Below are 57,671 nucleotides of genomic sequence, written 5' to 3'. Positions count from 1 at the left end.
CCGACGCTGCTGAAAAAGCCGGACGGCACCGACCTGCCGGCGGCCGAGGTGCGCAACTGGGTGCACCGGCTCAACCTCGACCCGCGCTACCGGGTCGCCGCGCACTTCGGCGCGAAGGTCGTCCAGGCGCGGCAGGAGGAGCTGATGGCCGCCGCCTGGGCGCAGCTCGGTGACGCGCGGCGGGCGAACGCCTGGATCAGGATCGCCCAGCTGGCCAGGGAGGTCGGCGAGATCCTGCACGGCAGGCACATCGAGCCGCGAACCGGCCCGGTCCAGCTCGGCGCCGCCGCCGAGCCACTGGCGTCCGGCCGGGCACTCACGCTCACCGCGCCGGCCCACCCCAAGGTGCTCGACCGGCCCGCCGGGGCACGCGCGGCCGAGCCGGCCGAGGTCGTCGCCGTCGGGTTCAAGGTGTCGCGGAGCCGGGTCGCGGGGGCGCCGGTGTCGCCGGCCATGCGCCGCATCACCCGGCCGGGCGGGCGCCTGATGCGGACCCTCGACACCTCGCTGGACACGCTCCTCACCCGCATCGACGAGGAACAGGTCGCCGCCGCGCCGCCACTGGCCGCGCCGCCCGGCCTCGTCACGCCGGCACGGCTGGCCGAGCGGCTGCCGGGTGCCGGGCCGGCGTTCCGCGTCTCGGCCGGGACCGACGCGGATGCCCGGCCCCGGCTGGACGTCGCCGACACCACCACCGCCGTGCTGACCGGCCTCGACGCGAACACGACCGTCATCGACAACATCGTCGCGGCCGTGCACCTGCCCGCCCGGCTGGCGCCGAAGGACGGCGAGCTGACCGAGGTCATGGCCTACCCCAAGTTCGACACGCCCATGTACACCGAGCTGCTGAGGATGTCGACGGACACCTTCGTGCCCAACCTCGGGCTGCTCCCGCCGAACTCGATCACGCTGCTGGAGCCCAACCGCCGCTTCATCGAGTCCTTCCTCGTCGGCCTCAACCACGAGATGGCCCGCGAGCTGCTCTGGCGGGAGTACCCGACCGACCAGCGCGGCACGCCGTTCCGGCAGTTCTGGGACCCGCGCACGGCGCCGCCGCGGCCGGACGAGACCGCGGCGGCGCGGCGCGAACGGCTCTACGACATCCCGCCGATCCACGAGTGGGGCACGGGCGCCGCGCTCGGCGAGAACCCCAACCCCAGGCCGAAACCGGGCGAGCAGCCACCCAGGAGCGGCCTCGTCCTGGTGATCCGCGGCGAGCTGCTGCGGAAGTACCCGACCGCGGCGGTGTACGCGCACAAGGCCGAGTGGCCCGACAAGCCCGGCCAGGTCGACGACCCGGACAAGAGCGGCGAGCGGACGCTGGCGAAGCTGCCCGACGGCGTCGCCCCGCCGCACGGCCTGGTCCGGCTGCCGGTCTTCGAGGCCAAGGTCGAGCCGGACATCTACCTGCTCGGCTTCGACCTCGACGCCGCCGAGGCCCGCGGCGAGGACGGCGACCTCGGCTGGTTCTTCGTGCTGAAGGAACGGCCGGGTGACCCGCGGTTCGGGCTCGACGAGGACCAGCCGGGCCCGCCGACCCGCGTCGAGGTGTGGAACGACCTGTCCTGGGGCCGGGTCGACCCGGCCGGTCACGGGTTCGTCCGGTTCGCGGGCGGCCCCACGGTCTCGCTCGAGGAGTTCAACCACGACGAGGACGACCAGGAGAAGACCCTGCAGCGCGACGACGACGTGCGGGTCATGCCGTGGCAGCCGGACCTGTCCGCAGCCGACGCCGCGTACATCCTCTTCCAGGCCCCGGTCCTGGTCGCCATACACGCACAGGAGATGTTGCCGGATGCCGCTCAGCCTTGACTTCCCGGTGCTGCTGGGTCCGGTGCGCGTCGAGACCCGCTTCACGCAGACGGAGCTGCTGGTCCGCGTGTTCCCCGACGAGTGGTCGGTGAACAAGTTCGAACCGCGGCCGACGAAGGCCGAGCTGGCCGCGCTGGACGCGTACTGGGCCGCACTGTGGGCCTCCGGCGGTGCGCCGGTGGGGGAGCGGGCCGCGTGGCACGAGCTCGTCGCGCGGATCCCCGCCGGTCGTGCCGGCTGGCTGCTCCAGACCCGCAAGCCGGCCAACCCGGGCGACCGTCCACTCGGGACCCCGGCCGGCGCGGTCGTGCTCGTGGTCACGAGCCCGCAGCCGGTCGCCGCGAACGACCGGCAGCCCACGATCGCATACTGGACGGCGGTGTGGCGCGCGCACGGCGACCGCGCGAAGCGGCGGGCCGCCGAGATCGCGTTGCTCGCGGCGGTCGGCCAGAACCAGACCAGGGCGGCCGCCATCAGGTCGCGGCGGCCCTCCGGGGTGGACGCCGCACCCGCCACACCGGGCGACGGCGTCGTGGTGGCCTTCCTCGTGCTGCCCACGGTGGCCGCCGACCAGATCGCGGCGCAGTCCTGGACCGTCGCCGCCACCGCCGCGCTGCTGCCCGACCGGTTCACCGTGTTCGGGTACGCCGGCGGCACCCAGGTGTTCGCGAAGACCGGCCAGCCCGTGCGCCAGGGGCTCGCGGTCAGCCCGAACCCGAACGAGCCCGCGGCCTCCCAGCTCAGGATCGACGAGGCGACGGGCACGCTGTCCGTGCCGCCCGCCCTGCGCTGGCTGACGAGCTTCGACGAGGCCGTCGCCGCCGGCATGGGCATGCGGATCCCGCTGCAGGACGGCTTCCGCGACAAGGTCGACCGGCTCGTCGTGCTGGGGCTTCGCGAGCAGGCGACGCCGGCGCAGACGGCGAGCGCGCTGGGCGGCCTGCTCACCGACCAGCTCCGCAGCCCGTCCGGCTTCAGCCTGCTGCCGCAGGGCACGCCCACCAACAACTCCGACGAGCGCCCGGCCGGCCAGGACCCGGGGAAGGAGGCCGACGCGGCACTGGCGGCGACGCTCTCCCCGGCCACCGCGGCGGCCGGCTGGACGACCAGGACCGACGGGGAGTGGTTCGCCGAGCTGCTCGGCCTCGCCCCGGCCGTCATGACCGGGGTGCCGAACGCGGAGGGCACCGACCGGCGCGACGCGCGGGCCGCGCACACCGCCCTGTGGCCCGCGACCTGGGGCTACTACCTGCCGGCGCTGCTGAACGGCGTGCTCACGCCCGCGCAGGTCGAGGAGACCCGGCAGTTCTTCCTCGCCAACGTGTCCGGCCGGGGGCCGCTGCCCGCGGTGCGGATCGGCCGCCAGCCCTACGGGATCCTGCCGACGACCGTGTTCTCCCGGCTCGCGTTCCCCGCCGCCGCGACGCACCGGACCGCGCTCGACGCGGTGCTGAGGCAGGTGGCACAGTCATGGCACGACGCGCTCGTCCACGTCGCCAACCTCGACGAGCCGGGGCCCGACCGGCACCAGACCCTGCTGGACATCCTGGCGCTGCACCCGACCTCGGCCGAGTACCACTTCCGCTACGTCCAGAACGTGGCCGCGGGCGACGCGGCGCCGGCGGTGGCCGGGCTCGCCGACCCCGTCCGGGACCTGCTCGCCCGGCTCGGCGCCGGCCAGGAGGCCGACCCGGAGCTGCTGCGCGGGCTGTTCGCGGACGCGGCCGAGCCACTGGTCCCGCCGGTGGTCGACGACCGCCCACTGTCGGAGACGGACCGGATCCGCCCGTACACCACCGACGGCCGCGACTACCTGACCTGGCTCGCCGAGAGCGGGAAGGACACGATCCGCGACCAGCTCGGCTTCGCCGACGGCGTGCCGCCCTCGGCGCTGCTGTACCTGCTCGCGCGGCACGCGGTCATGCTGGCGCCCGGGACCGTGCCCGCCGAGCAGGCCGAGGCGCTGACGATCCTGGCCGGGCTGTCCACCGCGAAGCTGGAGCGGGTGTTCGCCGAGCACCTCGACTGCGCCACCTACCGCCTCGACGCGTGGCGGCTCGGGCTGGTCAACGAGCGGCTCGCGGAGATGCGGGCCGGCCAGCCCGCGGGCGGGGTGCACCTGGGCGCCTACGGGTGGCTCGAACACGTCACCAGGAACACCGACCCGGTGGACATGGTCGACGTGCCGGCCGACCTCACCGCGGTGTTCGGCCCCGGCCAGCTCCCGCACGACCGGAACAACGCGGGGTACGTCCACGCCCCGTCGCCCGCGCACGCACGCACCGCCGCGGTGCTGCGGGCCGGCTACCTCGCGAACGCCGAACCCGCCGAGCCGGGCGTGTTCGCCGTCAACCTCAGCTCCGAGCGGGTCCGGCTCGCGCTGACCATCGCGGACGGGATGCGCCAGGGCCAGTCGCTCGGCGCGCTGCTCGGCTACCGCTTCGAGCGCGGGCTGCACGACCGCGACGCCGGGCTGGACGAGCTCATCGCCGGCCTGCGCCTGAAGTTCCCGTTGCGGGCCAACAAGATCGACGACACGGCGATCCCGCCGGACGACGAGGCGGCCCCGCGGAGCATCGAGCAGGTCGAGGCCCGCAACGTGATCGACGGGTTGCCGCTGCTGCGTCACGTGAACGCCCTCCGGGACAGCGCCCCGCCCGGCACCGAGCACCCGGACGACTACCCGTTCGGGTTCGACGACCTCACCGCCGCGAGCCCGGCCCAGGTCGGCCACCTCCGGGCCGAGGTGAACGCGCTGCGCAACGCGCTCGACGCGGTGGCCGACGTGGCCGTCGCCGAGGGCGCGCACCAGGCGCTGCAGGGCAACACCGAACGCGCGTCCGCCGCGCTCGACGCGTACGCGAAGGAAGGGCTCCCACCCGCGCCGTCGGTGGTGGAGACACCCCGCAGCGGGACCACCCTCACGCACCGCCTCGGGCTCCAGCTCACCCCGGGTCTCGACCCGGACCACGGCGCGCCGATCCTGGGCCACAACAAGCCGAGGGCGCAGGCCGAGCCCGCGGTCAACGACTGGCTGCCCACCGTGCTGCCGAAACCGTCGGACGTCGCGGCGCTGGTGACCTGGCGGGACGAGGACGGGGACACCCACAGCCGCACCGTCACCCAGGCCGACGCCGGCCTGTCGCCGATCGACCTGCTGTGGGCGCTGCGCCCGGCCGACCAGGCCGCGATGACCGACCTCGACGACCGCGTCCTCGGCGTGGTCATCGACGACGCCAAGCCGCGGCCGGACTACGAGCTGCACATCGAGTACACCACCCGCGTCGCGGGGAAGGTCACGTTGTTCGAGGTGTCGCCGCTGGTCGCGGCGGTGCGCACGCTGCTGACGACCTCCCGGCCGCTGCGCCAGAGCGACCTCACGCCGGCCGCGGGCGGCGCCGCCGTCGACCGTGCCGCCGACGACGCCGTGTCACTGCCGAAGAAGCGGCCGTCCGCCGTGCTGGCGTCCCTGACCGGCCTGATCGAGGACGTGGCCGACTACGTCCATGATCTCGGCCTGCTCTACCCGGACGGCGCACCGCCGGCGCGGACCGCCGTGCTGAACGGCATCGACACCTTCCTGATCCGGTACGCGAAGCTGGCGGTGACCGCGAGCGGGTTCGGCCTGGTGCGCAGTGGCTGGGGCGAGCTGGCGCAGTGGCGGCGCGGGGTGTTCGCCGAGCTCCTGGCGGCGGTCGCGACACTGGCCGCCCGGATGGCGACCGCGCTCGCCGCCGCGAACGTGCTGCTCGACCAGGAGAAGAAGCTGCCGAACAGCCCGGCCGAGCCGCGGTTCCAACTGCTGGAGAAGGCCGAACGGCTGCTCACCACCCGGCCGGCGCCACGGGACCAGACGGCCAACCAGATGCGCAACCGGGTCACCGGCCTGAGGAACACGTTCGCCGGCGGCGTCACCGGGCTCAAGCAGCTGGCCGGCACCGACAAGCCGAACCTGAGCGACCTGCTCAAGGACGTCGCGGCGAAGCTGCCGCCCGCCACGGCCGACCCACAGGGCCTCGACCTCATCCCGTTCCAGGACCGGGCCGTGGCCTTCGCCGCGGACCTGCTGGCGCGGGCGAGGAAGCTCGTGGACGAGCTGGCCGCGCGGCGCGACGCCGCGAACAAGGCACTCCAGCTCCACGACACGGCGGCCACCGGGCCCGACCGGGTCCGCGCCGCCACCGACGCGCTGAAGGCCCTGCTCGGCGAGGACGTCCTGTCCGTGCCGGAGTTCACCCCGCCGCAGGCCGTCATCCAGCAGTGGCGCAAGGCACGCGCCGACAGCGACAAGCTGGTCGCCCACCTGAGGCCCGCGAGGGACTTCCCGGTCGACGACTGGCTGCACGGAATGGCGCGGGTGCGGGAGAAGCCCAGGCTGTGGGAGCAGGCCGTCGTGCTGTCCGACGCCCTCTTCGGGCCCTCCGGGCTGCTCGGCACCGGGCTGCCCAACCGGTCGGACCCGGACCTGTCGCCGGTCCAGCTGCCGTTCGTCCAGGGCGATCACTGGCTGGGCCTGGAGTTCGCGAAGGACCCGAAGCTGCCCAACCAGCTCGGCGAGGACCGGCTGCTGTTCACCGCGCACTACGCGACCGGGTTGAGCGGCGACCAGCAGTGCGGGCTCCTGCTGGACGAGTGGACCGAGGTGGTCCCCGCCGAACGCGAGACCACGGGGGTGGCCGTGCACCACAACGGACCCGACTCCGAACCGCCGCAGGCGATGCTGCTGGTCGTGCCGCCGGTGCGGGTCGCGGGCGGGCAGTGGGCGACCGCCGACCTGGTCGACGCGGTCACCGAGACGTTCGAGCTGGCGAAGACGCGGGCGGTCGAGCCAGCACACCTCGGCGCCACCGCGTTCGCGCACCTGCTTCCGGCGACCGTGCTGTCGGCGGCCCGGCCGGAGGAGACCGACCTGGCGGTGGCCAACCTGCGCTGGAGGGCCGGCCGATGACCGAACCACTGTGGAACCGGCTGGAGGGCCGCCCACGCACCACCGACTTCGACTGCGCACTGCACGCCGAGGTCCGCGACCCGCTGTGGCTGCTCACGCGCCAGTGGCAGCTCGGCGAGTTCCACGGCACCGACGGCGGCTCACCGGTGACCGTGACGTACTCGGTCGCGCAGTCGCGACCCAGCCGGTTCCGGCCACTCGACGGCCCCCCGGAGGGACTGCCGGCCGACCGTCCACTGGAGACGGTCGCGGAACGGCGGCGGCTGCCGTTCACCTACGGCGCCGAGAAGATCGCCTTCGACCTGCGGCTGGCGATCGGCCACCGCTGGTTCAAGCTGCTCGGCCAACTCGGGCTGCTCGGGCACGTGCTCAAGTTCGAGGAGCAGTACGCCAAGAAGTACCCGATCAGGCTGCCCACCGCCGCCGACGTCACACAGCGCGCCAACCCGGCCGTGTGGGCGACGATGCAGGCCGTCGCGGGGCGGCGCATGGACGGCTACGACCTGTACCTGTACGTGAAGGGCGGCGGCGAGGCGGACGACGGCATCAACACGATCCCGTTGCTGCACCACACCGCGCTGGTCAACGCGGGCAAGCGGCTGGTCAGCTGGTTCGACGCGCTGATCGACCAGCCGACGGGCGTGACGCCTGCGCGCCCGGACGGGAACGCGACCTGGGACCCGCGGCGCCTCGAGCACCGGTTCTCGGTGTCCGCGGCGATGCCGGGCGGTGTCGAGAAGGTGCTCACGGCACGCGAGTACCCGGGCGGCGAACTGGACTGGCACGCGTTCTCCGTGGACCCCGGCCCGCCGCTCGGCGGTGCGAAACCACCGGAGCCGCCACTGCACAGGACGGTGTTCCCGGCGCCGGTGCGCTACTCCGGCATGCCGCTGCCGCGGTGGTGGGCACTGGAGGACGGGAAGACCAACTTCGCCGCGGTCCGCCCGGACAGCACCGACCTGGCCCGCCTGGTGTTCCTGGAGTTCGCGCTGGTGTTCAGCAACGACTGGTACCAGGTGCCGTGCGACCTGCCGGCCGGCACCGTCGCGCGGATCCGCGGCCTGGTGGTCACCGACGTGTTCGGCCACCGGCAGTGGGTCACCCCGGCGGGCGCGGGCTCCGACGAGGACTGGCAACGCTGGTCGATGTTCGGCCTCGACACCATCGGCACCGACGAGGTGCCGGCGGACACCGACCTGTTCCTCCCGCCGAGCGTGCCGAAGGTCGCGGAAGGCCCGCCGCTGGAGGAGGTGCTGCTGATCCGCGACGAGAACGCGAACCTGGTGTGGGGCATAGAGCAGACCGTCCGCCTCCCCACCGGGACACCGCACCGCGGCAGCGAGGCGGCGGGGGAGGTCCTGGCCTACCGGCGCCGGCTGGCAGGTCCGCCACCCGCCCCGGACCAACCGCGCGCCGACCTCTCCTACGTGGCGATGAACACCATCCCCGAGCACTGGATCCCGTTCGTTCCCGTGCATGTCCCCAACGACAACCGCGAGACACAGCTCCAACGCGCCGCGCTGCCCGGCGCCGTCGACGGCGAACCGGTTCGGCCGCGAACCACGTTGCTACGCGAGGGTTTCGACCGCGGACAGCAGTACTTCGTCAACGAGGAGGAGGTGCCGCAGGCCGGCACCCGCCTGTCCGTCGCCTACAACCGCACCCGGTGGCGCGACGGCCGGGTGGCCATCTGGCTGACCGCCCACCGGGGAGAGGGCCGGGGGGAGGGCTCGAGCGGACTTCTCTTCGACCTCCTCGTCTCCACACCGAAGCCTGCCGAGGAATAGCGTTCACGGTGACCGGTCAGCCGTCCAGGCGGCCCGGCACGGTGTCCGGCTGGATCCGGGCGGTCGGCGGCCCGGCCGCCGACCGGGCCGCCGGCACGGTGCCCAGCAGCGGGAGCTGTACCGAGGTCTCGGCAAGGGCGATCGTCACCCTGGGGAGCTGTGCCGGGGTCGTGGTCATGCTGCTGTCGGTGCCGGCGATCACGAGTGCCAGCCGGTGCCCGGCGGGCACCGTCCAGTCCGCTGTGGACAGTCGGAAGGTCATGGTGTACCTGGTGCCCGGCGTGAGCGTGCGCGGGGTGCTGAGCGAGGCGTAGTTGGCGAGGTCGGCCCAGCCGCGGGCGATGACCTGGGCGTCCACCGTGGTCGTGGTGGCCGCCGTGTCGCGGTAGCAGGCGTCGTCGCCGGGCCGGTCCTCGCCCCAGCACGACTCGGTGGTCAGCGTCCGGATGCCCTCGCCGGTAGTGCTCCTGACCGTCGCCGTGCCGTAGTCGACGAGGTAGGCGGACAGGTGCGCGGTGGACGTCGACGGGGTCGCGGCCACCGTGATCCGGGAGACGCCGGCCACCCGCAGGTCGGTGGTCAGCGGGCCGGTGCTGTAGACCACCCGGCGGGTCGAGGTGGCGGTGGGGGTGGCGACATAGCTCGCCGGGGTCCCGGAACCGTTGTCGGTGAAGGAGGAGCTCGCCGCCGCGCCGGCCGTGGTCCGCAGCGTGCCCACGCCCGCCGTCGAACCGGCCACCGGGTACAGGGTCTGTGTCCGCGTGCCGGCCGGCGGCCAGGCGGCGGTGTCGCTCCACTGGTCCACGGCGCGCTCGACCGACACCCGCGGCTCGTTCTCGATCCCGTTCTGGATGCCGAGCAGCCAGCGGTCGAACCAGCGGTGCAGGGTGTCCACCCAGGTGGCGCGCCGGTAGTCGAACGGGTCGACGTGCCCGGTCTGGGACAGCCACAGCTTGCGTGGCACCGACGCCGGCAGCGCGTCCAGCCACTGACCCCAGTTCACCGGCTTGACGTTCAGGTCGGCGCGCCCGTTGACGGAGAACACCGCCGCCCGCACGTTCGCGGCACCGCGCACGTAGTCCCGCTGCTGCCACATCGCGGTGTAGTCGCCGTTGGCCGGGGCGCCCGCGGTCATCTCGGACCGCACGGCCCCGCACCGGGACTTCGCGTTGGCGTTCTCGAAGCCCGAGGCCAGGCTGGTGGGCGTGCCGAAGCCGTTGAACGACACGCCGTCGGACCGGAACCAGTCGTACCAGGAGCTGATCGCCGAGATCGGCACGATCGTGCGCAGCCCCTCCACCCCGGTGGCCGCCACGCCCTGGGTGATGCTGCCATCCCAGGACTTGCCGATCATCGCGGCCGAGCCGGTGGACCAGGTCGCGCTCACCACCGAACCGCCGGCGGCCGCGGAGTAGCCGGTGGCCCGGCCGTTCAGCCAGTCGATGACGGCCCTGCCCGACGCCACCTCGGACCGGCCGCCGGTGTCCATGCAGCCGGTGGAGCGGGACGACCCGCTGAAGTCGACCAGCGCGACCGCGTAGCCGCGCGGCACGAAGTAGTTGTCGTAGAACAGCGGGAACTTGACCGGCGCGCCGGCCGAGTCGTAGGACTTGCGCTCGCTCTCGTTGCCGCGGCCGGAGGTCGCGTAGTACGGGCTGGCGTCGATGATCACCGGCACCGGCTCGGCGACCGCCGGCCGGATGATGTCGGTGGCCACCCGGTCACCGACCCCGTCGGCGTCCAGGTCCAGGCCGATGTCCACCCACACGGTCTCGCGCACCGCGTCGGCGAGCGAGTGGATCGGCTGGGTCACCCCGTCCGCGACGGCGAACGCGGGGACGGCCGCCGACGCCGGCACGACCAGCAGCCCCGACAGCACCCCGACCAGCCCGGCGACCACCACACCTCGACGCGTCATGCCAGTCACGCTAGGTCACGGTCCGGGCCGCCCGGAAGGACCAACCGGTGATGCCAGTTGCCAGCTGCCGGTGTGGTCGACCGCGCGCGACGTTGACTGCGGCCGTTCCAGAACCCAGACTGGGAGCGCTCCCAAACTGAGCGGGTGTCCCGACCGGACCGGGTTGTCGCTGGGCCCCACCGTGTCGATGGAGGGTTGATTCGTCATGAGAAGAACCACCTTCGCGGGTGCCGTCGTGCTCGCGTTGCTCACCTCGCTGCTGGTGTTCGTCCAGCCGGCAGCCGCGGCCGTCGGGCTGCATGTCAGTGGCACGAGGATTCTCGAGGCCAACGGCAACAACTTCGTCATGCGCGGGGTGAGCCACCCGCACGTCTGGTTCCAGAACCAGACCGGCTCGTTCGCCGACATCAAGTCGTTCGGCACCAACACGGTTCGGGTGGTGCTCGGCAGCGGCCAGCGGTGGGGGCCGAGCACCGACGTCGCGAACGTCATCGCCCTGTGCCGGCAGAACCGGCTGATCTGCGTGCTCGAGGTGCACGACACCACCGGTTACGGCGAGGAGGGCGCGGCCGCGACCCTCGACCAGGCGGCGTCCTACTGGATCAGCCAGGCGAGTGTGCTGCAGGGTCAGGAAAGCTACGTCGTCATCAACATCGGCAACGAGCCGTTCGGCAATAACGCACAGGTCAACGCCACCTGGGCGGCGGCGACCAGCAACGCGATCGGCCGGCTGCGGGCCGCCGGGCTCGACCACCTGATCATGGTCGACGCGCCGAGCTGGGGCCAGGACTGGCAGAACGTCATGCGGGACAACGCGGCGACGGTGTTCAACAGCGACCCGGACCGCAACACCGTGTTCTCCATCCACATGTACGCCGTCTACAGCACCGCGGACTCGGTCATCTCCTACCTCGACGCGTTCCGCACCGCGGGACTGCCGCTGGTGATCGGCGAGTTCGGCAACGTGTTCCCCGGCGGGGACCCCGACGAGGACACCATGATGTCCCAGGCGCAGCAACGCGGCATCGGCTACATCGGATGGTCGTGGAGCGGCAACTCCGACGGCGCCCTCGACATGACGCTCAACTTCGACCCGGCCAGCCTCACCGCGTGGGGCGAGCGGATCCTCAACGGCGTCAACGGAATCCGGCAGACCTCGCGGGAGGCCACCATCTACGGCGGTGGTGGTGGCGACACGCAGGCGCCGACCACGCCGGGCACCCCGACCGCGTCGGGCGTGACGGCCGGCGGGGTGACCCTGAGCTGGGCCGCGTCGACCGACAACGTCGGCGTGACCGGCTACGAGATCTACCGGGCGACCGGCGCGAGCGGTGGCACGTTCGCGCTCGTGGGCACCTCGGCGGGAACCACGTTCACCAACACCGGTCTCGCCGCCGCGACCACCTACCGCTACAACGTGCGGGCGCGCGACGCCGTGCCGAACTTCTCGGCGAGCTCCGGCACGGTCTCGGTGACCACGCAGTCCGGTGGTGGCGGCGGTGCCTGCCGGGTGAACTACGCGGCGTCGAACTGGGGTGGTGGCAACGGTTTCACGGGAGGCGTCACCATCACCAACACCGGCACCGCCACCGTCGACGGGTGGACGTTGGCGTTCGCCTTCCCGTCCGGGCAGCGGGTGTCGTTGCCCGGCTGGGGTGCGACCTGGGCGCAGGCGTCCGGTAGCGCGAACGTGACGGCCGTGAACCTGGACTACAACCGCACACTCGCGCCGGGCGGCGCCACCCAGATCGGGTTCAACGGCACGTTCTCCGGCACCAACACCGCACCAACGTCGTTCACCCTCAACGGAAGCACCTGCACCACCGGCTGACGGACGCCGCGGGCGCGCCCCCCGTGCGGGAGGCGCGCCCGTGTCGGCCATCGGCCGGCGGTTCAGTCGTGCTGGTGCGCCGGACCGCCTTCGCTCTCCCACCGCTGCGCGGCGGACTCGCTGACCTGTCGCGGCACGGGGATGCCGCCGACGTCGAGGATGTCCGCCGGCCGGTCCGCGTTGTCGCGGTGTGCCGCGGTCATCATGGCGTCGTGGGCCGCTGGTTCCGCCGTCTCGGGTGGGACGACCAGCAGGCTGATCCGGCCGCCGTTCGACCCGGTCACGTGGACGATGTCCTTGTCCTGGTAGGTGAACCCCTCCAGGCGGGTCCGGCCGCCGTCGACCTCGACCCGGCGGGGCGCCGGATCCCACGAGGACAGTGCGTACGCGACCCGTACGACCCGGCCCAACCGGACGGCGAGGACCTCGGCCAGATCGGGTAGCTCGGCGGTGAGATCACCGGATCTCGGCCACCAGGCGCCGTCGACGTAGCCGGTGGCCGGGCCCTTGGGCTTGAGTCGCAACCGGAGCGTGTGCTGGACCTTGGGATGTGCTTGCGGGACCGATGTCATATCGGCCCTCCCGTCGATGTTTCGCTACTTGTCGGCCAGCCGCAGCGGTGCGCCGACGGCGTGGAGGTGCTGCAACACGTACCCGTAGGTGCGCAGCCACCCGCACTCGGAGTACTCGATGTTCTTCTCGCCGCAGAACGCACGCACGATCGGTTGAGCGAGGCGAAGGTTCGGCCGCGGCATGCTCGGGAAGAGGTGGTGCTCGACCTGGTAGTTCAACGCACCCAGGGTGAAGTCGACCCACACGCCGCCGCGGACGTTGCGGGTCGTGAGCACCTGCCTGCGCAGGAAGTCGAGCTTGCGGCCGGCGGCGATGGTGGGCATCCCCTTGTGTCCCGGCGCGAACGAGCATCCCATGTAGACACCCCAGAGACACTGGTGCACCAGGATGAAGATGATGCCGGTCAGCGGTGAGAGCACGAGGAACACCGCTGTCAGGTAGGCCGCGAAATGCCCTACCACCAGGAGGATCTCCATCCTGCGGGACCGAAGATCCTTGCTCAGCAAGGCTTTCACGCTGGAGATGTGCAGGCTGAAGCCTTCGAGCAGGAGGAGCGGGAAGAACAGGTAGGCCTGGTACTTGGCCATCCAGCGGAAGAAGCCGCGTCGTTCGGCGGCCTGCTCGGTGGTGAAGGCGATGGCGGGAATGTGGATGTCGGGGTCGTCGTCCTCGTGGTTGGGATTGGCGTGGTGTTGGGTGTGCTGCGCCATCCAGGAGCCGTAGCTGAGGCCGACCATCCCGCCGTGCCACAGGCCGATGATGTCGTTCGCCCGCCCGTTGCGGAAGATCTGCTTGTGTCCCGCGTCGTGGCCGATGAACGACAGCTGGCCGAACATCACGGCGAAGAACACGGCGAGGAACAGCTGCCACCACGAGTCGCCGACGTGGAAGAACGCGAGCCAGCCGCCGACGAAGGCGACGACGTTGAGGGTGATCTTCACGGCGTAGTAGCCGTACCGGCGGCGGAGCAAACCCGCCTGCCGGACCATCTGGGAGAGTTCGGCGTAATCTCGGCTGCCGACCGTCGTCGAAGTGTCGAGAGACGTCACGTATGCCACCGCTTTCTGGATGCGTCGAACTCGACACCAGGGTCTGGGGTGGCGTGAGAACCTGCGCGGGGCGCCGAACGTCCACCGCGTCGGTTCGTACGGCTCACCATACCCTAGTGCTGTGCGGTTGTTCTGCCGACGGCGCGAGGACCAGTTCCTCGAGTCGCCGGACGATGGTGGCCGGCGGGATCGCCCGTGGCCGGGTGAACACCGCGAGGAGCGTGTCCACGGACTGTGCGACGGTGAACATGGTGCCGGCGCGTCGCCTGCCGGCGAGGGGGAACGGTCCGCTGGCGATGGCGGCGCGGATGCCCCAGGCGAGCGCCTCGGCGTTGTCCGGGTCGACGAGCAGCACCCCGCCGCAGTCGGTCTCGGGCAGCCCGCCGTCGTTGGAGGCGATCACCCAACAGCCCGAGTGCTGGGCCTCGATCGAGACGATGCCGAAGGTCTCGTGCCAGTACTGGCTGTTGGACGGCATCACCACGATGTCGTGGTCGGCCATCAGCGCCGCCATCGCGGCCGGCGTCCGGCGCGCGCCGACCACGGAGATCGCCGGGTGCTCGCCGAGCAGGCGCTCGATGATCCTGCCCTGCGGCTTGTCCGCGCCGGCGGTCGTCGCGGTGAACGTGAGGTCGGCGTCCTGCTCGATGAGGTCGATGTGCAGGGCCGCCAACAGGGTGTAGACGCCCTTCTCCGGGCTGAGCCTGCCCGCGAACAGGACCCGTGTCCGCCCTGGCGGCCGGCCGGGCCGGGACCGCGTGGCGAAGCACGGCTCGGCGAACGGGTACACGACGTCGATGGTCGCGACGTCGACGTCCAGGTAGCTCGCCCACAGCGCGGCGGCGTACCGGCTGGTGGCGATGAGTGCGAGAACCCTGGTGCCCGCGACGGCGAACGCCCGCTCCCGCTCCCGGATGGGGGGCGGGTTGTGCAGTATCAGGAAGGCCGGGTTCCTGGTCGGGACCTGATGCGGCTCGTTGACGAAGACGACGGTGCCGTCGAGGTCGCCGATCTCGGCGAGTGTTGGCAGGGAAAGAAAAGGGACGCCGGGGAACCCGTCCCTGCCGTCGTCGCGGCCGACCGCGACCGTGACCACCTGTGCGGATATCCCGCGTCGTGTCAGTTCTCGTACCTGGCCGACGGTGTAGTTCTCGGAGCCACCGGTGCCCGCGGGCAGGGGGTTTCCCGGCGACCAGACGAACGATATCAACTCGCGAACCTCCACAGTAGACAGTCGCCACGTGGACGGGCGGCCGTGGCCGCTCGTGGGCCGGCCGGCCGGCCGTGTCGGGAGGAGTGTCGACCCGCGACGTGGCGGCAGTTCGATCTCTTGGCGAACGCTCGAGCCAGGACGTCGGAGGGAATAGCTGGCGTCGGTGATGGTGAACGGCGACTGCTGGCCGGACAGTAGCACGACCCTGCCGGCGCACGGGGGAGTCCGAGCACGCCGACGAGTGCTTCCGTCGTCGCCGGAGGGGGCCGGCGACGTGTGGGCGGGGGTGTGTGTAGACTGACCACAGTGGCCCGCTCAGTTCTGCCTCGGGCCACGTTCTCTTTGTCGACCACCACGCGCCGCGGTCCACATGGATCTGCGCCGGGCAGGACGACCCATCAACGTTTCGGAGTGCTCATGGCGGCCCGCCGCCCTCTTCACGCTTCCCTGTCCACGGCCGACGACTCACCGGCCTTCGCCCAGTTGGGGGTGCCAGCCAAGCTGGTCACGGCCCTGACGACCCAGGGCATCGACAACCCGTTCCCCATCCAGGCGGCGACGCTGCCCGACTCGTTGGCCGGCCGGGACGTGCTCGGCCGCGGGCGGACCGGGTCCGGCAAGACCTACGCGTTCGTGCTGCCCGTGCTCGCCAGGCTCGCCGCCAGTGCCGCGCCGCGTCGTCCCGGGCGGCCACGGGCACTGATCCTGGCCCCCACCCGGGAGCTGGCCAGCCAGATCCAGGCGTCGCTCGCCCCGCTCGCCAAGGCGCTGTCCCTGCGCAGCATGACGGTCTACGGCGGCGTTCGCCCGGGCCCGCAGATCTCCGGCCTGAACGCCGGGGTCGACGTGCTGATCGCCTGCCCCGGCCGGCTGGCCGACCACATCGCGTCCGGTCACGCGCAGCTCGACGCGGTCGAGATCACCGTGCTGGACGAGGCCGACCACATGGCCGACCTCGGCTTCCTGCCAGAGGTCACCCGGCTGCTGAACCAGACCCCGCCCGACGGTCAGCGACTGCTGTTCTCGGCCACGCTCGACGCCGGGGTCGACGTCCTGGTCCGGCGTTTCCTGCACAACCCCGTGACGCACAGTGTCGACTCGGTCTCGTCGCCGGTCGCCGCCATGACACACCACGTGTTGCACGTCCAGCCGGCGGCCCGGCTTCCGGTCCTGGTCGACCTGACCGCGGCGCCGGGGCGGACGCTGGTGTTCACCCGCACCAAGCGGGGCGCCACGCGGCTGACCCGCCAGCTCGTCGCCGAGGGCGTGCCCGCCGTGGAGCTGCACGGCAACCTCGGTCAGTCGGCACGCACACGCAACCTCCTCGCCTTCGCCGGAGGCAGCGCGGCCACCCTCGTGGCCACGGACATCGCCGCCCGCGGCATCCATGTCGACGACGTCGCGCTGGTGATCCACGCCGACCCGCCGATGGAGCACAAGGCATATCTGCACCGCTCGGGCCGCACCGCGCGAGCGGGAGCGTCCGGCACCGTCGTCACCCTGATGACCGACACGCAGGTCGCCGACGTCCGCGACCTCACGCGCAAGGCCGGCATCACCGCCACCGTCACCCGCCTGCGCCCCGGCCACCCGCTGCTCACCCAGCTCGCGCCGGGCGAGCGCACCTACGTCGCCCCGAGCGCGAGCGCGAAACCCGCGCCGAGCGACCGCGCCGACCGGCAGGACCGGCAGGGCCGCTCCGACCGGCAGGGCCGGCCGGGCAGAGCCAACCCCAAGCGTGCCAAGAACACCCGCACCCGCTCCCAGTCCGCGAAGCCGGCCGCCGCGACGGCGGCCACGCCGAAGACCGCCGGGATAGCCGCGTTCTCGGCCGGCGGCCGCAAGGGCCGCCGCCGCTGACCCGACGGATGCCGCGCCCGCTCCGGTGATCCACACGCCGGAGCGGGCGCGGATCCGGTCTGCCCTGGACCCCGTTCGTGAGGTCGGGACCGGCGCCCCGGCACGTCTCCCCGCGCGGGACGGTTCGCCGGCGCGTAGGCTGGGTATGGCCGGGACACGACGACATCCCATCCCGAGGTGCCCAGGCCTTTCCGGCTCAGACCTCTGGAGTACGGCGAGTCATGTCCGTCCCTCGTACCAGTCGTGAGTCCACCGACCAGGTTCCGCCCCGTTCCCCCTATGCCGCCACCGACGACGGTGTCGGCACGCCGACGCCGCCGGAGCCGCCCACCCAGCAGGTCTCGTCCCCCGTCCGGGTGACGGCCACGCGTACCGGGGCGGCATGGGTGGCGCTCGTCGCGGCCGCGCTTCTCGCGGTGCTGCTGATCATCTTTCTCGCGCAGAACACCCGCAGTACCGAGGTCTCGTTCCTGTGGATGACCGCCACCACGCCGCTGGCCCTCGCGTTGCTGATCGCCGCCGTCGGCTCGGTGCTACTCACCCTGATGCTCGGCACCGCGCGCATCGCCCAGCTGCGTCGCCGGATCCGCAGGCAGCGAAACTGACCGGAGTGGACCGTCCACTCCGGTCGTCACGATGAGCAGGACGGGAGACCGCCGATGAAACGAACCATGTCGTACCGAACGACCGAGAACGACCGCCTGCTACTGGAGGAGCCCACGGTCGTGTTCCGGCTGACGCCGGGATGCGAACGGCGCCCGGCGGAGCTGGGTGTCACGGCGGGAAACCAGGTGCGGGTCGAGCTTCGCGACGACGGTGGCCACCTGCTGGACTCGCTGACCTACATCGCGACGCCGTCCGACCGGTAGTGGCACCGCCGCCCGGCCACGTCGCGGCCGGGCGTGGCCAGCACCAGAGAGGCGTCCGGACATGAACGTGCCCCGGCAGGAGTCGAACGTCATCGCCGAACGGCTGCACCTCGCCACGGGGTTCCTGTCGTGCGAGCGTGAGTGGGTCATCCGGCGGCTGGCGGAGCTCGGGTCGAGGCTACGGTCGTTCCAGGACACCCGGATCGACCTGGCGATCAGCCTCAGGGAACGGCGTCGCGCCGGCCAGCGGGTCACCCTGGAGTGCTGGATCGACCGGACTCCTCGGCTGCACCTGGTGTCCACGTCGATGGAGCGGGAGCTGGCGGCGGCCCTCAACGAGGTCCGCGACGACCTGATCCGTCAGGTCGACGATGCCAGGACCCTCGCCGAACCCGGCGACAACCGGGCGGAGCGGCCACCCCGGCACGACCGGTGAGCCGCGCACGGCCTTCGTCAGGGGCGACCCGCGGTCACGGCTGCCCGATGTCCAGGGTGACCCTGGACATCGGGCAGCCGACGCACGTCAGGATGTAGCCGTCGGCCTTTTGCTGTGGCGTCAGGCAGTTCGGCCCGTTCATCGCGACCTCCCCGGCACGGAGCCGCACCATGCAGTCCCCGCAGTTGCCGACCGTGCACGAGTACGGCATCGGCAGGCCCGCCGCCAGTCCGGCGTCGAGCAGCGTCTGGCCGGGCTCGACCACCACCGAGCCGACCTCGTGCGCCCCGTCCTCGACGACCATCTCCCGCGGCACGGTGGCCGTGGCGGTCACGTCTCCACTGACGTAGCGCTCGCGGTGCACGCGCTCGTCCGGCACCCCGCGCTCGGTCAGCACGTCCCGCACCGTTTCCATCAGCCCCTCGGGCCCGCACAGGTAGTAGCGGGCGTCCTCCGGCGGACGCAGCCCGGTCAGCCAGTCGCGTACTCCCGCGGCGTCGAGCCGTCCGTGCCGCCGGGTCAGGACGTGCGTGACCGACAGCCGCTCCGGGGTCTCCTTCTCCAGCCTGCGGAGCTCGTCGCCGAAGATGACCTCCTCCTCGGTGCTGTTGCTGTAGAGCAGTGCGATCCGCCCGCCCGCCCGCTGGGTGCGGATGATGCTCATCATCGGGGTGACACCACTGCCCGCGGCGATCAGGACGACGTCGTGCGCCGCCGCCGGGTCGGCGTGGAACGAACCCGACGGGCCACGCACCGACAGCCGGTCCCCGGCACGCAGGTTCCGGTGGACGTGGGTCGAGAAACGGCCGCCCTCGACCCGCTTGACCGTGACCTCCAGCCGCGACGCCCCGGGCGCCGACGACGCGGAGTAGGCCCGCCGCACGGGACGCCCCGCGATGTCCGTGACGAGCGTGAAGAACTGCCCGGGCCGGAAGTCGAAGGAACCCGGCTGTTCGGCGTCCGCCAGCACGAGGGTGACCGTGCTGGGGGTCTCCCGGCGGACCTCGGCGATCCGCACCTCCCGCAACGGGTTCGCCGCCGCGGGCTCGACGGCGGGACGTCCGCGCCGTGCGTCGACCTCGACGTCCTCGTAGCCCTCCTTCTGGAGGCCGGACCGGTAGGCGCGGTTCATCACCAGCCGCATCACCCGGCTGATCCCCGGGATCCCCCCGATGATCTTGAGAACGCGGGCGAGCAGGCCCTTCTCGGCCTCGGCCATGTTCGCGGCGAGGTGGTCCCCGGCCATGGCCATCAGGTCGGGCGCCGTGCCGCGCTGGAGATGTGCGGCGGGGGTCCACACCCGCGCGCGTGCCAGGGCGTCGCTGGCGGTCACCTCGGCGTGTTCGACGTCGATGAGCAGCGCCGCGTGCGGGGGCGTCCCGCGCAGGGCCATCGTCGCCAGCAACGCGGGATCGTCGGTAATCGAGCCCCGGCCGCTGACGTGCAGCACGCCGGTCCGGCCCGGCACGAGCGCGGCGAACGAGAGCCGGTCGTCCTGGAGGAGGTTGTGGAGGCTGTCCCCGCGCTTGTTGCCCTTGCGGTCCGGGATCAGCAGCGTGCGGCCGTCGAGGATCCGCGCGACGGCCTGCCGGTCCCCGCGCGGGCTGGTGTCGCCACCACCCGCACCGTCCCAGGTGGACAGCGCGAGAAACGGTGCGGCGGCGAGGAAGTCCGCGACGCCAGGTCCGCGCAGCGGTCCCTCGCCCTCGACCTCGGGCGCCGGCTCGGCGGGCACGGGCGGCAGCCACAGGCGCGAGCGGATGACGGCCTGCGCGCAGTGCACGTACGCCTCCTGGACGTCGACGAACGTCTCGGCGCCCTTCCGCCTGGCCACGGAACCGTTGAGGCGCAACGTCTCCCCGACACCCGGCAGGAGGAAGACGAACGACACCGGGCCGTGCGCCTCGCCGTCGGGCAGGATGAACGAGATGCGCGTGGGGGAGTGGACGCGGACGAATCCGGCCCTGCCGCCGATGAACGTCGTGTGGCGCCCGCCGCCGGCGTCGCGGTAGCCGAAGCCCGCGAGCGGGCAGTGCGCGAGGACGGTCCGGCAGCCCTCGTCGAGGGCGCTGATCTGCTTCATCATGACCATCGACGGCGGCCGCCCCAGGGTCGCCTCCACCTCGTCCACGGTCGTCAAGCGGTGCGGCCTGTTCTCGACCGCACTCTTGTTTTCCCAGCTCATAGCATTATTATGAGCATTAGCTCAGGTATTTGCTACTCGCTTTCGCGTACCACCGAGGAGGACCGGGATGCCACCGGCGCACCGCCGCTTGGAGCCACGTCGCAAGCCCCGCCAGGTGCGGGCCGAGCTGACGCGCGAGCGCATCCTCACCGCGGCTGCTCACGTTTTCGCCGAGCACGGCTACGCCGCCGGCACCACCAACCGCATCGCCGAGCGGGCCCGCATCTCCATCGGCTCGCTGTACCAGTACTTCCCGAACAAGGACGCCATCCTCGCCGAGCTGCTGATCCAGCACATCGACCGCGGTACCTGGACCGAGGCCGCCGACCTCGACCTCTCACCCGGCACGCTGGAGGCGACCGTCCGGGCCCTCATCCGCGACGCGATCGACAACCACAGCGACGATCCCCAGCTGCTCCGGGTGATGATCGAGGAGGCGCCGGTCTCCCAGGAGCTGATCGACACGATCGACCGGCACACGAAGCTACGCACGGCCCAGGTCCGCGACGTCGTCGCCCGCCACCCCGACAGCCGCGTCGGCGACCCCGACGTCGCCGCGGACATCATCCTGTTCACCGTCGAGATGAACACCCACAAGTTCATGGCCGCGCCGCGGACCGTGCCCGTCGAGACGTTCGAGAACGAGCTGGTCGCCATGGTGACCCGCTACCTGCGCGGCGACCAGACGCCCTGAGCGGCCGGGCGGGCGCGCCGTGGCGCCCGTCGCGGATCAGTGGAGACACAGGCAGAAGGGGTGACCGGCCGGGTCCAGGAAGACCTGGTAGGACGTCCCGGGTTGGTCCGGATGCCTGGTCGCACCGAGATCGACCACCGCCGCCCCGGCGGCGTCGAGGTCGTCGACGATCACGTCGAGGTGCATCTGCTGGGGCCGCTCCTGGGACGGCCACACCGGCGGCGTGTAGTCGTCGACCCGGTGGAAGGAGATGCACTGGCCGTTCTCGCCGCAGGCCGAGGCCCGGTCGGTGGAGGCGTCGACCTGCCAGTCCAGCATCGCGCCGTAGAACCTGGCGAGCGCGCCAGGATCGGGACAGTCGATGACGATGAGGGGCAAGCGAGCGATGGCCATGCCGGCCATCCTATTGACGATCATGGCCGGCACCCGCCCGGATGCCGTCGCGTGTCCGTTGGCGCGGCTAGGCGGACTGCCACAGCTCGACGCGGTTGCCCTCGGGGTCGGTGACCCAGCCGAAGCGGCCGACGCCGTCCATGTCCTGGGTCTCGTCGGCCACGTCGGCGCCCTTGTCGCGGAGCTGGGCGAGCATGGCGTCGAGGTCGCGGACCCGGAGGTTGAGCATGGTCTGCTGGGCAGGGGAACCGAAGTAGTCGGTCCCCTCCTCGAACGGCGCGAAGACGGTGGGGCCCGTCTCCTGCCGCCACAGGCCGTTCTCATCGGCGTCGAGGCCGAGACAGTCCCGGTACCAGGCGCCGAGGGCCGCCGGGTCCGATGCACGGATGAAGTACCCACCGATGCCGAGCACGCGTTCCATGCCGTGATAGTGCCAGCGCGATGGCGTGGGGGACACGCGGGTCCGGTCAGCGTGCCGGCGGCCGTTGTCGGCCACGGTCGACGTCGTCGGGTCGGTGCTGGCGCCGGTACGGCCCCGCGGGATCGCGGTGGCGATGGCGATGGCGGTGGCGATGGCCGAACCATCGTCCGCCTGGGACATCTCGCCGACGGCGGCCGGACTTTCCCCGCACCCGACCGAAACCGGCCAAGGGAGAGCCGGATTTCCCCGCGCGAACCAGGAAAAGGCGGGAAGATCCGCCGTGTCCGGCGCCGGTCCACGCACCGCGGCATTGTCGGGCAAGAAGAACGTTGCAATATGCATTGCGCTCATTCTTATTACCATCGAGTAGTTTGCCGGAACCCCGTTCCGTCGCGATCTTTTCACTATTGGTTGCCCCGCGAGAAAATTCCGGATCAGGTGGATCAGACGCTTGACTTGGATTGTGCGGGACAGGTTGACTCGCATTCCCGTTCACCGAATGGCGAAGAGACGGTGCGTGATGGAGCATGGCGGCCGGGAGGTGCGGAGCCACCCGTTGGCCGACCCGGCGGCGCTGGGGACTCCGGTTGAGCGCCGGCGGGAGCCTGCCGACGGACGTCCAGTCCCGTGAGCGGGTTCCGGCTCGGTGTGCGAGCACGCATTCTGTCCATCGCGCTGGTGCCGACCGTCATCCTCGTCGCGGTCGGCGTCGGCGCGTCCGCGTACCTCGCGGTGGAGGCGTTCAGGCTGCGGGACCAGGTCTCCCAGCTCGAGTCCGCGACAACGCCGACCATCCGGTTCGTGGAGGCCCTGCAGGAGGAACGCCGGTCCAGCCTGCTGGTCCTCTCCGGTGACCGCGCCGCCACGGCCGGCCTGGGCGAGGCCAGGTCGGCCGTCGACAAGGTGATCTCCTCGCCCGAGCTGTGGCAGGCCCAGGACACCATCGAGGAGATCGCACCGAGTACCAAGGGCGTGTCCCAGCGGGCCGACCAGCTGGCCAAGGTGTTCACGCAGATCCGCCAGGGCGTCGACGCCGGGGTGGCGCCCGCGGACCAGGTCTACCGGTTCTACAACTCGATCCTCGACCTCGTGCTCGTCGGGACGCGCAGCGTGGCGAACGCCCTGCCGGACGCGCAGGCCGTTGCGGGCACCGGGGTCGCGGTCGAGCTCGTCGACGTGGTCGAGGCGCTGTCGCGGGGGAACGCGCTCGCGGCCGCGGTGGTCGGCCGGATGAACGTGGCGCAGCTGCGTGACTACGCACAGCAGGTCGGTTCCTACCACGACCGGCTCACCGCCCTGCTGCCCGCGCTGTCCTCGGCCGAGCAGCGTCGGGTCGCGGCGCTGGAGAAGAGCGAGCCGTGGCGGACCCTGTCCACGATGGAGACGGCGATCATCACGCGCGGGCTGCCGGCCGGCGGCGGCCCGCCGCTGCCGGTGCGCGCCGCGGACTGGCAGGCGGCCGCGACCTCGGTCAACGACGAGCTGCTCGACCTGTACCACGACCACTACGCGTCCGTCATCGACACGGCCAGGGACAAGGCCGAGCGGACCGCGACGTGGTGGTTGGTCGCCGGCGGTGCGCTGCTCGTCGGCGTGCTGCTCGCGGCGCTGTTCACCCTGCGGATCTCCGGCCGGCTCATCAGGCGGTTGAGACGCCTGCGGGCCGAGTCGCTCGCGGTGGCGGACGAGCACCTGCCCCGCATCATGACGCGGCTGCGCAACGGCGACGACGTGGACGTCACCACCGAGATGGTGCCGCTCGAGTTCGGCGCGGACGAGATCGGCGACGTCGCCGACGCGTTCAACCGGGCCGAGTCGGCGGCCGTGTCGGCGGCGGTCGAGGAGGCGCGCACCCGCGACGGGGTCAACGCGCTGTTCCTGAACATCGCCTACCGCAGCCAGGTCGTCGTGCACCGGCAGCTGGAGGTGCTCGACAGGGCCGAGCACGCCGAGGAGGACCCGGACCGGCTGGCCGTGCTCTTCGAGCTGGACCACCTGTCCACCCGCGCCCGGCGCAACGCGGAGAACCTGATCATCCTCGGCGGCGAGCAGCCCGGCCGGCAGTGGCGCGTCCCGGTGCCGCTCGTCGACGTGGTGCGCAGCGCGGTCTCGGAGACCGAGGACTACGCCCGTGTCCACGACGGACACATGGCCGGGGTGGCGGTCGTCGGCAGCGTGGTCGCCGACCTCATCCACCTGATCGCGGAGCTGGTGGACAACGCGACGTCCAACTCGCCGCCGGAGTCCAGGGTGGACGTCACGAGCAACGTGGTCGGCAAGGGCGCGGTCGTCGAGGTCGTCGACCAGGGCCTCGGCATGTCCGGAGAACAGCTCGCGCAGGCCAACCAGACGCTCGCGGAACCACCGCCGCTGAGCCTGGCCAACCTGTCCAGCGACTCGCGCATGGGACTGCTGGTGGTCAGCCGGATCGCCGCGCGCAACGGGGTGACGGTCAAGCTGAGGGACTCCGACTATGGCGGCGTCCGCGCGATCGTCCTGATCCCCCTCGGCCTGATCGCGGACAACGCGCCGCCGACCGCCGTCGGCTCGTTCGCGGGCGGTGTCGCCGTGGCGGCGCCCCGGCCGGCCCCCGCCAACGGACGCACCCGGCGCCGGCCGGAGCCGTGGCCGTCCGTGGAGCCGGTCGACCCGCTACCCGCGCAGGCGCCCGAGCCCCGGTCCGCGCCGCGGCAGCCGGCGGCCCCCGCGGCGCCGGTGCCCGCCACGTGGCAGGACCCCCAACCCACGGCCGGGCGTCCGACGCTGCCGAAACGGCACCGGCAGGAGAACCTCGCGCCGGGGCTGGCGGACCCGCCGCGCCCCGACCCGGCGCCGGCGGTCCCGCGGCAGGCACGCTCGGCCGAACAGGCGCGGGACATGTTCGCCGAGATCGAGTCCGGGACCCGCCTGGGCCGGCTGGCCTCGGGTGCGAACAACGACGACGAACGAGAAGGGCCGCGGTGACTGCCAACTCCTCCCCGCTGGACTGGCTCCTCGACGACCTGGTCAAGCGGCTGGCGAAGGTCCGGTACGCGGTCGTCCTGTCCACCGACGGGTTGCTGCTCGGCCAGTCGTCGTCGATCAGCGTCGAGGACGCCGAGCACTTCAGCGCGATGTCGTCGGCGTTGCAGAGCCTGGCGCGCAGTGCCGGGCTGCGCTTCAGCGGCGGGGACATGCTGCAGACCGTGGTCGAGCTCGAGCGTGCCGTGCTGTTCGTGACCTCCGCCGGGGACAACGCCTGCCTCGCGTTGCTGAGCGACGCGGGCGCGAGCCTCGGCACGGTCGCGTACGAGATGAACCAGACCGTGAACCGTCTCGGGGAGCTGCTGAGCACGCACAAGCGGCGCGGCTTGTTCGAGCCGCAGGTGGATCCGTCGTCGTCATGACCGAGCCGCGGCAGGCCTGGTTCGACGAGGCGGCCGGCCCGCTGGTGCGGCCATTCGCGGTGACCCGCGGCCGCACCACGAGCAACTGGCGCGACCTCGACCTGATCACGCTGGTCGTGGCCGCGCGCCGGGACAGGGGCGTCGAGCGGCTGGGACACGACCACGCCGGCATCGTCGCGCTGTGCGGCCGGCCGGTCTCGGTGGCCGAGATCTCGGCGCGGATGTCCCTCCCGCTCGCGGTCACGAAGATCCTGATCGGCGACCTGATCGAGGGCGGCTACCTGATCTTCCGCGCGCCGCCGTCGGGCCGGGGGGCCTCGGCGGGCGGCCCCGACCTGCGCCTTTTGCAGACGGTGCTCGACGGCGTCCGGCGGCTCTGACCCGACCACCCGACCCGCCCACCACGCCCGACCACCACGCCCGCCCACCACGCCTGACCATCTCGCCCGACGCTGGACCGGATGGCCCAATCCGGTCCTGTCTCGGCGTGGGAGGTAAACGAAGATCGCCGCCGCCCAGTCCTACTGGAGGGAAGGATTTCCCGACTGGGAGGAGATGTGGTGGGGCGACGGAGATTGTGGCGTGGTGCGGCGGTGGCCGTGCTGACGGCCGCGCTGGCCGCGAGTGTGGTCGCGAGCGTGGCGCCGGGGGCGGTGGCCGCCCCGGACGCCACCGCCGGCCGGGGCGAGGCGGTCTCGGTCACCCTGGTCAGCGGCGACCGGGTGGAGCTGTGGGGGAGCGGCCCCTCGGCGCCCCTGCGGGTCGAGCCGGCCCCGCGTGGTCACGCGGTGCCGTTCCAGGACTACTGGCAGCACGGTGACCGGTACGTCGTGCCCGGCGACGCCGCCCTGCTCGTGGGCAACGGCACGCTGGACCGCGAGCTGTTCAACGTCACCGGCCTGATCCGGCAGGGCTACGACGACGCGCACACCGCGGCGGTGCCGCTGCTGGTCCAGTACGCCGACGCCCGTGCCCAGGCGCGCGCCGCGGTCCCGGCCGGCGTGACGGTCCGCCGGGCGCTGCCGGAGCTGAACCTGACCGCGCTGGACCAGGACAAGGACAGCGGGACCTCCCTCTACGCCCGGCTGACCGCGCCCACCGCCCGCGGTGCCGGCGGCGTGCGCAAGATCTGGCTGAACAAGCGGGTCCGGGCCACCCTCGACCAGAGCGTGCCGCAGGTCGGCGCGCCGGCGGCCTGGCAGCGCGGGCTGACCGGGGCCGGGGTGCGGGTCGCCGTGCTGGACACCGGGATCGACACCGACCACCCGGACCTGGCCGGCAAGGTCGCCCTCGGCGAGGACTTCACCGGGACCGGCGGGATCGAGGACGGGCACGGGCACGGCACGCACGTCGCGTCGATCATCACCGGCACCGGCGCCGCGTCGGCCGGGAAGTACCGCGGCGTGGCGCCGGACGTCACGCTCGCGGTCGGCAAGGTGCTCGACGACAGCGGCTACGGCACCGACGACAGCGTGCTCGCCGGGATGCGGTGGGCGGCCGCGGAGTCCGGTGCGAAGGTCGTCAACATGAGCCTGGGCAGCAACGAGGCCCCCGACGGCCAGGACCCGATGTCGGCCGCGGTGAACACGCTGTCCCGCCAGTACGGGACGTTGTTCGTGATCGCCGCCGGCAACGCCGGGCGCGACTGGTCGGTGAGCTCCCCGGGGGCCGCGGACGACGCGCTCACCGTCGGCAGCGTGTCCAAGAAGGACGTGCCGAGCGACTTCTCCAGCCGTGGCCCACGGTTCGGGGACGGGGCGGCCAAGCCGGAGATCAGCGCGCCGGGCGGCGGCATCGTGGCGGCGGCTCCCGCCGGCGTGCCGCCGCTGGGTGAGCCGGTCGGCGACGGCTACCAGCAGCTCGACGGCACCTCGATGGCGACCCCGCACGTGGCCGGCGCGGCGGCGATCCTGGCCCAGCAGCACCCGGACTGGACGGGCTCCACGCTGAAGTCGGCACTCGTCAGCAGCGCGCACGAGGTCGCCGGCGCCGGTGTGTACCGGGTCGGCGCCGGCCGGCTGGACGTGGACCGGGCGACCTCGTCCCCGGTCGTCGCCACCGCCGCGGTGTCGGCGTACCTGCCCTGGCCGAACACCGGGTCTCAGGAGCGCCGGACGGTCACCTGGACCAACTCCGGCGACGCGCCGGTCACCCTGGCGCTGACGGCCGACCTGGTCGACGGCCGGGGCCGGCCGGCCCCGGCCGGACTGGTCGCGCTGGCGTCGGACGGCGTGACCGTGCCGGCCGGCGGCAGCGTGCCGCTCGACCTGGTCGTCACCGGCCAGGACGGCCACACCGGCACCTACTCCGGGGTGCTCGTCGCCACCGACGCCGCGGGCGCGGTCCGGACCCGCACCGCGATCTCGGTGTACCAGCAGGAGCAGCGGTTCTCGTTCACGCCGACCCTGGTGGACCGAGACGGCACCGAGACCACCGGCGACTTCCGCTCGATCGCGTTCGTCGTCGACCTGGCGTCCGGCGACTCCTACTACGTCCCGACGGGCCAGACGGTCTCGTTGCCCCGCGGCCGGTACGCCGTGCACGCCACGATCGTCACCGCGGCGCCGGGTCAGGAGTCGTCGTTCACGACGATCAGCCATCCCGAGCTGAACCTGGACCGGGACGTCAGCCAGGTGTTCGACGCGCGGATCGGCCAGCCGGTCATCGCGGAGCCGGACAACCCGGACGCCCGCGGCGGGACGCACTCGCTGTTCGTCATGTCCCGGGTCGAGGCCTGCGACTGCCTGTACGCGTTCTACACCGATGTCGACGCGCGGTTCGAGCCGCTGTTCGCGGCGACCCTGCCGGGCACGGCGTCGGACGCCTACGCGCTCGGCGTCGCCCGCCGGGCCACCGAGCCGGACCTGGAGATGGTGGCGAACGACGGGCAGCCGTTCGACGTCAACCTCCAGGCGCTCTTCGGCACGCCGCCGCCCGAGGAGGGGCCCCTCACGGCCGTCTACGGCGGTTCCGGCACGCCGGCGGACCTCGCCCGGATCGACGCCACCGGCAAGCTCGTGGTGGTCGAGTTCGACCCGAACGTCGGGCGGGAGGAGTGGCTGCGGCGTGGCGTCGCCATCGCGAAGGCGGGCGGCAGGCTGGCCATGTTCCGGTTCATCGACGACGGTGCCACGCCGCTGCCGCCGGGCGACCCCGTGGAGGGCGAGCCGGTGCCGACCTTCTACGGCTCCCAGAGCGGCACCGTGGACCGGCTGACCGAGCTGGTCAAGAAGGGCGAGACCACGGTCGACTACGCCAGCCGGGCGGCCACGGACCTGCGTTACGAGCTGGTCCACGGCGTCGACCGGCAGGTCACCGCGCCGGTCGTCTACCGGCCGAGAACCCGGGACCTGGCCACCATGCGTGCCGCCTACCACGACAACGCGCCGAACACGGCCAGCTTCGTCGCGTTCGGCAAGCTGTTCGGCCGCTACGTCGGCACCGGGTACTTCGCGCACACGACCGGTGGCCGGGAACGGGTGGAGTACTTCACCCCGACCGAGTGGGACCTGACAGCGGCCACCGGGCTGTACCTCTCGGACGACACCGTGACGCTCGCCGCGCACCGGCCGCCCACCCGGGTGGCCTGGAACAAGGCGGTCGTCGGTCCGTCCCTGCGCGGCACGACGAAGAACTTCATCCCCGAGGAGATGCATCCCTGGTCGTGGCGCCACGACGGGCGGATCAACGTCAAGGTGCCGATGTACGGGGACGCGGCGGGCCGGCCGCGGATGGTCGACGCGTTCAGCGACACCACCGGCTCGGTCGCGGTGTACCGGGACGGCGTGGCGCTCGGCACGGGTCCGGTGTACGACTTCGCCGAGTACCCGGTGCCGGACGGGGACTCGGCGTACCGGGTGGTGGCCGACGTCAGGCAGTCCGACGCGACGTGGTCACTGTCCACGGCGGTCACCGCGGAGTGGGCGTTCCACTCCTCGTCGGCTGGTGAGGGCAAGGCACTGCCGATGCTGACCACCCGGTTCGACCTGGACGTGGACGTGCACAACCGGGCACCGGGCAACCGGCGGTTCTCGTTCCCCGCGTACGTGGAGCGCCAGGACGGGCCGGCCCGGATCACATCGCTGTCGGTGGACGTGTCCTACGACGACGGCGCGACCTGGCAGCGGGCCGACGTCCACCGGGACCACGACCACTGGTCGGTGACCGTGCGACACCCGCGCGACGGGTACATCTCGCTGCGGTCCCGCGCCACCGACGCGGACGGGAACCGGTTGGACCAGACCATCGTCCGGGCCTACCAGCTCGGCTGAGGGGACCGGGACCTGGCGGCACCGCACGCGGTGCCGCCAGGTCTGTCCCGCCGCGTTCAGCTCGGCAGCAGGTCCGCCACGGTGATCGGGATGTGGCGGACGCGGATGCCGGTGGCGTTGTGGACCGCGTTGGCGACCGCGGCCGCCATCCCGACCATGCCGATCTCGCCGATGCCCCGGACGCCGGTGTCGCTGAGCAACGTGTCCGGGTGCTCGACGAAGTGCACGTCGACCTCCTGGACGTCCGCGTTCACCGGCAGCAGGTAGCCCGCGAGGTCGGCGTTGGCGAGCCGGCCGTTCTCCTCGATCTCCAGCCCCTCGAGCAGCGCCGCCGACGCGCCCCAGATCATGCCGCCCGAGATCTGGTTCCTGGCCGTCGCCGCGTTGACGATGCGGCCGGCGTCGAACACGCCGAGCATGCGCGGCACCCGGATCTCCCTGGTCCACCTGTGCACCCGGACCTCGGCGAACTGGGCGCCGAACGAGCTGAACGAGTGCTTCGTCCGCTCCTCGCCGGGCGCGGACGACCCCTCCGCCGTCAGCTCGGTGCGCCCGGTCGCCCCGAGCAGCTCGCCGAACGACATGCTCCGGTTCCCGGCCAGCACCCGGCCGCCGGCATAGGACACGTCGAGCCCCTCGAACGGCGCGCCGGGGCCGGACGCGAGGTCCACGAGCCGGTCGATGATCACCGCGGCGGCGATCATGATCGCCGAGCCCGCGCTCGCGGTGGCGGTGGAGCCGCCGGACAGCCCACCCGGCGGCAGGGCGGAGTCGCCGAGCCTGGGGGTCACCCGCGCTCGCTGGATGTCCAGGGACTCCGCGCCCACCTGGGCGAGGACGGTGAGCAGGCCGGTGCCCGGGTCCGCGCCGCCGGTCGCGACCTCGGCGGTGTCGTCGGCGTACAGGGTGATCCGCACCGTGGCCGGGAACCGGAACGCCGGGAACATCGCGCTCGCCGTGCCCATCCCGACGAGCCAGTCGCCGTCCTCCCGGCGGAACCCGCGGTTCGCCCAGCCGAACCGCGCCGCGCCGATCCGGTAGCACTCGTCGAGGTGCTTGCTCGACCACAGCAGGTCCGAGCCGTGCGGGGCCGTCGAGTCGTTGCGCAGCCGCAGCTCGATCGGGTCCATGGCCAGCGCGACGGCCAGCTCGTCGATGGCGCTCTCCAGCGCGAACGAGCCGGGCGCCTCGCCGGGCGCGCGCATGAACGTGGTCGGCGGGATGTTGAGCGGCACCATCTTCTGCGACAGCGCCAGGTTCTTGGTGGTGTAGTACTCCTTGGTGTTGTGCGAGGTCTGTTCGACGAACGACCGGCGCGTGTCCGTCGTGCACCACGACTCGTGCCGGACGGCGACGAGCGTGCCGTCCGTGTCCGCGCCGAGCCCGATCCTCTGCACCGTCGCCGCGCGGGTGGCGGTCGCGGTGAACACCTGCTCGCGTGTCAGCGCGATCTTGACCGGCCGGTCGAGCACGCGTGCCGCGGCGGCGGCCAGGAACGCCGCGGCCGACGTGCGTGCCTTGCCGCCGAAGGCGCCACCCACGAACGGGTTGATGGCGTGGACGGCGGACTCGTGCACGCCCAGTGCGCTCGCGAGCTCCGTCGCCTGCAGGTTGCCCGCCTGGTTGCCGCTGTAGATGGTCAGCTCGTCGCCGTCCCACACGGCGACCGCCGAATGCGGCTCCATCGCGGCGTGGTTCTGCGTCGCGGTGGTGTACGTCGCCTCGACGACGACCGGGCTGGCCGCGAACGCGTCCTCGATGGACTCGACGCCGGAGGCGAGGATGGCGTGGGTCGACGGTGAACCGTCCCGGCCCGGCGGGGCGTCCTCGGCGGTCGCCAGCCCGTCCGCCAGCGACGTCAGGGCGGGTTTCTCGTCGTAGTCGACGGTGATGGTGAGCGCGGCGTCCCGCGCATGTTCGAACGTGTCCGCCACGACCACGCCGATCGGCTGGCCGTAGTAGCTGACCTGCCTGTCCCGCAACGGAACCCAGGTCTCGCCGAACATCGGGTTCCTGCTCGCGCGCAGGTCGAGCGGGTCGAACGGCGAGTACACGCCCAGCACCCCGGGCGCGCTCTTTGCGGCCGTGGTGTCCATGCTCCGCAGCTCGCCGTTCGCGATGGTGCTGAGCACGACATGGCCGTGGACCATGCCGGGCAGGTTGTTGTCGGTCCCGTACCTGGCGCGGCCGGTGACCTTCAGCGGCGCCTCCACCCGGCCGGTCATCCGCGACTCCCCTCGATCAGTGCCCGCACGACCGTCCTCGTCAGCAGGGACGCCTTGAAACCGTTGTCCGACAGGGGCTTCGCGCCGTCCGCGGCGACCGCCGCCGCCCGCTCGAAGGCCTCGGCGGTCGCCGGTACGCCACGAAGCGCGTCCTCGACCGCGGTGAGCCGCCACGGCACGGTCGCGACGCCGCCCACCGCCACGCGGGCGTCGGCGACCTGTCCGTCCTGGAGGTCCAGTGCGACCGCGGCCGAGCACAGCGCGAACTCGTAGGACGCGCGGTCGCGGACCTTCACGTAGGTGGAGCGCCGCGCCCAGTCCAGCCGTGGCACGACGACCTCGGTGACCAGCTCCCCGGCCCGCAGGTCGTGCTCGACCTCGGGCGTCTCGCCCGGCAGGCGGTAGAAGTCGGCCAGGCGCACCGTCCTCGTGCCGCCGGCGCTGGTCAGGCTCAGCCGCGCGTCGAGCGCGACGAGGGCGACCGCCAGGTCGCTGGCGTGGGTCGCCGCGCAGTGCTCGCTCGTGCCCAGGACGGCGTGGTTGCGGTTGGCGCCGGTGATCGCGGGGCAGCCGCTGCCGGGGACGCGCTTGTTGCACGGCATCGCGACGTCCCGGAAGTAGCCGCACCGGGTGCGCTGCAACAGGTTGCCGCCGATGCTGGCCATGTTGCGCAGCTGCTGCGACGCGCTCGCCAGCAGGCCACGGGAGATCACGGGGTACACCCCGGGATGCGCGGCGACGTCGCTCATCCGCTCCAGTGCACCGACGCGCAGGCCGTCCCGGGTGTCGATGCCTCGCAGGGGCAGATCGTTGATGTCCAGAACCCGTTGCGGCGTCAGGACGTTGAGCTTCATCAGGTCGACGAGGGTCGTCCCGCCCGCGAGGAACGTGCCCGGTGTCGCGAAGGCCGCGTCGACCGACGCCGGCGTCGTCAGCTCAAACGGTCGCATCGGACCGCCTCGCCTGTTCGACCGCCGCGACGATGTTGGGATAGGCCGCGCAGCGGCAGAGGTTGCCGGACATGAACTCGCGGACGTCCGCGACGTCCTGCTCGACCGCGGCGACCGCCGACATGACCTGGCCGGCGGTGCAGAAGCCGCACTGGAGGGCGTCCTGGTCGACGAACGCCTGCTGGACCGGGTGCAGCCGGTCCCCGTCGGACAGTCCTTCGACCGTGGTGACCGGGCCGCGCACGGTGGCGGCGAGCGTGAGGCAGGAGAGCACCGGCCTGCCGTCGACGTGCACGGTGCACGCGCCGCACTGGCCGCGGTCGCATCCCTTCTTGGGTCCGGTTATGGAAAGGCGTTCACGTAACGCGTCCAGCAACGTCACGCCCGGCTCGACACGCAGTGACTCGGTACGGCCGTTGACTCGCAGAGAGATGTCCACCAGATCTTTTCCCCAAGGCTGTGCGGATCGGTGATGTGCCACCTGTAACGGATATCTATCCGCTTCAAAACGCTACCGGAGGGTCGTTCGCTTCGCAAAGGACTGGAGTCGCTCCAGGTACATTTCAGTGCGCGAGAGGGCAGGGGAGGGGCGGGGATGACGACCGGATCGGTGAGCCCACGCCGCGCGGACACGCGACGCAACAACGAGCGCATCCTCGCGGCGGCACTGGAGTCCCTGGCGGGCGGGGACGAGCTGTCCTACAACGCCATCGCGAGGAAGGCCGGTGTAGGAGTCGGCACCGTGTACCGGCACTTTCCGACCCCGGAGGCACTGGTGCTGGCCGTCTACCGCCGCGAGGTGCGGCACCTGGTCGAGGCGGTGCCGGACCTGCTCGCCGAGCACCCGCCGGAGCGGGCCTTCCGGACCTGGACCAGCCACCTGGCCAGCTACATGATGACCAAGCGAGGCCTGGCCGACGCCCTGTCCACCGCGACCGCCACCGCGGACGAGGACCTCGCCGCCGGCACCTACGAGGCCCTGCTGGGCGCGGTCACCACGCTGCTGGCCGCGTGCGTCGAGGCCGGCGCCGTCCGCCCCGGCCTCGACCCGTCGACGGTGCTGCTCTCCCTCGGCGGCCTGGTGCATCTCGACCCGACCGGCGACTGGCAGCGTCAGACGGCGAACTTCACCGACCTCCTGTGGCGCGGCCTGCACGGCTGACCGGCCGGCCTCACCTCACCTGAGCCGACACCATCACGTTCTCGACCTGCGTACTTCACTACACGATATCAACCATATAGATGTCCAAATTTTTGGCGCGATGGTGAGGCGCACGCCTCGAACGACGGTCGCGGGGCGTCAAAAAACGCCGGGAAGGGAAACCCTTCGGCAGGCGCGTCCCGTCAGGCCGCGGACGTGACGGTTCTCCGTCGTGCGGCCAGGCGCCAGGTCCACAGCCCGTTGACCACGAGTACGCCGAACACGACGTAGACCAGGGCGCTGAAGTACAGGTGCGAGGAGATCTGCAGCGGCACGCCGATCGCGTCCACGACCAGCCACACGATCCAGAACTCGACCAGGCCCAGACTCTGCATGAGGAATGCGAGGGCGGTGCCGACGAAGATCGCAGCGTCCGGCCATGGCGCCCACGACGCGTCGAACGCGTCCAGCACCAGGGCGAACGCGGCGGTGCCGGTCACGAACGCGGCCACGGCGGCGAGCCGTTCGCGGGCGGTGCCGGTCCGCACGGGGACCCCGAGCACGGGATCGCGCCTGCGTGCCCAGGCCCACCAGCCGTAGACCGCGATCACGCCGACGATCACCTGCCGCACCGCCAGCCCACCGAGGTGGGCGGACAGGTACACCCCGAACAGCAACGCCACCGACGCCAGCTGCACCGGCCACGTCCACAGGGTCCGCGCCCGCGCGAGGAACACCACCGCGATGGCGAAAACCTGGCCGAGCAGCTCGGCGTAGGACATGGTCTGCCCGAGAAACGGAATACCGTTGTCCAGCAACACGTGCACGACAAACCTCGCAGCCCGCGTGCTCCTCCCGTCCGGACTGTGACCGTCGGCCCCGGAATCCCACCGGGTCAACCATCCGCGGGTGCGGACGGGTCGCGGGCTGTACCGCCGGCTCGGAGTTCCACCGACCCCGGAACACGCGCCGTATTCAGCCTGCACCCGCCCGGAATCGCCGACACCCCGTTGTGAGCAACCCCACGACGGCCTTGCTCCGAACGTGGTTCATGCCTTTCAACTTGCGAACATACTTTCTAATCGCACGTCGTACGTGACCGGGATTTCTCCTCGGCCGGGCGTCCAGTTCGGACCGGTCGGCGCGTCACGGCACAATGTCGGCATGACACAAGTCAAGCTGCACACGTCGCATGGCCCGATCGTCCTCGAGCTGGATGCCGAGAAGGCGCCGGTGACGGTGGCGAACTTCCTCGGGTACGTCAACAACGGCCACTACGACGGGACGATCTTCCACCGTGTCATCCAGACGTTCATGATCCAGGGCGGCGGCTTCGAGCCGGGGATGCGGCAGAAGCCGGTCGGTGACGCGATCCAGAACGAGGCCCGGAACGGGCTCAAGAACCAGCACTACACCGTGGCGATGGCGCGTACCAACGACCCGCACTCGGCGACCGCGCAGTTCTTCATCAACACCGCGGACAACGAGTTCCTCAACCACACCGCGCCGGCCGGTCAGGGTTGGGGCTACGCGGTGTTCGGCCGGGTCGTGGAGGGCACCGAGACCGTCGACGCGATCGCGTCCGTGGCGACCGGCAACGCCGGCGGCCACCAGGACGTGCCGCGTGCCGACGTCACCATCACCAAGGCCGAGGTGCTCTGAGGCGATGGCACGGTCGGCGGGCCCGGCCCGCCGACCGTGCCATCGCGGGCGCTCGTCAGGCCACCCTGCGGGGCAACCCGCCGAGCCCCAGAAGCACCGCCAGGGGCACGGTGTAGCAGACGGTCGCCACCAGCAGGAGGTGTGCGTGCCTCGGCAGCAGCAGCATCAGCACGCTGACCAGGACCGGCACGCCGAGCACCAGTGCGGCCCGGCGTGCCTCCCGCGTGCGCCCGCCGCCGGCCGCCACGGCACCCGCGACCAGCCATGCCAGGGCGAGGCCCCAGACCACGAGGTGGGCCGGGCCGCTCAGCACCCGGTCCGCCGGCAGGGAGAACACGCCGTAGGTGCCGTACGTCTTCATGACCAGCGCGACGCTGGTGACGATCGCCCCGGCGAGCAGGATGATCCGGCCACCGACCAGCTGCCAGCCGCGAGCCGGTCCTGGCGACCAGGTCAACGCGGTGGCGACCAGCGCGCCCAGCAGCATCCACCCCGTGTCGGGGACCACCGAGTCCAGGAAGTCGGTGTGTCCGACCGGTGGGATGGCCAGGAAGCCGGCCGTGCCGAGCCAGGCGCCGGCCGCGGCGACGCGCCGCAGCCGGGCCATGCTCAGCACCGCCACGACGATCCAGATCCCCCACACCACCGCGTGCGGGGTGTCCTCGACCGCCCTGTGCCACGACAACGGCGAGCCCGACTGCAACACCCCCGCCAGCCCGTCCAGCAACGGCGCGGCGCCGGCCAGCAGGACGAGCGGACCGACCAGGCTGACGATCGCGAACACGTCCTGGTGGTCGATGCCGCCGTCCGCGTCCACCATGCGCCGCAGGTGGGCGCGCAGCGCGCCCCGGATCAGGTCCGCGGTCTCCCCGAGGCTGGGCCGTGTTCGTTCCCCCGCGCCGGCCAGTAGGACGCCGAGCATCTCCTCGCCGTGGTGCTCGCGGTGGTCACGTGGGTACCAGGCCAGCAGGCGCCGGTAACGCTCGGTCAAGTTCGTCGATTCCGTCACGCCGTTCCTCCCCAAGAACCGCGCGTGCGGGCGTTGCCGCGCCACGCGGGCATATGACATGATCGTCTTTATATACCGATCAACTGACTATTGCAAGCGTGGGCCGATGGTGGCATGGCTCGGTTGCGCCGGTCCCGCGGTTCTCCCTTGTGCGGCCCGGCGCCGCCGAACGTAATGTCTCTCCCATGGTGTGGTTATGAGAGGGACAAGTGCTCGCGAGGTCACCAGGAGTGCGCCGTTCCAGCTGGTCGCGCGGCTCGGGCTCATCGCGTACGGACTGGTGCACCTGCTCGTTGCCTGGCTGGCGCTGCAGGTCGCGTACGGCGACCTCGACGGCGACGGCGTCGGCAAGGCGGACAAGACCGGCGCCCTGCAGTCCATCTCCGGCGGCACGGGCGGGGACGTGGTGCTGTGGCTGGTCGCGGTCGGGCTCGGCGTCAGCGCGTTGTGGCAGCTCGCGGAGGCGCTCGAGAAGGGCCGGAGCGCGTGGCGGCGCGCGATGAACGTCGGCGAGGCGGTCCTGTTCGGCTACCTGTCGTTCACCGCCGGCAAGCTCGCGGCGGGTTCGCCGGCCACCTCGACCGACCAGGCGCAGCAGGGTCTGGTCGGCAGCCTGCTCGCGGAGTCGTGGGGCAAACCGGTGGTCGTGGCGATCGGGGTCGCGGTGGTGGCGGCCGGGGCGGCCCTCGCCTGGCACGGCCACAGCCACGACTTCACCCAGGACCTGGACCTCAGCAGCGCGTCGGCCGGCACCCGCCGGGCCGCGGTGCGGTTGGGCCATGTCGGCTACCTCGCCGTCGGCGCGGTCTACGCGGTGGCCGGCACGCTGGTCGTGGTGGCGGCGGTCCAGAGTGACCCGGCCAAGGCGACCGGGTTGGACGTCGCGCTCAAAACCCTTGCGGCACAGACGTATGGCACGGTGTTCCTCACCCTGATCGCCGCGGGGCTGGCCACCTTCGCGATGTACACCCTGTTCGACGCCCGCTTCCGCCGGCGCTGAGCCCGAGCGCGCCGCCCCGAGAGTGCAACCGGGGCGGCACGTTCCTCTTTCACGGCGATTGATCGGATCTATCCGCTGGTTTCGTCCAAGTCAACACCTTGACGGCCGTCAGACATCCGATGTTAACTGGTTGCGGCATCGCCACGTTCACCTTCACCCCTGCCCCGGAAGGTGCGCCAATGAGGTCGCTCCGTGTGCTGTCCGTCGCCGTGCTCACCGGCACGGCGCTCGCCGTCATCCCCGCCACGACCCCCGCCTCCGCCTCGCCGACCGACGCCGCGTTCTCCTCCTCGGCCGGCCGGCTCGACGTCGACTACGCCGCCTACCTCGCCAGGCACGACATCGTCTACAACCGTCCCAACACCAACCCCGCCTACGGGCTCACGGTCGGCAACGGCCGCACCGGCGCCATGGCCTGGCAGGCCAACGGCCTGACCATGCAGGTGTCCAGTGTGGACGCTTCGCAGCAGACCGCGTTCGGCGCCGGACTGGTCAACCTCAGTACCTCGCCGGCCATGGAGTCCGGCTACAGCACCTACCAGCAGCGGCTCTCGCTGTACGACGGCACGCTGACCACCAGGTACGACAACAACCGCACCGTCACGGTCATGGGCCGGTCCGGCTCCGAGGTGATGGGCATCCACGTCGACGACGCCCGCTCCGGCGTGAGCAGCGTGACCGTCGAGCTGTCCCTGTGGGACGTCGCGAACCTCGCCAACAGCGGCGACGTCCCGGACATCAACACGTGGCGACAGGTGTCGAGCTACGCCGACTCGACCGGCGCCGGCATCAGCCGTGGCCAGAACGACCCGCAGAAGTTCGGCTACACCCTCGCCGCCACCGTGGAGGGCGCGAACTACAGCGCTTCGGTGGTCGACAACAGCCGCGTCCGGCTGACGATCACGCCGACGTCGAGCTACACGGTGTGGTTCACCGCCAGCACCCGGCTCAACGCGCCGGGCAACGACTCCGTCAACCAGGCGCGCAACGCGCTGGCGTCGGTCAGGTCGACCGGCTACCCGGCGACGCTGGCCGGCTACCGCGACTTCTGGCACAACTTCTGGGCCAGGTCGTTCGTACAGTACGGCGGCCTGTCCGGGGACGCGGACTACCTCGAGAACGTCTACTACCTGTCCACGTACCTGATCGCCGCCGGCGGCTACGGCAACTACCCGTACCACTTCATCAACGGCGTGTTCCGCTCGACCGGCGACGCCACGAAGTGGAGCAACGCGTACTGGTACTGGAACCAGCGCGACGTCTACAACTCGTTCCTCGCGTCGAACCACGTCGACCTCATGAACACCTTCAACAACCTCTACAGCCGCAACTTCGGCGCGTTGAGGTCCTACACCCAGACGCGGTACGGCGTCGACGGCCTGTGGGTGCCCGAGACCATGGGCTGGGACGGCAACGCCCGCGGCACCGTGGGCAGTGACTACACGAAGAACATCCTGTCGACCGGGTACGAGGCCGCGTACAACATGTACCTGCAGTACCGGTACACCAACGACGCGAACTACCTGCGGAACGTGGCGTACCCGTTCCTCCGCGAGACCGCCAAGTTCTACTCCCGCATGCTGTCCGTCGACGGCAACGGCAAGTACTACATGGCGGACTCGAACTCCCACGAGACGTACTGGAACGTGCGGAACGCGATCACCGACCTCGCCGCGGTGCGCAGTCTCTTCCCGATCGCGATCCAGGTGTCGACACAGCTGGGGCTGGACTCCGGGCTGCGGCCGGAATGGCAGCGGGTGCTCGACAACCTGGTGGCCTACCCGCAGCAGAACGGCCAGTACCTGCCGCACGAGCCGCCGCTGTCCCAGACCCGCAACGGCGAGAACGTGGCCGCGGAGCTGATCTGGCCGTACAACGTCACCGGCATCGGCTACCCGGACTACCAGACCGCGCTGAACACGTGGAACGCCAGGCCTTTCCCGTACGGAAACGTGTGGGCCAACGACGCGGTCCAGGCTGCCCGGCTCGGCCTCGGCGACCAGGCGTTCAGCGGCATGAAGCGGATGTTGCAGCAGTACCAGAACTATCCGAACGGGTTCACCAACAACACGAACGGGGTGTTCGAGTACCACGGGGTGCACCTGTCGGCGATGAACGAGTCGCTGCTGCAGTCCTACGACGACAGGATCCGTGTGTTCCCGGCGGCGCCGAGCGGCTCGACCTTCGTCGGCAGGTTCACCCTGCTGGCGAAGAACGGCTTCCTGGTCAGCTCGGAACGCGAGGCGAACGAGACGAAGTACGTCGGCATCCGCAGCCAGTGGGGCGCGACCGCGCGGGTGGTCAACCCGTGGGGCACGCAGCAGGTCCGGGTGCGGCGCGCGTCGGACAACGTGGTCCTGCAGACCACCTCGGCGGCCGAGCTCGAGTTCGCGACGGCGGCCAACACCGTCTACGTCGTCGAGCGCACGGCGAAGCCGCTGACGTCCTACGCCACCACCCGGTTGACCGGCACACCGAACCAGGGCGCGAAGTCGTTGAGCGGCACCGCGTCCACGCTCGGGCTGAACGCGTCCGGCGGTGGCCTGGTGAACGACACCGAGGGCACCTACGACAGCAACTGGCACCTGACCACGAACCGCGGCTACGGCGACTACAACGACGACACCCACCACTCGACGACCGTCAACGCCGCCGCGTCGTACACGTTCACCGGCACGGGCATCGAGTACCTCGCGGAACGCAACGGGGACATGGGCACCGTGGACGTGTACCTGGACAACACCTTCCAGGCCACCGTGGACCTCCACGTCACCGGCGCCCGCCAGGTCCAGCAGGTCGTCTGGCAGAAGTCCGGCCTCGCCCGCGCCCAGCACACCATCCGCATCGTCAACCGCAGCACCTCCGTCGGCATGATCGACGCCTACCGCGTCACGGCGTGATCGGCTGAGCGTCACCCGTCGCCACGCCGGCACCCGAGGGTGCCGGCGTGGAAAGGCGTTCCGTGCTTGACATGGAACGGCGTTCTGTGAACCCTTTCGACCGGGGGAGTGTTCGACGAGGTTGGGGATCCCACCACGAACGGGGACCGTCCATGCTGAGAAGAACCCTGCTGGTCGCGGCGATCATCGCGAGCACCGCGGTCCAGGTCCCGAGTGCCGCGGCCGTGACCAGGTCGGAGATAGCGGGTGCGTCGCCCACCGCGCCGGCCCTGGTCGTCAGCGGCGAGGGCGGTGTGTACAACCCGGCCGGTGACCCGCCGACCTGGTACGCGATGGCCGAGGCCTACGACACCGGAACCGCCGCGGCCCCGACGCGAACCGTGTACGGCGGCTACATCGACCACTACGACGCCGACGGGGTCTCGGACAACGCGCAGCTGGTCTCCACCAACGGTGGCCAGAGTTTCGGCGCCACAACGCAACCAGGGTACGAGGCGAGCGCACGGCTGGCCGACGGCCGGGTCGTCGACGCGCAGTTCGTCGGCCAGACCTCGGTCTCCCTGCAACGGCGCACCCTGCCCATGCGTTACTCGACCGACGACGGCGCGACCTTCCCCACCACCGTGACCGCGACACTCGACATCGCGCCGCAGAGCTTCGCCGCCACCAGCGCCAACTTCTTCCCCAACTCGGTCATCCAGGTTCCGAACGGCCCGCTGCTGATGGCCGGGTACGCCAACCTGTCCGGCGGCCAGTCCGCGCTTCTCCTGCAGAGCACCAACGCCGGGCAGAGCTGGACGTTGCGCGGTGTCATCGCCCAGGGCTCGTCCTCCCGCGGCTACTCGGAGACCGCGATCGCGCTGAACTCCGACGGGGACCTGGTCACCGTCAGCAGGTCCTCGACCTACGACAACCTGTGGCGGCGGCTGTCCACCGACCTGGGCGCCACCTGGACCGGCGCGGTGCAGGGCATCCCCGAGTTCGCCGCGGACGCGGCCGGCAACCGGCCGTTCGGCCGGATCAACCCCCGGCTCTCCCTGCTGCCCAACGGAATCCTCGCGCTGGTCGCCGGCCGGCCGGACAACTACGTCGCCCTGTCCTACGACGGTAGGGGCACCACGTGGAACGTCAGGAAGGTCTTCTACGACAACCACTCGACGGCCAGCCCGCAGGACCTCAACGAGGGGAGCAGCGGCAACGCCGACTTCGCCTGGACCGAGTCGAACCGCGCCGTGCTGCTGGCCGACAGCTGTCACGCCATCACCTACCAGGGCGGCCACTACAACAAGTGCAAGTGGCACGACGCCCCCATGTCCGGTGGCACCAACGAGTTCCAGCTCGTGCGTGCCATGGCGGACGTGCTCACGCCCGACACCGGCAAGATCGACCTGGCGTCGAAGGCCACGCTGAGCGGCGACCTGGGCGCGGTCGTGGGACACGCCCGCAGTGGGCCGCGGGGTGCGGTGGACGGCAGCACCGAGCTGTGGTCCGGCGCGGTCAGGCAGGGCGGCGGCGGCACGTTGGACATCGCCCTCGACCGCCCGTACACGTTGACCAGGGCCGGGCTGAGCCTGGCGCTCGGCGGGACGGAGAGTGCGACGGTCCAGACCAAGCTGGCCGCCGGCGACGCCTGGCAGGACTGGTACTCGGTGACCGACCAGGAGGGTTACGCGCTGCGCTACACCTCGCCGGCGGCACGGAAGGCCCAGTACGTGCGGGTGGTCACCGGCACCGCCTCGTACTGCCCGCCGGGCGTCACCGCGCCGTGCGGCCTCCTCAACGAGATCGAGCTGTACGCCGGTGACGTGGACTCGTTCGAGAACGACCCGGTGAACGGCATCCCGCGCGGGTACTCCGTGGACTACACGGTGGACGACGAGGGCAAGGGCCACCAGGGCGTCTGGGTCACGAAGTCCACGGGTGGCAGCGGCAGCAGCCGCGCGCTGTTCATCACCGACGACCACGACCAGCACCTGCCCGCGGTCCGGCGAACCGACGCGTCCAGCGCGGCCAGGACCCTGGAGTTCCGGTTCCATCCGGTCAGATGGCGGCCGGCGGGGGAGGGCGCGCCGTCGTCGTTCATGTTCGACCTGCTGGCGACCCCGGTGAGCGGCCAGCGCCGGACGGCCTACCACCTGTCGGTCTGGCGCGACGGCACCGTCCGCTACTACGCGGGCAACGCGTGGCACACGCTCGGTGCCGGCCCGGCGCTGGACCCGTCGACGGCGCTGTGGTCCACCATCGTGATCACCGCGACGACGACGCAGGCCACCGTCACCGTCAACGGCGTCACCATCGGCACGGCGACCCGCGCCGACGGCGCCACCAGCAACATGACCGGCCACCAGTTCTCCGCGAGCAGCACGGCGGACGCGAACGAGACCTTCATCGTGGACGACGTCCGCACCGGCTGACCGTGCCGTGCACTACGCGAACCCCAGGTCGTCCACGAAGAACGTCATGCCGTACTCGACCGGGTCGCCGGTGGCGAAGGTCGCGCCCGACAGCGTGTCGGCCGGTTCCGCGCGGGTGGTGGTCGTGAACTCCCGCGCGCCGATCCGCACGGTGGCCGACGTCGCCGTGGCGTCGACGGCGAACGGCGTCCACGTGTTGTTCGGGATGGCCGTCGTGAGGGTGCCGAGGGGCTGCCAGGCGCCGCCGTCGAACACCTCCAGTGCCTGGGTCGTGCCCGGCCTCAGGCGGAACCGCCACGGCCGCACCGGCGTGCCGTCCCGGTGGCCGCCGACCGCGAACGTGAACGGGCCGCGGAAGTCGTTGGTGGCCCAGGTGAAGGACATCCGCTGATGGCCGACGTCCGGCGCCACCGCGGTGGCGGTCGCGTAGTCGTCGAGGAACTTGTCGAACAGGCGCATCGACGCTGCGCTGTCCGCGCCGTGGATCTCCTGGTCGGACACGGTGGTGTTGCGTGCGTCGACGAACCCGCGCGGCACCGCGTACTCCGGGTCGTTCTCGAAGGTCCGCAGCCCCGCCGCGTACACGGCCAGCTCGGTCACCGCCGTGCCCGACGGTGCCTCGACCCGGACGTACTTCGCCTGTCTCGTCCCGAAGTCCGTGTACCGCAGGGCGTGGTCGCGCACGCCGGAGGCACGCACCACCGGTGTCCACCCGCGGCCGTCGGCGGACACCGACACCACGGCCGACGACGGCCGCCCGTCGCCGAGCATCAGGCCGATCCGGTTCACCGGGTAGGCCCGGTCCAGCTCGACCGTCATCGACGGGTTGCCGTGCCGGCGGTCCAGCACCGCCGCCGAGTGCCGTCGCGAGCTGCCGTCCACCGCGCCTTCCGGCCGCTGCTCGGGGAAACGCCGGTCGCCGCGGGCGAAGTCGCCGGTGATCCGCACGGTCCCGTTGTGTGCCTTGGTCTCCAGGTCGATCCTGCCGGTGCCCGGGGTGACGGCGCTGACGTACGACGCGAAGATCCCGTACTGCTCGTGGTAGGCCTTGCAGCCCCACACCGCGCAGTAGTCACCGAAGAACACCGTCCGGTCGGCGTCCACGTCGACCATCGCGTTGTTCCCGCTGGTGCCGTCGAACCGGCCGTTGCCCGTCTCCGACGGGTACCGCGACAGCACCAGCCGCTGCTCGTCCCACGTGCGGCCGGTGCCGTCGTGGCTCACGTACAGCCGGTCGTCCGGCCGTCCGGTCGCCAGCAGCAGGATCCCGTTGGGTTGCAGCAGGAGCTGCGGGCTGATGCCGACGACCTGGGTGCCGTCCGGGCCGGTGAGCGGCTCCGACGGCGACCACGTCCGGCCCAGGTCGGTCGAGAAGCTCGTACGCAGGCGAGGCGGGTTCTCGCCGGTGCGCACCGCGGCGACGAGCCGGTCGTCGGTGGTGAAGGACCAGCCGACCTCGTTGACCGCGACCGGGGCGGGGATCTGCCCACGCTGGCGCCACGACCGGCCGCCGTCGGTGGACTGGAGGATGATGCTGCCCTGCCGCTCACCCACGTAGGCCAGGTAGGCGGGCACGATGATCGTGCCGTCGGGCAGCAGCTTCACCTCGCGGTGCACCCGCAGTCCCCGGTCGCCGCCGAGCACCTTGCCGGCCGGGGGAGTGAACGGTGCCCTGGACAGCGACCAGGTCGTGCCGCCGTCGGCCGACCGCCACACCCGCAGGTCGATCCCGGTGTGCGCGTCGTCGCGCCACTCCGGGATGAAGTCGACCGACATGAGCGTGCCGTTGTCCAGCCGGAGCATGTTGCCGGCGCCGACCGGCGCGTCGCGCACCGTGGTGAGGAACGAGCGCCCGGAGTCGAGCGACGTCGACAGGTTGTTGACCGAGTCGGCGCCGGGCACGTCGTCGTTCGCCGAGGAGGAGACGAGAACCTTCTGCTCGGTGTGCCCGTCGACGACGGTGTCCATGGCGAAGGCACCCGGGTTCGCCGCTCTCGGCCCGGGACCCCAGCTCAGGACGTGCCACAGTGGACCGGCGCCGGACGCGTACGCGGCGGGCGCGGCACCGTCACCGGTCGGCAACGGGTTCACGGCGCCCGGTGACGTGCCACCGGGCGCCGCGGATCCGGTGGCACCGGCCAGAAGCACGACGGCCGTGCCGAGACCGAGGGCGGCACTCACGAGGTTGGCGGCGCGGGACATGGCGGTGCTCCTCGGGCAGGCGGGGGCAGCATGAGACGAGCGCGGCTCAGCTCGTCCGGCAGGTGCGGGGCTGGCCGGAAGTGCACCTGAAACCACGTTCCATGTCAATAGGCGCGGTGCCGTATCGCCGTCACCGGAACTGTTCGGTGCGAATTCGACAGGTGACCTCGGGTGGCTGTCAAGGTGGCGGAACGGCCACTGTTCCCTGGTGCCGTCCAGGTCCCACGATGAATCGGTCGAATGCGGAACGACGAAGGGGAATTCGATGGCATGGGAGACCGGGCAGTTGTGGCTGGCACCGGGGGCGACAGAAGATCGTTGGGTGGCGTGGGGGGATCCCGGGCCGTGGCAGGGCGTGCAGTTCACGCTGGCGCGCATGATCGAGGTGGGGCGGGTGGACGTGCAGAGCCGCGGTGTCGAGCTGGAGCGGTTCGCCCCGCAGCCCGACTTCGTCTACTGGACCACGCTGGTCAACCGCAGCAGTGCCAACTGGGCACTGTTCGCGCTCGCCGGTGGCGGGGTGGTGTAGATGTCCACGCCACGCAAAGCGCCGACGATGTACGTCAGGACGGATGAGGCCGGCCAGATCCTCAGCGTCTTCTGGCCCAACGTGCCGGCGGAGGGCGCGCCGACGCGTACCGGCGTCCGTCTCGCGCCCGGCGAGAACGTACACGAGGTCCCGGTGCCCGACGAGGTCAGCGCCGGCGCCGCGCCGGCGGAGTTCTTCGCCCGGCACGGCGTCAGCGTCGGGACGGACGGCCGCGCGACGCTCACACCGAGCGACGGCGCCTCGTAGCGGACCGCGCGGGCACGGGCCCACCAGCCGTCACCACGTGGTGACGGTCGCCACGGCCGAGGACAGCCGCGCCGGCGGTCCGGCGGCACCAGCGACCCTCACAGGAACCTGACACCCGCTGGTGGGCGCCTGTCCGCCGCGCGGCTGAGCGTCAGCCGGCGGGCGATGACACACTCTGCTGGTGATCCTCGGGTACGGCTTCGCGGTTCTCGCCGCTCTGGCGTCGGGCAGTGGCTCCATTCTGGAGTCCCTGGGCATCCGGCGCGCGCGTGCCTTCGGCGGCACGTCCATGGATCTGGTGAACCTGCGAAGCCAGCCGATCTACTTTCTCGGCATCGCGGTGGACCTGCTGGGGTTCGTCTTCGCGGCGATCGCCCTGCGGCAGCTTCCCCTGTTCCTGGTCCAGTCGCTGCTCGCGTTCAGCGTCGGCGTGACCGCGACGATCTCCGCGTTCCTGGGCACCCGCCTGGCACGACCGGGATGGGTCGCGCTCGGGTTGGGCGCGGTCGGCCTGGTACTGCTGGGTGTCTCGGCCGACCCCGGCCCGGCGCGACCCCTGCCGCCACACTGGCGCTGGCTACTGCTGGGCTTGGCGCTGCCGATCGCCTCGCTCGCCTTCTACGCCCAGCGGCGGGGTGGCCGCCGGGCCGCGGCGCTGCTGGCGTTCGGTGCGGGGCTGGGGTTCTGCGTCGTCGGTGTCTCGGCACGCACGCTGGAGTCGCGGGACGCGGTGTGGAAGTTGGTCCTGGAGCCGTCCGTCTGGGCCATCCTCGCCAACGGGCTCGTCGCCGCGGTGCTGTTCGCGATGGCCCTCCAGAAGACCGGCGCGACCGCGAACACCGCGATCCTGTTCACCACCAACACGGTGCTGTCCTCGCTCGTCGGCGTGCTGTACCTCGACGACCGGGTGCGCCCCGGCTTCATCGTCGCCGCGGTCGTGGGCTTCGTCTGCGCGATCGCCGGCGCGGTCGGTACCGCGCACTACGCGGCCATCGCGACGCATCAGGGCGAGGCCCCGACGCGTGAGAAGGCGGATCAGCCCAAGGAGTAGCTCGGGCTGATCCGGCGCACGGGTCGACGGCGGGTGGTAGGCAGGCGGTGGTGGGGGAGTCGCGCCGCCGGGGCACAGCGACGGACTCAGCACCAACACCACCACCTGCCAGGTAGATGGGTCCTCCCGGGATCCGCTCCCGTCACCGAGGACGGTTGGGACAGCCACCTCCGGCCGGTGACGCCCTCACTTCGTCCACGGCCTCTTGCGGGGCGCTCTACGGTCGCGCGTGACAACAACCAGCAGGCCACCGAAGGTCAGCAGCGCGGCTCCGACGGAGAGCAGTGCGGGGAGCCGGTGGTTGACCCCGGTGTTCGCGAGATAGTCCGGACCGAACGGGTAGTTGTCCTCAGGTGGGAAGCCACCCCTGCCGCCCAGTCCGGTGCCGCCCCCGCGGCGGCGGGGGAACGCCCCGTTGCCGGTCGTCGTGACCACGTTGGCCGGACCGGTGTTCTGGCTCGTCGTGGTTGTGACCGGCACCGTTGTGGTGGTCGTGGTGGTTGTGGTGGTCGTCGGGACGGTGTCGCAGCCCGGTGCGAAGAAGACGTTGGTGTCCAGGGAGACCTGGCCGTTGCGGGCGAGCGCGCGACCTTCGACGACGGTGCCGGTCGTGACCGTGATCGAGGTCAGCGCGAGGATCGAGCCGACGAAGTTGGAGCCGGTGCCCAGCGTCGCGGAACTGCCGACCTGCCAGAAGACGTTGCAGGGCTGGGCCCCGTTGATCATGCTGACGTTGCTCGAGGATGCGGTGATGAGCGCGGAGCCGACCTGGAAGATGAACACGGCATTGGGGTCGCCCTGGGCGTCCAGGGTGAGGGTGCCGGTCAACCCCATCGTGCTGGCCGAGTCGTAGACGCCGGCGGTCAGCGTGGTACCGCCCAGATCCCCCGTGATGGTGGCGATGGGGGCGCGCCCGGCGGCGTCGTTGTAGGCGATGACGAGGTCGGACTGCGCGCCGCCGGCCGCGGCGTCAGCGGAATGCAAGGTCCCACCCGTGATACCGGGTGGGAACCCGGTGATCGCCGTACCGGGACTGACCCCGACATCGCCGTTCAGCACGCTGGGGCCGGTGTTGGTGACCGCCTGTCCACCCAGGACGGAGTAGGTCGCCGTGGTACCCAGCCCGACCGGCGCCTCGGCGGCCGAAGCCCGGGTCGGGACCGACAACGCGGCCGCCAGCAGGAGGAGACTCAGCACGGCGACAAGGCCCACGGCCACCGTCCAACGCCTGGCGTCGAACCTGCCGATCGACCTGGTCACAGTTGGACCGTGGTTCATGAGCTCCTTCCCCCGCGCCGATGGATCACTCCCGGCAGGGGTTTCCGAACGCGCACCCACACGTGATCAATTCCTCGAATCCGGATTCGCTCGATGTCATTGGCGAAGTAGCCGTGAAGGCCTTACCAGGAGACGGGACGCGAGGACTGGGCGCCAGGTCGGCTGACAGTCCCGAACGTAGGCCCTGACGTTCACAGAGGCAATTGGACCAGTGAAGTGCACTCGTATGGCTCAATGTGGACGGTCAAATTGGACACTCTGCGTGTCTATTCCACGTTCGTGTCAGCGGTATCGCTCGACGGCGCGCTTCAGTTGAACTGCGAACTAGTTGGTGGCGTTACCCGCCGCCCTCGACACGGTCCTCACACGACTGTCCATCGTGGTCGGTGGGGCGCCGGCCGGGTGACCTCCCGTGCACGGGCGCCCGAGAAAAACACCTTCGGCCACCTCGCGAGTGCGAGGTGGCCGAAGGTGCGCGTGCTCGCCGGCGGTCAGCCGGGGTCCAGGATGCGCTTGAGGAAGCGCCGGGTCCGCTCCTCGCGCGGGTCACCGATGACCTGGGCGCTCGGGCCCTGTTCGACGATGACGCCGCCGTCGAGGAACAGGACCTGGTCGGCCACCTGCTCGGCGAAGCGGATCTCGTGGGTCACGATGACCGTGGTCCAGTCGTCGGCGGCGAGATCCTTGATCACGGCCAGCACCTCGCCCACGAGCTCGGGGTCCAGTGCGGAGGTGGGCTCGTCGAACAGGACCACGCGTGGTCTCAGCGCGAGTGCGCGGGCGATCCCGACGCGTTGCTGCTGGCCGCCGGAGAGCTGGAACGGGTAGGCGTCGCCCCGATCGCCGAGGCCGACCTGGTCGAGCAGGGTCCTCGCCTCGGCGACGGCTTCCTCGCGTGGGCGTTTCTGCGCGATGACCGGGCCCTCGATGACGTTCTCCAGGACCGTGCGGTGCGGGAAGAGGTTGTGGGCCTGGAACACCATGCCGCTCTGCGCGCGTAGCCGGTTGCTCTCCCGGCGGCCGGCCTTGCCCGGCGGTAGCTGGGCGAAGTCGACCTCGACGTCGTCGATCCCGATGACGCCGCGTTCGGGGGTCTCCAGCACGTTGAGCGCGCGCAGCACGGTGGTCTTGCCGGAACCGGACGGTCCCAACAGGACCGTCGACGTCCCGCGCCTGGACTCGAAGTCGATGCCGCGCAGGACCTTGTGGTCGCCGAAGGACTTCTCCAGCCCGTGCACGCGGATGCGGGCGGGCTCGGTGTTCTGCTCGGTGGTGTCAGTCATTTGGCCACATACCTGTCCAGTCGGGTCTCCAGTCGTTTCTGCGCGGCGGAGAGCCCGACGCAGATGATCCAGTAGTACAGCCCGGCGAAGGCGTACAGGGCGAGGAACTCGTTGCTCTCGGCCGCCGCGAGCTGTGACTCGCGGAAGAGCTCGGTCAGCAGCACGACCGACCCCAGTGAGGTGTCCTTCAACAGCGAGAGCAGCGTGTTGGACAACGGCGGCACCGCCGTCCTGGCCGCCTGCGGGAGGACGATCCGGCGCAGTGTCCTGGAGTAGTCGAGCCCGATCGTCGCCGCCGCCTCGAACTGGCCCTTGGGCACCGCGAGGATCGCCGACCGGACGACCTCCGCGGCGTAGCCGGCCACGTTGAGGCTGAACGCGATCACCGCCGCGGTGAACGGGTTGAACTTCAGGCCGATCTGCGGCAGCCCGTAGAAGACGATGAACAGCTGCAACAGCAGCGGGGTCCCTCGGATGATCGAGATGAAGCCTCTGGCCAGCCCCGACAGGACCCGGTAGGAGGAGATCCGGGCGAGTGCGACGAGCAGCGCGAGCGCGAGCCCGATCGCGAAGCTCACGATGGTCAGCGGAATGGTCACCTTGAGCAGGCCGACGAACATCGGCCACGCCGTGTTGCCGATGACCTCCCATGTGCTGCGGGCGCCGCGGCCTTCGGACAGGTCGGCCTTCCCGCCGTCGGGCACCGAGACGTCGGCCTTGAAGTACTTCTCCGAGATCTCGCGCAACGTCCCGTCGTCCTGGAGCGCGGTGATCGCCTTGTTCGCCTGGCCGATCAGCGCGGTGTCGTCCTTGCGGAAGGCGAGGACCTGCTCGCTGGTCTCGTCGCCGGCGTTCCCCGCGATCTCGACGTCGTCGGACCCGGTGCTGGCCAGATAGTCGAGCACGGCGATGTTGTCGTTGACGATCGCGTCGACCCGGCCCTGCGCGAGCAGCGCCGCGGCCTGCGCGAACCCCTCGACGGCCTCGACGTTCGCCCCGGCGTCGCGGGCGACCTGAGCCCAGTTGCTGGTCGCCGACTGTGCCGTGGTCTTGCCCTTGAGGTCGGCGAGGGTCTTGATGCTGTCGTCGCCCTTGCGCCGGACGATGACGCCGTGGGAGAAGGTGTAGGTCTCGGACAGGCCGTACTTCGCCTGCCGCTCGTCGTTGACCGACACCTGGTTGGCGATGACGTCGATCCGCTCGGCGTCCAGCGCGGGGAAGATCGCGTCCCACTGCGTTTCGACGAACTCGAGCCGCCAGCCCGCCTGCTTGGCGATCGCCTTGATGACCTCGATGTCGTAGCCGGTGAGCTCCGCCGTTCTCGGGTCGTGGAACGAGAACGGCGGGTAGGTCCCCTCGGTGCCGACCCGGACCACGGGTTGCCCGGCGTCCCGCGCCGGCGCCGCACTCGCCTGCGCGGGCACGACGATCACCAGCAGGAGGAACAGCACCACGCCCCTGAGCACATGTCGCATCAGCGACTCCCTCACCTTCCGCCAGATGCCCCGATCCGGCACTGCGCGGAAGAGTAGTGGGTCCGGCGGCTCACGGTCCCGTGATCCACTATGCGGGAAAGGGCGTTCTTCGCGGCCGACCCCGCGACGCGCGTCGCGGGGTCGGACAGCGTTGGGCGAACTCAGACCAGGTCGACGGTGACGGGGACGGCGGCGGCGAGGGTGTGGCCGACCGGGGACGACGCGGTGACCTTGGCGTGCAAGGCATCCAGGTCGGCGCGGGGCGCGGGCGAGCTGATCGTGACCTTCGCGGTGATCGAGTCGAAGCCCGCGTGACCTTCCGCCAGGCCGAGGAAGACCCGCAGGTCGATGTCCCCCTTGAGGTCGACGGTGAGCTCGTCGAGCCGGATGCCCGCGACGGCGGCGTTGGCGGCGTAGCCGACGGCCAGGCAGTTGCCGAGCGCGGACAGCAGCTGTTCGACCGGGTTGGGCGCGGTGTCGCCGCCACCGAGGCCCGACGGCTCGTCGGACGGCACGGGGTCGAACCCGCGGACGCGGGCGCTGGACTGGAAACCGCCGTTCCAGGTGACGTGCGCGGCCCAGGTGGTGTCCGCCTTGGCGGGGTCCTCCTGGATCGCGGACACCAACCCGCTCACAGCGGCCAGGTTGACGTTGTTCAGAGTGTCCACTTCGGCCGTCATCTGCTGCTCCTTCGCCTGCGGTCGGCCTTCAGCCTGCGTGTTCGTTCGGGCGCGTGGCAACGGCATCCACATCGTGGAACCGGGGACCGGCGGGCCGGTCGGCCGTGGTGTGGGCAGGCGGGCGCGGATCAGGCCGGTGTGCCCGGCACGAGGTTCGAGCCCGCCGGTCAGATCCGGCGTGGCGTGCCGGGTCGCCGGTTCGGGACCTTCCGGACCTGGCAGTCGTCGAGCGTGCCGTCGATGATCTCTGCCGCGACGTCGCTCAGCCGACGGTTGTTGCTGCGGGCGTAGGCGCGCATCAGCTGGAATGCCTGGTCCATGGCCAGGCCCGCGCGCTGGGCGAGCACCCCCTTGGCCTGTTCGAGCTGGACGCGGCTGCTCAGCGCGGTCTGCAACTGGATGGCGAGTCGTTCGCTGGCGGCGATGGCGCGTTCCTGGATCAGCCCGACGGTGGCGACGTCGGCCATGGCCTGGCCGATCCCGAGGTCGGCATCGGTGAGCCGGCCGGGTTCGAGCCGGAACAGGTTCAACGCGCCGATCGTGTCGTCGCGCAGCCGCATCGGGAGTGCCTGCGCCGAGTGGAACCCCAGGCCCTGTAGTTGCTCGGTGAACGCGGGCCACGCGGATCTCATCGCGGGCAGGTCGTCGCGGGCCGCGGGGCGTCCGGACCGGTAGCAGTCCAGGCAGGGGCCTTCGTCGTTCTGCAGCTCGTAGAGCTCCAGGAGGCGGGCCTCCTCGGCGGAGGAGGCCATGACGTGCAGGCAGCCGTGTGCGTCGGCGAGCATGATCCCGGCGGCGTCCGCGTCGAGCAGCTCCACACTGCGGGTGGCGAGGGTGTGGAGGAAGTCGATGACGTCGAAGTCGGCGACGAGTGTGTCGGCCAGACTCAGGAAGGTTCTGGCGAGGAGTTGCTCTCGGCTGGTCATGGCGGTTCCGCTCCCCGGAGTTCGATGAGTTGGGGCGCGGTGGGGAAGGGGATCTGTCCGGCCGTCTGCCGGGGCTGGTTCGTGGCACGTTTCCCGGTGGTCGACACAGGGTGTCACGACTGGGCGTGCCGCGTCGTGCCGGACTCGCTTTCGTCGAAGTGCAAGCGGCGGCCGACCACGTCGGCGGCGACGGCCGACACCGTCCGCCTCGCGGCGTAGGCGTGTGTCCGCAGCCGCAGCAGTGCCTCGGCGAGGCTGATGCCGAGCTGGATCGTGATCATCCCGGTCGCCTGGTGAACGTGAGCCTGGCTCTCGATCGGACCGGTGAGCGCGGTGTCGACGTCGCCGTGCTCGTCGTGTTCCTGCAGGTGCAGAACCACGACGGTGGCCGCGTCGGCGAACGCGAGCGCGTCCGCGAGCTCGAGGGCGCTCAGCGGTCCCGGGGTGTCGCGGTACAGGTCCAGGACACCGACCCGGATGGCGCCGACCCGCAGCGGGAACGCGAACATCGCGTGCACCCCGGCCTCGAGCGCGGCCGCGCCGAACCGCGGCCACCGCGCCGACCCGTCGGCCGCGAGGTTCGGTCGCAGCACCGGCTTCCCGCTGCCGGACGCCTCCACGCACGGCCCCTCACCAAGGGCGAACTGCAGCTCCTCCAGCTGCCGGGCCTGCCCGTCGGTGGCCGCGAGGACGACTCCGCTGGGCCCGTCGGCGGTCATCAGGGCGACCCCGACGCCACTGACCGACAGCGCCGACAGGCATTCCGCGCCCAACCTGGCGGGCAGCACGCCCTGCTCGCCCCCGTCGCCGCCGATCATGGACAGGATCTCGGCCACCCGGGGACTACGCATGGTCCGCTATCCATCTGGTCCGCAGCCCGCGTGCAGCAGGGCCTGGGTGAGGTCGGGGCTGATGTCGAACATGGCGTCCAGACCGGTGATCCTCAGTGGCAGCAACACCGGATGGGTCGACACGACCAGGCGAAGGGCGATGCCCGTCGCGACCGCGGTCTGCCTGGCGGACACGAGCACGGCGAGTCCGGCGGCGGCGAGGAAGCTCACCCCGGTGAGGTCGACGATCACGTGCGGGACGGTGCCCCGGACGTGGGGGAGCAGCTGTTCCCTCAGCTCCGGGCTGGTGAGCGCGTCCACCTCGCCCCGCACCGTGAGCACGGTCGCGGTGAGCGGGGCCGGATGTGTGGTGATGCTCAGGAGCTCTCCAACTGGTCGCTGGTCCGGCCGGGCGGCGGACGCAGGTGATGGGCGATCGTTCGGCAGGTGCGGGAGGAGGGCTGTCACGGGGTCAACTCCTCGTGGTGGCGGACGAACCGCCCGGCTGGGTTTATCGGACTGTTCCATTGGGGCTGTCAGCGAGAACGCCTGACGCGTTGGTGTTCGCCGCGCCGGGGAGACCGTCCACACCGGACGATGGCGGCTGGGTGGGCGACTCGACCGGCGACGCGTTCAGATGTGCGCGCACCCGGTCGATCAGGAGCTCGGCCTGGGCCGAGGTGAACAGGCCCAGGTCGACGGCACGCAGAATGGTGGCGACCGTGCTCTGGTGAGGTCCGGCGATCCCCGCGACCGGTGCGGCGCTCAGATTTGGATGTATATGTGCCATGGCAGCTGGCCCCTCGGTCGACTGTCGTCTTACCGGGGTCCCGGGCACCTAGTCACGAAGCATACGCGCTCCGCGAGGGAATGATCCCACCCGAAGACGAGATTCTCGGCACTCGCCCGTTCCACCAGCGAAGATGCCTCACGTGTGGGTGAGCAACCATTCCGCTCCGACCGAACGGGTGTAGAGGTTGCGGGCGTCGCCCGCCACCGGCGCCTGCTTCCAGAAGGTGAACCCGAGCTTGTGACACACGTTCTGCGAGGCACGGTTCTCCGGCGCGATGATGGCCAGCAGCTCGCCCGTGTACGTCTGGTGAGCCGTGGCCAGCAGAGCCTGGCCGGCCTCGGTGGCATAGCCGAGGCCCCGGCACTCCGGCACGAGCCGGTATCCCCACTCCAGCCAGGTCCTGCCCTCGAAGGCGATGTGGTCGACGCCGGTGTAGCCCACGACGAGCCCGGATGACAGCTCCACCACCGGCTGCTTGCCGAACGGGACGGTCCGGCAGAAGGCGACCATGTGGTCGAAGCGGTCCCCTGCCTCCTGCTCGGTGAGGACGCCCGCGTGGACCATGAAGGCCTCGTCGCGGAAGAGTCCGACGAACCGGTCCCGGTCGGCCCCCCGAGGTGGGCGCACCAGAAGGCGCGCGGTCCGCACGACAGCCCGGTCCGATTTGGTCACCTGCCCATCGTGCCAGCGGCCACCGCATCGGGTGGCGCGACCGAAATTGGTTCGCGCGCGGCGCTCCTCCCGAGTATCACTGCGGGATGGCCGAACCGTCCCCGCTCACGATCCGCACGCTCACCGAGATGGACCTGCCCGCGTTCAGCGAGGTCCTCGCGAGCGCGTTCCTGACCGACCACAGCGAGGACCTCCTCGCCGAGGAGCGCGCCGTGTTCGAGCCGTCGCGCAGCCACGCGGTGTTCGACGGCGAGACCATGATCGGCACCGGGGAGCTCCTGAGCCGCCGGCTCGTCGTGCCCGGTGCCGAACCGGTGCCGGCCGGGGCGGTGACGTCGATCGGGGTCGCGCCGGGACATCGCAGGCGGGGTGTGCTGAGCATGATCATGCGTGCCCAGCTCGCGTTCCTGCACGAGGCAGGCGAGTCGCTGGCGGTCCTGTGGGCGTCCGAGAGTGGGATCTACGGGCGGTTCGGGTACGGGCTCGGCACCCAGTACGCCCGGATCTCCCTACCGCGCGGCACCGCGTTCCGCCGTGACGTGGCGGTCGACCCCGAGCCGGTGCGCGAGCTGCCGCGCGAGCAGGCGCTCCCCGTCGTTCGCGACCTCTACGACCAGGTGTGGCACACCCGCGCCGGTCACCTCGACCGCGACGCCGCCGCCTGGGAATACCACCTGTTCGACGGGCCGGAGCGTCGCGCCGGTCGGACCAGGCTCCGCTTCGCGGTCCATCCGCGGGCGTACGCCGCGTACCGCGTGAAGTCGGACTGGCAGGTCCGCGGGCCGCGGTCGACGGTGACCGTGCACGAACTGACGGCCGCGACCCCGGCGGCCTACGCGGCGATCCTGCGGTACCTGCTGGACATCGACCTCGTCGGCGAGGTGGTGCTGCGGCTCGGCACCGACGAGCCGCTGGTGCACATGCTCGCCGACCCGCGCGCGGCGGTACGCACGATGTCCGACGCGCTCTGGGTACGCCTGGTCGACGTCGACCGGGCGCTGATGGCGAGGCGGTTCCTGGTCCCACTCGACGTGGTGCTGGCGGTGACCGACGAGCTGTGTCCATGGAACGCCGGCCGGTGGCGGCTGGTGGTCGGGGCGGACGGACGGGCCGAGGTCAGCGGCACGGACGCACCCGCCGACCTGGCACTGGACGTGGCGGCGCTGGGCGCCGCGTTCCTTGGCGGGACCAGGCTCACCACGCTGGCCGGCGCCGGCCGGGTCCGCGAGTGCCGGCCGGGAACGCTCGCCCGGGCCTCGCTCGCCTTCCTGCACGACGACGAGCCGCGCTGTCTCGAGGTGTTCTGAACGGAGCCGGCTCGTTCGGAGGTCGTCGGCCGCACCGAGCAGGGGGGCGGGTCAGCTCGCCGGCCGCCCGTCGCGCATCCCGGCCTCGGCCGCATTGTTTCGCCGCTGTGTCCTTCATTCGCGAGGTCGGCCGGCGGCGCCTATTGGGAACGCGCCGGAATCGAACTCGAAAACGGCAACAGGGAATACTTGCCCAACGAACCCGTATATGGGATGGCGGCGGCCCTTTCGTTGCTCCGGCGGCTGTTCGGCGGGTCGGCGATAGCTGCCGACGTACCAGGCGATACCCACGGATGGCGCACGAATCCGCGATCGCGGCAGCTCGTATTGGTATTCACGAGAACCAATTGACGGTCGCACTCCGCCGAGTAAACTCTCGCCCCGTTACCGCGGGTGCCGGCACCGATCGCGGTGCTGGTCTGGCTCACTCACCTCGGAATTCCGTGGAGGCCGCTGGAATGACGTCCCTTGTGCAGCTGGCAGTCGACCCCGAGCTGGCACGTCATTACCGGCGCAACGGTTGGTGGCGGGACACGACTTTCCTCGACGACCTGGCCGGCTCGGTGCGGATGCGTCCGGATGCCCCGGCGCTGATCAACGGACGCAGTGCCGACGGCACGGTGCGGGTGGTGTCCTACCGCGAGTTCGACCAGTTGGTACGGCGGATCGCGGGGCGCCTCGACGACTTCGGTGTGCGTGCCGGTGACGTGGTCGCCTGCCAGCTTCCCGACTGGTGGGAGACGGCGGCGATGTTGTTGGCGTGCATGCGGGTCGGTGCGGTCGTTCAGCCGATCGTGCCGCAGCTGCGGGCGCGGGAGATCGAGCGGGTGCTGGCCAGGACGGGCGCGTGCGTCTGCGTCACCGTGGACAGCTGGGCCGGCTTCGGCCACGCGCGGGCACTTGCCGAGATGGCGCCGCGGCTGCCGGGGCTGCGGCAGCGGGTCGTGTACGGCGACGCCGCGGACACCGGCGCGCTGGACTTCCACGAGTGCTTCGTCGACGGGCCGGACCCGGATCTCTCCTCGTTGCCGCCGGTGGACCCGGACCAGCCGTCGATGGTGTTGTTCACCTCGGGCAGCACCGGTGAGCCCAAGGGTGTGCTGCACACCTGCAACACGCTCTTCGCCGGTACCAGCGGGTTCATGGTGGACGCGGTCCGGGGACCGGGCCCGGACCGGGCGGCCACCACGATGCGGGTGAGTCACATCGCCGGTCCGATGTGGGCGGTGTTCGGGGTCCTGCTGACCGGCGGCACCGGCGTGTTCCAGGACGTCGCCGATCCCGACGGGATGCTCGACCTGATGGCACGGGCCGAACCCACCCGTCTGCTGGCCCCCGCGCCCAGCCTCGCCGCGCTCGTCGCCGCACAGCGTGCGCGGCCCCGCGAGCTGACGTCGCTGCGCACCGTCATGTCCGGCGGCTCCGCGGTTC

44 protein-coding genes and 1 riboswitch (1 of these 45 running past the window's edge) are annotated in these 57,671 nt (G+C 71.4%); of the genes, 23 read left to right on the top strand and 21 right to left on the bottom strand.

The features are described from left to right. The 3 genes in view from VET29_RS17395 to VET29_RS17385 are tightly spaced (each overlapping or abutting the next) and all read left to right on the top strand, a layout consistent with a single transcriptional unit that may run on beyond the window. Positions 1-1,812 carry the 3' portion of a hypothetical protein gene (locus tag VET29_RS17395; RefSeq protein ID WP_324921429.1) on the top strand. Its footprint begins 1,254 nt before the window's first position, so 1,812 of the gene's 3,066 nt are visible here — the last part of the coding sequence; the start codon falls outside the window, past its left edge; the stop codon is at positions 1,810-1,812. Next, a complete protein-coding gene (locus VET29_RS17390) occupies positions 1,796-6,760 on the top strand; it encodes a hypothetical protein (protein WP_324921428.1) in 4,965 nt (1,654 codons plus the stop codon). The genes VET29_RS17395 and VET29_RS17390 overlap by 17 nt, the downstream gene beginning before the upstream one ends. After that, positions 6,757-8,547, top strand: a complete 1,791-nt coding sequence (locus VET29_RS17385) for a hypothetical protein (RefSeq protein ID WP_324921426.1) — start codon at positions 6,757-6,759, stop codon at positions 8,545-8,547. The genes VET29_RS17390 and VET29_RS17385 overlap by 4 nt, the downstream gene beginning before the upstream one ends. 16 nt (positions 8,548-8,563) lie before the next feature. On the opposite strand, the gene VET29_RS17380 is transcribed toward VET29_RS17385, so the two are convergent. Further along, entirely contained in the window at positions 8,564-10,465 is a 1,902-nt protein-coding gene (locus VET29_RS17380) for a Xaa-Pro dipeptidyl-peptidase (protein ID WP_324921424.1), read from the bottom strand. Between the two features lie 205 nt (positions 10,466-10,670). On the opposite strand from VET29_RS17380, the gene VET29_RS17375 reads away from it, so the two are divergent. Then, complete coding sequence (locus VET29_RS17375) at positions 10,671-12,296, top strand: cellulase family glycosylhydrolase (RefSeq protein WP_324921422.1); 1,626 nt, start codon at positions 10,671-10,673, stop codon at positions 12,294-12,296. Positions 12,297-12,358: 62 nt separating this feature from the next. On the opposite strand, the gene VET29_RS17370 is transcribed toward VET29_RS17375, so the two are convergent. The 3 genes from VET29_RS17370 to VET29_RS17360 form a co-directional block, all read right to left on the bottom strand. Then, positions 12,359-12,868, bottom strand: a complete 510-nt coding sequence (locus VET29_RS17370; protein ID WP_324921420.1) for a DUF5994 family protein — start codon at positions 12,866-12,868, stop codon at positions 12,359-12,361. 24 nt (positions 12,869-12,892) lie between these two features. Next, a complete protein-coding gene (locus VET29_RS17365; RefSeq protein ID WP_414636519.1) occupies positions 12,893-13,918 on the bottom strand; it encodes a fatty acid desaturase family protein in 1,026 nt (341 codons plus the stop codon). Positions 13,919-14,021: 103 nt separating this feature from the next. Continuing rightward, positions 14,022-15,128: a glycosyltransferase family 4 protein gene (locus VET29_RS17360; RefSeq protein ID WP_324921418.1), complete on the bottom strand. Its 1,107-nt coding sequence runs from the start codon at positions 15,126-15,128 to the stop codon at positions 14,022-14,024. A gap of 420 nt (positions 15,129-15,548) precedes the next feature. Between VET29_RS17360 and VET29_RS17355 the strand changes: the two genes are divergently transcribed. From VET29_RS17355 to VET29_RS17340, 4 genes are all read left to right on the top strand, one after another. Beyond that, entirely contained in the window at positions 15,549-16,991 is a 1,443-nt protein-coding gene (locus VET29_RS17355; protein WP_324921416.1) for a DEAD/DEAH box helicase, read from the top strand. A gap of 221 nt (positions 16,992-17,212) precedes the next feature. Next, entirely contained in the window at positions 17,213-17,596 is a 384-nt protein-coding gene (locus VET29_RS17350) for a lipopolysaccharide assembly protein LapA domain-containing protein (protein ID WP_324921414.1), read from the top strand. Positions 17,597-17,650: 54 nt separating this feature from the next. After that, entirely contained in the window at positions 17,651-17,860 is a 210-nt protein-coding gene (locus tag VET29_RS17345) for a hypothetical protein (RefSeq protein ID WP_324921412.1), read from the top strand. Between the two features lie 61 nt (positions 17,861-17,921). Continuing rightward, positions 17,922-18,296: an HPF/RaiA family ribosome-associated protein gene (locus VET29_RS17340; protein ID WP_324921410.1), complete on the top strand. Its 375-nt coding sequence runs from the start codon at positions 17,922-17,924 to the stop codon at positions 18,294-18,296. Between the two features lie 34 nt (positions 18,297-18,330). Here the strand turns inward: VET29_RS17340 and VET29_RS17335 are convergent, their stop codons facing one another. After that, on the bottom strand, positions 18,331-20,481 hold the full coding sequence (locus VET29_RS17335; RefSeq protein WP_324921408.1) for a 2Fe-2S iron-sulfur cluster-binding protein: 2,151 nt from the start codon (positions 20,479-20,481) through the stop codon (positions 18,331-18,333). A 67-nt stretch (positions 20,482-20,548) separates the two neighbouring features. Here VET29_RS17335 and VET29_RS17330 point away from each other — a divergent pair, with 67 nt between their 5' ends. Continuing rightward, positions 20,549-21,175, top strand: a complete 627-nt coding sequence (locus VET29_RS17330; RefSeq protein ID WP_324921406.1) for a TetR/AcrR family transcriptional regulator — start codon at positions 20,549-20,551, stop codon at positions 21,173-21,175. A gap of 36 nt (positions 21,176-21,211) precedes the next feature. Here VET29_RS17330 and VET29_RS17325 read toward each other — a convergent pair whose 3' ends face one another. Together VET29_RS17325 and VET29_RS17320 are read right to left on the bottom strand one after the other, a co-directional pair. Beyond that, complete coding sequence (locus tag VET29_RS17325; protein ID WP_324921404.1) at positions 21,212-21,568, bottom strand: VOC family protein; 357 nt, start codon at positions 21,566-21,568, stop codon at positions 21,212-21,214. A gap of 67 nt (positions 21,569-21,635) precedes the next feature. Then, entirely contained in the window at positions 21,636-22,169 is a 534-nt protein-coding gene (locus VET29_RS17320; RefSeq protein WP_324921402.1) for a VOC family protein, read from the bottom strand. 468 nt (positions 22,170-22,637) lie between these two features. Here VET29_RS17320 and VET29_RS17315 point away from each other — a divergent pair, with 468 nt between their 5' ends. From VET29_RS17315 to VET29_RS17300, 4 genes are all read left to right on the top strand, one after another. Further along, positions 22,638-24,953 carry a nitrate- and nitrite sensing domain-containing protein gene (locus VET29_RS17315; protein WP_324921400.1) on the top strand — a complete coding sequence of 772 codons (2,316 nt, stop codon included), beginning with the start codon at positions 22,638-22,640 and terminating at the stop codon, positions 24,951-24,953. Beyond that, the gene (locus VET29_RS17310; RefSeq protein ID WP_324921398.1) at positions 24,950-25,375 is read left to right on the top strand and encodes a roadblock/LC7 domain-containing protein; all 426 of its coding nucleotides are present in this window, start codon (positions 24,950-24,952) and stop codon (positions 25,373-25,375) included. The genes VET29_RS17315 and VET29_RS17310 overlap by 4 nt, the downstream gene beginning before the upstream one ends. Beyond that, a complete protein-coding gene (locus VET29_RS17305; protein ID WP_324921396.1) occupies positions 25,372-25,755 on the top strand; it encodes a DUF742 domain-containing protein in 384 nt (127 codons plus the stop codon). Before VET29_RS17310 ends, VET29_RS17305 begins: the two co-directional genes overlap by 4 nt. 180 nt (positions 25,756-25,935) lie before the next feature. Then, on the top strand, positions 25,936-29,646 hold the full coding sequence (locus tag VET29_RS17300; RefSeq protein ID WP_324921394.1) for a S8 family peptidase: 3,711 nt from the start codon (positions 25,936-25,938) through the stop codon (positions 29,644-29,646). 56 nt (positions 29,647-29,702) lie between these two features. Here the strand turns inward: VET29_RS17300 and VET29_RS17295 are convergent, their stop codons facing one another. From VET29_RS17295 to VET29_RS17285, 3 genes are read right to left on the bottom strand one after another with little or no spacing between them, the layout of a single operon-like run. After that, the gene (locus VET29_RS17295) at positions 29,703-31,871 is read right to left on the bottom strand and encodes a xanthine dehydrogenase family protein molybdopterin-binding subunit (RefSeq protein ID WP_324921392.1); all 2,169 of its coding nucleotides are present in this window, start codon (positions 31,869-31,871) and stop codon (positions 29,703-29,705) included. Further along, on the bottom strand, positions 31,868-32,821 hold the full coding sequence (locus VET29_RS17290; protein WP_324921390.1) for a xanthine dehydrogenase family protein subunit M: 954 nt from the start codon (positions 32,819-32,821) through the stop codon (positions 31,868-31,870). Before VET29_RS17290 ends, VET29_RS17295 begins: the two co-directional genes overlap by 4 nt. After that, positions 32,808-33,260 (bottom strand): (2Fe-2S)-binding protein, encoded by a 453-nt coding sequence (locus VET29_RS17285; RefSeq protein ID WP_324921388.1) that lies wholly within the window; start codon positions 33,258-33,260, stop codon positions 32,808-32,810. Before VET29_RS17285 ends, VET29_RS17290 begins: the two co-directional genes overlap by 14 nt. Positions 33,261-33,416: 156 nt before the next feature. Here VET29_RS17285 and VET29_RS17280 point away from each other — a divergent pair, with 156 nt between their 5' ends. Then, on the top strand, positions 33,417-33,983 hold the full coding sequence (locus VET29_RS17280) for a TetR/AcrR family transcriptional regulator (RefSeq protein WP_324921386.1): 567 nt from the start codon (positions 33,417-33,419) through the stop codon (positions 33,981-33,983). 182 nt (positions 33,984-34,165) lie between these two features. On the opposite strand, the gene VET29_RS17275 is transcribed toward VET29_RS17280, so the two are convergent. After that, a complete protein-coding gene (locus tag VET29_RS17275) occupies positions 34,166-34,789 on the bottom strand; it encodes a nicotinamide mononucleotide transporter family protein (RefSeq protein WP_324921384.1) in 624 nt (207 codons plus the stop codon). 16 nt (positions 34,790-34,805) lie between these two features. After that, a riboswitch (FMN riboswitch) is annotated at positions 34,806-34,931 on the bottom strand. A 195-nt stretch (positions 34,932-35,126) separates the two neighbouring features. Here VET29_RS17275 and VET29_RS17270 point away from each other — a divergent pair. Next, positions 35,127-35,624, top strand: a complete 498-nt coding sequence (locus VET29_RS17270; RefSeq protein ID WP_324921382.1) for a peptidylprolyl isomerase — start codon at positions 35,127-35,129, stop codon at positions 35,622-35,624. A 55-nt stretch (positions 35,625-35,679) separates the two neighbouring features. On the opposite strand, the gene VET29_RS17265 is transcribed toward VET29_RS17270, so the two are convergent. Beyond that, the gene (locus VET29_RS17265; RefSeq protein WP_324921380.1) at positions 35,680-36,633 is read right to left on the bottom strand and encodes a hypothetical protein; all 954 of its coding nucleotides are present in this window, start codon (positions 36,631-36,633) and stop codon (positions 35,680-35,682) included. A gap of 196 nt (positions 36,634-36,829) precedes the next feature. Here VET29_RS17265 and VET29_RS17260 point away from each other — a divergent pair, with 196 nt between their 5' ends. From VET29_RS17260 to VET29_RS17250, 3 genes are all read left to right on the top strand, one after another. Then, positions 36,830-37,633: a DUF1206 domain-containing protein gene (locus tag VET29_RS17260; RefSeq protein ID WP_324921378.1), complete on the top strand. Its 804-nt coding sequence runs from the start codon at positions 36,830-36,832 to the stop codon at positions 37,631-37,633. A gap of 179 nt (positions 37,634-37,812) precedes the next feature. Continuing rightward, positions 37,813-40,533 carry a glycosyl hydrolase family 95 catalytic domain-containing protein gene (locus VET29_RS17255; RefSeq protein ID WP_324921376.1) on the top strand — a complete coding sequence of 907 codons (2,721 nt, stop codon included), beginning with the start codon at positions 37,813-37,815 and terminating at the stop codon, positions 40,531-40,533. A gap of 152 nt (positions 40,534-40,685) precedes the next feature. After that, a complete protein-coding gene (locus tag VET29_RS17250) occupies positions 40,686-42,947 on the top strand; it encodes a sialidase family protein (protein ID WP_324921374.1) in 2,262 nt (753 codons plus the stop codon). Positions 42,948-42,959: 12 nt separating this feature from the next. On the opposite strand, the gene VET29_RS17245 is transcribed toward VET29_RS17250, so the two are convergent. Continuing rightward, positions 42,960-45,149: an exo-alpha-sialidase gene (locus VET29_RS17245; protein ID WP_324921372.1), complete on the bottom strand. Its 2,190-nt coding sequence runs from the start codon at positions 45,147-45,149 to the stop codon at positions 42,960-42,962. Between the two features lie 265 nt (positions 45,150-45,414). Between VET29_RS17245 and VET29_RS17240 the strand changes: the two genes are divergently transcribed. From VET29_RS17240 to VET29_RS17230, 3 genes are all read left to right on the top strand, one after another. Then, positions 45,415-45,678 (top strand): hypothetical protein, encoded by a 264-nt coding sequence (locus VET29_RS17240; RefSeq protein WP_324921370.1) that lies wholly within the window; start codon positions 45,415-45,417, stop codon positions 45,676-45,678. After that, the gene (locus VET29_RS17235) at positions 45,679-45,945 is read left to right on the top strand and encodes a hypothetical protein (protein ID WP_324921368.1); all 267 of its coding nucleotides are present in this window, start codon (positions 45,679-45,681) and stop codon (positions 45,943-45,945) included. Positions 45,946-46,126: 181 nt separating this feature from the next. Continuing rightward, positions 46,127-46,996: a hypothetical protein gene (locus VET29_RS17230; protein ID WP_324921366.1), complete on the top strand. Its 870-nt coding sequence runs from the start codon at positions 46,127-46,129 to the stop codon at positions 46,994-46,996. 186 nt (positions 46,997-47,182) lie between these two features. Here VET29_RS17230 and VET29_RS17225 read toward each other — a convergent pair whose 3' ends face one another. The 8 genes from VET29_RS17225 to VET29_RS17190 form a co-directional block, all read right to left on the bottom strand. Then, entirely contained in the window at positions 47,183-48,256 is a 1,074-nt protein-coding gene (locus tag VET29_RS17225; RefSeq protein WP_324921364.1) for an ice-binding family protein, read from the bottom strand. 509 nt (positions 48,257-48,765) lie between these two features. Further along, positions 48,766-49,557, bottom strand: a complete 792-nt coding sequence (locus tag VET29_RS17220; RefSeq protein WP_324921362.1) for an amino acid ABC transporter ATP-binding protein — start codon at positions 49,555-49,557, stop codon at positions 48,766-48,768. Next, positions 49,554-51,032 (bottom strand): ABC transporter substrate-binding protein/permease, encoded by a 1,479-nt coding sequence (locus tag VET29_RS17215; RefSeq protein ID WP_324921360.1) that lies wholly within the window; start codon positions 51,030-51,032, stop codon positions 49,554-49,556. The genes VET29_RS17220 and VET29_RS17215 overlap by 4 nt, the downstream gene beginning before the upstream one ends. A gap of 161 nt (positions 51,033-51,193) precedes the next feature. Further along, a complete protein-coding gene (locus VET29_RS17210) occupies positions 51,194-51,712 on the bottom strand; it encodes an OsmC family protein (protein WP_324921358.1) in 519 nt (172 codons plus the stop codon). Between the two features lie 167 nt (positions 51,713-51,879). Then, positions 51,880-52,638, bottom strand: coding sequence for a GAF and ANTAR domain-containing protein (locus VET29_RS17205; RefSeq protein ID WP_324921356.1), 759 nt, complete (start codon positions 52,636-52,638; stop codon positions 51,880-51,882). 113 nt (positions 52,639-52,751) lie between these two features. Then, positions 52,752-53,489: a GAF and ANTAR domain-containing protein gene (locus VET29_RS17200; RefSeq protein ID WP_324921354.1), complete on the bottom strand. Its 738-nt coding sequence runs from the start codon at positions 53,487-53,489 to the stop codon at positions 52,752-52,754. Between the two features lie 6 nt (positions 53,490-53,495). Next, entirely contained in the window at positions 53,496-53,936 is a 441-nt protein-coding gene (locus VET29_RS17195; protein WP_324921352.1) for an STAS domain-containing protein, read from the bottom strand. 460 nt (positions 53,937-54,396) lie between these two features. After that, positions 54,397-54,933, bottom strand: coding sequence for a GNAT family N-acetyltransferase (locus VET29_RS17190; RefSeq protein WP_324921350.1), 537 nt, complete (start codon positions 54,931-54,933; stop codon positions 54,397-54,399). Positions 54,934-55,019: 86 nt separating this feature from the next. Here VET29_RS17190 and VET29_RS17185 point away from each other — a divergent pair, with 86 nt between their 5' ends. Together VET29_RS17185 and VET29_RS17180 are read left to right on the top strand one after the other, a co-directional pair. Next, on the top strand, positions 55,020-56,240 hold the full coding sequence (locus VET29_RS17185) for a GNAT family N-acetyltransferase (protein WP_324921348.1): 1,221 nt from the start codon (positions 55,020-55,022) through the stop codon (positions 56,238-56,240). 458 nt (positions 56,241-56,698) lie between these two features. Next, positions 56,699-57,671, top strand: a 973-nt coding sequence (locus VET29_RS17180) for an AMP-binding protein (RefSeq protein WP_324921346.1), incomplete at its 3' end; no start/stop codon positions are given.

It is taken from the genome of Actinophytocola sp., from assembly GCF_035634895.1.
Lineage (GTDB): Bacteria > Actinomycetota > Actinomycetes > Mycobacteriales > Pseudonocardiaceae > Actinophytocola.
Note: the sequence above shows the minus strand (reverse complement) of the source record. Positions and strands in the feature narration are given on the sequence as shown.

Bases quoted from the DNA above. Each gene is read 5' to 3' on its own strand.
- VET29_RS17380 (WP_324921424.1), bottom strand. From the start codon at position 10,465: ATGACGCGTCGAGGTGTGGTGGTCGCCGGGCTGGTCGGGGTGCTGTCG.
- VET29_RS17280 (WP_324921386.1), top strand. From the start codon at position 33,417: ATGACGACCGGATCGGTGAGCCCACGCCGCGCGGACACGCGACGCAAC.
- VET29_RS17185 (WP_324921348.1), top strand. From the start codon at position 55,020: ATGGCCGAACCGTCCCCGCTCACGATCCGCACGCTCACCGAGATGGAC.
- VET29_RS17350 (WP_324921414.1), top strand. From the start codon at position 17,213: ATGTCCGTCCCTCGTACCAGTCGTGAGTCCACCGACCAGGTTCCGCCC.
- VET29_RS17210 (WP_324921358.1), bottom strand. From the start codon at position 51,712: ATGACGGCCGAAGTGGACACTCTGAACAACGTCAACCTGGCCGCTGTG.
- VET29_RS17390 (WP_324921428.1), top strand. From the start codon at position 1,796: ATGCCGCTCAGCCTTGACTTCCCGGTGCTGCTGGGTCCGGTGCGCGTC.
- VET29_RS17245 (WP_324921372.1), bottom strand. From the start codon at position 45,149: ATGTCCCGCGCCGCCAACCTCGTGAGTGCCGCCCTCGGTCTCGGCACG.
- VET29_RS17345 (WP_324921412.1), top strand. From the start codon at position 17,651: ATGAAACGAACCATGTCGTACCGAACGACCGAGAACGACCGCCTGCTA.
- VET29_RS17260 (WP_324921378.1), top strand. From the start codon at position 36,830: ATGAGAGGGACAAGTGCTCGCGAGGTCACCAGGAGTGCGCCGTTCCAG.
- VET29_RS17340 (WP_324921410.1), top strand. From the start codon at position 17,922: ATGAACGTGCCCCGGCAGGAGTCGAACGTCATCGCCGAACGGCTGCAC.
- VET29_RS17255 (WP_324921376.1), top strand. From the start codon at position 37,813: ATGAGGTCGCTCCGTGTGCTGTCCGTCGCCGTGCTCACCGGCACGGCG.
- VET29_RS17375 (WP_324921422.1), top strand. From the start codon at position 10,671: ATGAGAAGAACCACCTTCGCGGGTGCCGTCGTGCTCGCGTTGCTCACC.
- VET29_RS17205 (WP_324921356.1), bottom strand. From the start codon at position 52,638: ATGACCAGCCGAGAGCAACTCCTCGCCAGAACCTTCCTGAGTCTGGCC.
- VET29_RS17270 (WP_324921382.1), top strand. From the start codon at position 35,127: ATGACACAAGTCAAGCTGCACACGTCGCATGGCCCGATCGTCCTCGAG.
- VET29_RS17240 (WP_324921370.1), top strand. From the start codon at position 45,415: ATGGCATGGGAGACCGGGCAGTTGTGGCTGGCACCGGGGGCGACAGAA.
- VET29_RS17250 (WP_324921374.1), top strand. From the start codon at position 40,686: ATGCTGAGAAGAACCCTGCTGGTCGCGGCGATCATCGCGAGCACCGCG.
- VET29_RS17320 (WP_324921402.1), bottom strand. From the start codon at position 22,169: ATGTCCCAGGCGGACGATGGTTCGGCCATCGCCACCGCCATCGCCATC.
- VET29_RS17370 (WP_324921420.1), bottom strand. From the start codon at position 12,868: ATGACATCGGTCCCGCAAGCACATCCCAAGGTCCAGCACACGCTCCGG.
- VET29_RS17325 (WP_324921404.1), bottom strand. From the start codon at position 21,568: ATGGCCATCGCTCGCTTGCCCCTCATCGTCATCGACTGTCCCGATCCT.
- VET29_RS17220 (WP_324921362.1), bottom strand. From the start codon at position 49,557: ATGACTGACACCACCGAGCAGAACACCGAGCCCGCCCGCATCCGCGTG.
- VET29_RS17215 (WP_324921360.1), bottom strand. From the start codon at position 51,032: ATGCGACATGTGCTCAGGGGCGTGGTGCTGTTCCTCCTGCTGGTGATC.
- VET29_RS17355 (WP_324921416.1), top strand. From the start codon at position 15,549: ATGGCGGCCCGCCGCCCTCTTCACGCTTCCCTGTCCACGGCCGACGAC.
- VET29_RS17330 (WP_324921406.1), top strand. From the start codon at position 20,549: ATGCCACCGGCGCACCGCCGCTTGGAGCCACGTCGCAAGCCCCGCCAG.
- VET29_RS17295 (WP_324921392.1), bottom strand. From the start codon at position 31,871: ATGACCGGCCGGGTGGAGGCGCCGCTGAAGGTCACCGGCCGCGCCAGG.
- VET29_RS17200 (WP_324921354.1), bottom strand. From the start codon at position 53,489: ATGCGTAGTCCCCGGGTGGCCGAGATCCTGTCCATGATCGGCGGCGAC.
- VET29_RS17235 (WP_324921368.1), top strand. From the start codon at position 45,679: ATGTCCACGCCACGCAAAGCGCCGACGATGTACGTCAGGACGGATGAG.
- VET29_RS17385 (WP_324921426.1), top strand. From the start codon at position 6,757: ATGACCGAACCACTGTGGAACCGGCTGGAGGGCCGCCCACGCACCACC.
- VET29_RS17335 (WP_324921408.1), bottom strand. From the start codon at position 20,481: ATGAGCTGGGAAAACAAGAGTGCGGTCGAGAACAGGCCGCACCGCTTG.
- VET29_RS17305 (WP_324921396.1), top strand. From the start codon at position 25,372: ATGACCGAGCCGCGGCAGGCCTGGTTCGACGAGGCGGCCGGCCCGCTG.
- VET29_RS17290 (WP_324921390.1), bottom strand. From the start codon at position 32,821: ATGCGACCGTTTGAGCTGACGACGCCGGCGTCGGTCGACGCGGCCTTC.